Here is a 57,671-nt window from a genome sequence, read left to right as displayed (position 1 = left end):
CTCGAACCGGGTCAGCGGCCGGAAGTCCGGACGGGGCGAGAAACCGCCGTCGGACCGCGTGTTCTCGAATTCCGGATGCGCGGTGAGGACTTCGAGCATCTGTTCGGCGTACGGCTCCCAGTCCGTCGCGCAGTGCACGATCCCGCCCGGTCTGATCCGGGTGGCGACGAGGTCGAGGAACTCCGGCTGGATCAGCCGCCGCTTGTGGTGGCGCTTCTTCGGCCAGGGGTCGGGGAAGTACACGCGCAGCCCGTCCAGCGCGTCGGGCGTGAGCATCTCGCGCAGCAGGATGATGGCGTCGCCGTTGCCGACCCGGACGTTGGACAGTCCGTTCTGGTCGGCGAGGTTGAGCAGGTTGCCCTGGCCGGGGGTGTGCACGTCGACGGCGAGGATGTTCGTGCCTGGATCGGCGGAGGCCATCTGCGCGGTGGCCTCTCCCATCCCGAAGCCGATCTCCAGGACGACGGGGTTGTCGTTGCCGAAGAGCTCCGCGAGGTCGATGACACGCTGTCCGTCGATGTCCAGCCCCCACTTGGGCCACAGCCGCTGCAGCGCGTCCGCCTGCCCCGCGGTCACCCGGCTGCGCCGCGGCTGGAAGCTCCGGATCCGCCGCTCGAAGTGCGAACCGGCGGGGTCGGCCCTGGGCCCGTCCGGGAAGCGGGGCTCCCCCTTGGCCCTGGTGTGCCGGACGGAGACACCGGGGACGTGCGCGGGTCGCCCGGCGGGCTCCGCGGAGGCGGGAGCGGCGGGCCGGGGGGCTTCGGGGGCATTGTGGGAGTCAGACACAGTGGGGTCGATTTTACGGGGACGGCCACCCGTCCGGACCGCCCCTCCTCACCCGGGCCGCTGCGTCCTCACACCGAGCCCAGCATCGTCAGCGCCCTCCTGGCCACCTCCCGGCCGATCGGCAGCGAGGCGGTGGCCGCCGGTGAGGGCGCGTTCAGCACGTGCACCGCCCGCGGCCCCTCCTTGATCATGAAGTCGTCCACCAGTGACCCGTCCCGCAGCACCGCCTGCGCCCGCACACCGGCGGCCGTCGGCACCAGGTCGTCCGCCGTCACCGCAGGCAGCAGCCTGCGCACCGCCGTCGTGAACGCCGCTGTGGACACCGACCGGCGCAGCTCTCCCGCCCCGTACCGCCAGTGCCGCCGGGCCAGCTGCCAGGACCCGGGCCACGCTAGCGTGCCCGCCAGCTCCCGCGGCCGTACGACGCCCCAGCCGTAGCCCTCCCGGGCCAGCGCCGGCACCGCGTTCGGCCCGATGTGCACGCCCCCGTCGATCCCGCGTGTGAGGTGCACCCCGAGGAACGGGAACGCCGGGTCCGGCACCGGGTACACCAGCCCCCGCACCAGCTCGGGCCGGGCCAGCTCGTAGTACTCGCCCCGGAACGGCACGATCCGCATCTCCGGGTCGTCCCCGGTCATCCGGGCCACCTCGTCGCAGTACAGCCCGGCGCAGTTCACCAGCACCCGCGCGCGGACGACGTCGCCGGTCCGGGTGCGCACGGCGACCCCCAGCCCGGCCCGCCGGTCGATCCGCTCCACCCGGGCGCCGTACCGGATCTCCGCTCCGGAGCCGTGCGCCAGCTGCCGGGCCACGCCGACGAAGTCGCACACGCCCGTCGTGCCGACGTGTATGGCCGCCAGCCCCCGCACCTCCGGCTCGTACTCGGCGATCTGCGGGGCGCCCAGCTCACGGACCGGAATGCCGTTCTCCCGGCCGCGCTGCACCAGCGCGTGCAGGCGCGGCAGCTCGGCCTTGTCGGTGGCCACGATCAGCTTTCCGGTGACGGCGTGCGCGATGCCGTACTCCGCGCAGAACTTCACCATCTCCGCGGCGCCCCGCACCGCGTACCGCGCCTTCAGCGACCCGGGCCGGTAGTAGATCCCGCTGTGGATGACCCCGCTGTTGCGCCCCGTCTGGTGCCGGGCCGGGCCGCCCTCCTTCTCCAGCACGGTCACCCGGGTGCCCGGCGCGGCCCGCGTGATCGCATACGCGGTGGACAGCCCGACGATCCCCCCACCGATCACGAGCACGTCACAGTCGTACGCGACCTCGGCACGCACCTGCACCACCTCCCACCTCGATAGTGCACTGCGCCACTGACAGTGCCCTCAAACGTGGTGCGGGCGCATGCCGCTCAGGGGCGCGGGGCCGTACCGATGTGCGGCTCCGCGGCGTGGGCGCGACAAGCCACGACGCACCCGCACCCGCAAGCCGGCACGAACCCGGCAGAAGCCCGCCGGGCACCCCTCACGCCGGCGTCATCAGCAGCGGGCGGGCCCGCTCCCGCAACTCCACCACCCTCGGCTCGTCCCCGTACGGCTCCAGCCGGTGCAGCAGATCCTTCACGTACTCCGTGGTGCGCGCCGACGAGATGCGCCCGGCGACCTCCACCGCCCGCACCCCCTGCTCGCAGCACGCGTCGAGGTTGCCCGACTCCAGCTCGGCCACCGCCGAGACGACGAGCCGCAGCCCGTGCGAGCGCACGAACTCCTCCGTTGGCTTCGACAGCGCCTGCTCGGTGAAGCGCCGTACCTGACGTGGCGCCTTCAGGTCGCGGTAGCACTCGGCGGCGTCCGCGGCGAACCGGTCGTAGGAGTAGAAGCCCAGCCACGAGGGGTCGTTGTCGCCCTCCCGTGACCGCTCCAGCCAGCCCTCCGCCGCCTTCAGGGCCGCGCCCGCCGCCTGCGCGTCTCCCGCACGCGCGTGTGCCCGTGCCTCGACGAGCCGGAAGAAGCTCATGGTGCGGGCCGTGGCCAGTCCGCGGTTGCGCTCCAGCGCGGCCTGCGCGAGATCGACGCCCTCGTCGCCGAAGCCGCGGTAGGTCGCCTGGAGCGACATCGATGCCAGCACGTAGCCCCCGAGGGGCACGTCGGCGGCGGCCCGGGCGAGCCGCAGCGCCTGGATGTAGTACCGCTGCGCGGCCTCCTGCTGCCCGGTGTCGAACGCCATCCACCCGGCGAGCCGCGTGAGCTCCGCCGAGGCGCCGAACAGCGCTCTGCCCACCTCGTCCGAGTACGAGCCGAGCAGCAGCGGCGCCGCCTCCACCCGTAAGCACTCGGGCACCATGGACGAACGCCAGTCGCCGCCTCCGTACTTGGAGTCCCAGCGCCTGGCGTCCTCGGCGGCCTCCCGCAACTTCTGCACGTCGCTGTGGCCGACTTTGAGCGGTGCGCCCGAGCCCTCCGCGGAGTTCGCCTCGCGCGCCACCGAACTGTCGGCCGGTGTTATCAGCCACCGTGAGGCGGGCGTCGCGTACGCGCTTACTGCGAACGATCCGGCCAGCGACTGCCAGATGCCGCCGGAGCCGGCCCGGCGCCCGGCGAGGTCGAGGCGGTACAGCTCGGTCGCCGACCGCACCGCCTGTCCTACGTCCCTGGGGAAGGCGAGGCCCACTTCGGGTGCGGGATCCGCGTCCGCCAGACCGATCTCGTGGAGCGGCACCGGGCGGCCGAGCTTCTGGCCGATCGCGGCCGCGATGAGGTGGGGCGCGGCACCCTGCGGCACCATGCCCTTCGACACCCAGCGCGCCACCGACGTCTTGTCGTAGCGAAGTGTCAGACCACGCTGTGCGCCAAGGTCGTTGACGCGACGCGCGAGGCCTGCGTTGCTGATTCCCGCGAGGGCGAGAACGGCGCCGAGTTTTTCGTTCGGCCCGCGTTGCTCCCTGGACATGCGCCACCCCTCGACACAGACGGCTGCCGCGCTGGCATAACCACGCGGCATTCGTAAACCCAGCGTAGTTCGCCGCATCCCAAGCGTTAAGGGGCATTGTTCCGGATGGCGGGATTGTGGTCCGTACTGAAGTACGGGTCCGATACGCGCAGTTGCGCCGTGCTCCGGCTGTGTGGCCGTGCGCCCGCCCGTGCGCTCTTCTCCGGCCACCGGGGGAGCGGTTCCATGGGCCGTGCGTGGGTCGGCCCGCTGTACTGGATCCAGTGGGCTGGGGGACACCGCCACCTCCATCCCCGCGGGTGGCGGAACGGTCCGGGAGGCGGACTCCGTCTCCCGGGCTGCGCGCAGGAGTTGACGGTGTGCGAACCATGTACAGAGCGTGTCCACACCTGTCCCCGCGTCACCAATTTGGCTGAAAATCGACCCCGCGTTCACATGGCGATTACCGCTCCCACCATGGCACTTGAGGGCGCGAACGGCGTTTTCGGGGCGCACAGCGGGGGCGCATTCACGTCGCAGTCCCCCTGGTAGGCAGGGGTGTCCGGGCCGCCGGATCACCCTCGTGCGGGGGAGCGTCCCGGCGCGTTCCGGGGATCACAAGCCGCTCCACGGCCCTTCCACCGCGCGTTCTTCATGGCAGCATGGTGAACCGGTTCGTGCGGTGCACTGGTTGTCCACAGTCCGTGGAGGCGTCGATGCGGTGGTTGGTGGGATGGAGCAGCACCGCCCCGGCGACCGCCGGCATCGGTACCGCGGGGGCCACCGGAAGCGACGGCGAGACCGTGCACCCGGTCGGCTCCCAACTCCTGTGGGGCGACCCCGACCCACTGTGGGCGGTCGGCGACTGGCGCCCCGACGAGGTGCGGGTGGTCCGCGCCGACCCGCAGACCCGGATCGCGGTCCTGGGCACCTGCGGCGCCTCCGACGAAGAGCTGCGCGTCGCGCTGTTCGCCGCGCGCGGGGGCGCACTGCGTCATCTCACGGCCTGGCCGGGCAGCTACACGGCCATCGTCCAGGTGGGCCGCCGCATCACCGTCTGCGGCGATCTGGCAGGTGCCCGCCCGGTCTTCCACACCCCGTGGGCGGGTGGCACGGCCTACGCGACCGCCGCGCTCCCCCTCGCCGACCTCATCGAGGCCAACCTCGACTTCGGCCATCTGGCGGCCCTCCTCGCCGCCCCGGACGTCCCGGCCGCGCTGCACGACTCCACCCCGTACGACGGCGTACGGCGCATTCCGCCGGGGCACGCGCTGATCCTGCGCACCGGCGCACGCGAGATCGCCGGCTACGAGCCGGTCGCCTCCCTCGCCGTGGCGGCGCCCTCGGCCGACCCCGACAGCGCGGTGGACGCCGTACGCGACGCGCTGGTGGAGGCGGTACGCGCGCGTCTGTCTGCGCCGCGGCACGTCCCGGGCGCCGACATAGACCCCGGCCCCGTCCCCGGCATGGGCCCCGCCGAACGCCGCGCCGCGCGCGGGATGCCGGTCGCCGGGATCGGCGCGGACCTCTCCGGCGGCCCGGCGTCGGGGACGCTCGCCCTGCTCGCCGCGGGCCTGCCGGGCATGCCGGGTACCGTCCTCGGGCACGGCACGGGCGCCGGCGAACGCCTCCTGGCGGTGACCTTCAACGACCTGGCCGTCGGCGGCCGCGAGGCGGAACTGGAACGCGCGGGCAGCCTCGCGGCCAACCCCCGTCTGCACCACGTGGTCGTGACCGGCGGCGAGGAGACCCTGCCGTACGCCGACCTGGACGGCCCCCTGACCGACGAGCCTGGCCAGTCCCTGGTGACCGCCGCGAGGCACCGGGTCCGTCTGGCGTCCGGCAGCGCCGACCACCTCACCGGCTACGGCGCCCGCCAGGTCCTGGACGCCCACCCGGCCCGCCTGGCCGACCTCCTGATGGACCGCAAGCGCCGGCATCTCGTGCGCCCCGTCGCCGCGCTCGCCAAGGCGGACGGCTCGGTGTTCGTCCCCGCGCGCGTGTACGGCGCGGCCCGCCGGCTGGCCCGCACCCCGTACGGGGCGGGCCTGGAACTGCTCGCCGAACGCCTCCTGCAACGCCGCTTCGACGAGCCCGGAGGGGCCGTCGGAGCGTCCCTGGCCGCCCTCACCTGGGCCAGACCGGGCCCTGCCGCACGCTGGCTGACCGGCGAGGCGCTGGCTGAAGTATCGGTTCGCCTGCAGGCGTCGACGAGCCGCTCGGGCATCGGCCCCGGCCAGCGCCCCGGCGACCACCGCGCGCGTGCCGCGCTGGCCCGCCAGGCCGCCGACATCCGCGTCCTGGAGCAGGCGGCGGAGATCCGCTCCCAACGCCTGCACGCGCCCTTCCTCGACAACCAGGTCGTCCGCGCCTGCCGCGCCCTGCCCGAGGCGCTGCGCGTTCAGCCGGGCGCCCGAGCGGCCATCCTCCGCACGGTCCTGGAGGGCGCCGGTGTACGCGACCTCCCGCCCGGCTGGGGCGCCCCCTCCCACGCCCCGGCGGCGGTCGCGGCCCGCACCGGCCTGAGAGTCTCCGCGGACTCCCTGATGGCCCTGTTCGGCACCCCCCTCCTCGCGGAGGCCGGCCTGGTGGAGGCCCGCGTCGTCCGCAAGGCGCTGCGCGCGGCGGCGGAGGGCGAGCCGCTGCCCCTCGACGGCCTGGCCGATCTGGTCTCCCTCGAACTGTGGCTACGCCGCCTCCTCGCCCGCCGAGGCACCTGCTGGACAGGCACCCCGGCCCGCCAACGCGCGGTCCCCGCGGGCATCCACCCGAAGCGAGGCGCCCTGGCCTCGGGAGGCGGGGCGGGGGTCGCGTGAGGCGCGATTGCGGGGTCTGTTCACGACCTGGGGTCGCGTGAGGCGCGATTGCGGGGTTTGTTCACGACCTGGGGTCGCGTGAGGCGCGATTGCGGGGTTTGTTCACGACCGCCCTCGTGAGTCGTGCGCGTTGCCTGTCACGGGCTGGACGCCTTCCGTGCCCGATTCGGTGGGCGAGACGTCCTTCGGAGCCGGGCCTGGCAGGACGTTCCGGGTCCGACCCGGTGGCGAAGCACACCCTTCAGGTCCGTCCCTGGCATGGCGCATCCCGTGCCGGTCCCAGGTGCGGCGTGCTTCGTGTCGGCACCGGGCAAGGCGCCTTCCGCGCCCGGTCCGGTGAGACGGGGTCCGTGGCCTACTCCTGTCCGACACCCCCCGCCCCTCAAACGCCGTGACCCGCCCCTGCCCGACGGCGACAATGATCCGGTGCGGTACAAGATTCTGGGCGTCACCCAGGCCGAGGACGAGCGCGGCATCGTCGTGCCCGTCCCCGGCCCCCGTCTGCGCGCCCTGCTGACCGCGCTGGCCCTGCGCCCCGGCCGGGTGGCCACACCCGACGCCCTGATCGGCGAGGTGTGGACGGACGCCGCTCCGCACGACGCCCCGGCCGCCCTCCAGGCCCTGGTCGGCCGTCTGCGCCGCGCCCTCGGCAAGGACGCCGTGACCTCCGCCCCCGGCGGCTACCGGCTCACGGCCACCGAGCACGACGTCGACCTGTACGTCTTCGAGGACCTGGTCCACCGGGGCACCGCGGCCCTGGCCCGCAACGACGCCGGCACCGCTGCCGACGTCCTCGACGAGGCCCTCGCCCTGTGGCGCGGCCCCGCCCTCGCCGACCTCCCCGACCGCACCGCCGCCACCCGCCCCGACGCCCTCCACCTGGAGGCGACCCGTGCCCGCGTCGACGCGGACCTGCGTCTGGGCCGCGCCCACACCGCCGTACCGCGGCTGAGGGAACTCACCGCCGCCCACCCGTACGACGAACCGCTGCACGCCCTCCTCATCCGCGCCCTGCGCGACACGGGCCGCACGGCCGACGCCCTCGCCGCGTACGAGTCCACCCGCCGGGCCCTGGCCGAAGACCTCGGCACCGACCCGGGCCCCGGGCTCCGCGCCCTGCACGCCGAACTCCTCGCGGCACCGCAGATCCAGGCCCGTCCCGAGCCACCGTTGCCACCCGGCCGCCCTCAACCCCCCACCCGTAGCGGCAACCTGCGTCCGCGGCTTACCTCTTTCGTGGGCCGGGAACCGGAGCTCGACGCCATCCGTTCCGAATTGCACAGGGCACGTCTGGTCACCCTCACCGGACCGGGCGGCTCGGGAAAGACCCGCCTCGCCGAGGAGGCCGCCGCCGGGCTTCCGCAGGCGTGGCTGGTCGAACTGGCACCGCTCGACCGCCCGGAGGCGGTGCCGGGAGCGGTGGTCAGCGCGCTCGGTCTGCGCGAGACCGTGCTGATGACCGCCGAGCTGACGGCCCCGCAGGACGACCCGCTCGCCCTGCTCGTCGAGTACTGCGCCCCGCGCAGCGAACTCTTGATCCTTGACAACTGCGAACATGTCATCGAAGCGGCGGCCGCCCTCGCCGAGACGCTGCTCACCCACTGCCCCGGGCTCACGATCCTCGCCACCAGCCGCGAACCCCTGGGCGTCCCCGGCGAGTCGGTGCGCCCGGTCGAGCCCCTCGTCCCCGACCAGGCGCGGCGCCTGTTCGAGGAGCGCGCGTCCGCCGTCCGCCCCGACGCGGACGCCGCGCTCGGCGACCGGGCCGCCGTCGAGGAGATCTGCCGCCGCCTGGATGGCCTGCCGCTCGCCATCGAACTGGCCGCGGCCCGGCTGAGGCTGCTCACCCCGAGGCAGATCGCCGACCGCCTGGACGACCGCTTCCGCCTCCTCACCTCCGGAAGCCGCACGGTCCTGCCCCGCCAGCAGACCCTGCGCGCGGTCGTCGACTGGTCCTGGGACCTGCTCGACGAGCGGGAGCGGACGGTCCTGCGCGAGGTCTCCGTGTTCGCCGGCGGCTGGGACCTGGAGGCGGCGGAGGCCGTGTGCACCGGCCCCGCGGCCGACCTGGTCGGCGCGCTCGTCGACAAGTCCCTGATCGTGGCCTCCCCGTACGCGAACCCGTGCGAGGACAGCGGCTCCGGCACCATGCGCTACCGCATGCTGGAGACCATCCACGAGTACGCCACCGAGCGCGCCGCCGAGGTCCCCGAACAGCGCGCCGAGGCCGAGCGCCGGCACCGCGCGTGGGTGCGCGCGCTCGTCACGGAGGCCGAGCCGCGCCTGCGCTCGGCCGGCCAGCTCCCGTGGATATCCCGCCTGGAGACCGAGCTGGACAACATCCGTGCCGCCCTCGACCGCGCCCTGGCCTCCGGCGCCGAGGAGGAGGCGGGCGCCCTCACCCTGGCCATGGGCTGGTTCTGGTGGCTGCGCAACTACCGCCACGAGGCGACGAGTTGGGTCGACCGGGCCGTGCGCCTGGGCGCGGGCGTGGACCCGTACGACACCTCGGTCGACCCCGCGGACGCCTGCCTGGCCGCCCAGGGCGGCGAGGAGCCGGGCCCCCTGCACACCCTCCGGATGAACCTCCGGATGCTCCACCTCTTCCTCAAGTCGGACGCCGAGCCGATGGACGTCACCCCGGACAAGCACGCGTACGTCACCGCGGTGCGGGCGTTCTTCGAGCCGGGCGGCCCGGAGTCGGCCCGCTTCCCCGGGCTCGTCTGGCCGGTGACCGCGTTCGTCCTGAGCAGCTGGGAGGAGGTGCGTGCCGCCATGAACGTCACCGTGGCCAACTGCCGCGCCCACGGCGACGACTGGGCGGTCGGCGTGGCCCTGATGTTCCGCACCCACATGGCGGTCGACTCGCCGGGCGGGATGAAGGGCGTCGACGAGGACCTCGCCGAGCTGCGGGCGATCAGCCGGCGCGTCGGTGACCGGTGGATGCGGGCCCAGGTGTGCAGTGCGGCCGGCGAGGCGGCCATGGCACGGGCCCGGTACGAGGAGGCCAAGGGCGAGTACGAGGAGGCGCTGCGCCTGGCCTACGAGGTGGGCGCGTACGCGGAGACGCCGTTCCTGATCGCCCGGCTCGCGGAGTTCGCCTACCGGGCCGGCGACCGGCCGGGTGCGGTGCGGGCGCTGGACGAGGCGTCGGAAGCCGCCGACCGTTACGGCGTGGCCGACTCCCGGGCGTTCGTCCTGCTCATGCGGGCCCATCTCGCCCTGGACGACAAGGACACGGTCCGCGCGCGCGAACTGTGCGAGGCGGCCCGGGCGGAGACCCAACGGGGTTCGCCGCCCCCGCAGTTCATGGTGATGCTGGACGCGGTCGACGCGAGGGTGACGGTCGTCGAGTCCGGTCCGCGGCTGGGACTGGCGAAACTGGTCGACACCGTCCGGGAGTCGGTGGAGCGGCGCTGTGCCGACGCGGTCACGGCGACGCTCCTGGACGGCACGGCGGCCGTGCTGTCCGACCTCGGCGACCACGCGCGCGTGGCCCGTCTGCTGGCGGCCGCCGACCGGCTGCGGGGCGGTCATCCCCGCCTGGCCCCGGAGGGCGCCGAGGCCGAGCGCGCGGAGGCGGCCACCCGCGCCGCGCTGGGCGACCGGCGGTGGGAGACGGAGTACGCCGCGGGCGCCGCTCTGGCTCCCGATGAACTGTTCGCCGACCTCGACGAGGCCCTGCGCGGTACGGCGGCCGACAGGCCCTAGGAGCAGGTGAACCTCGACTCGGCCCAGTCCGCGAGTGTGAGCGCGTCGAAGCCGTCGCGCGGCTCGACGACCAGCCGCACGGTCCGGTGCCCGGCGAGGTTCACATGCACCGGAACCGCCGGCTCACCGGCTTCCACCAGGCCCGACCGCCACAGCCGGGTGCCGTCGGCGTAGACGGAGAAGTAGACCTTGCCGAGCCCCAGGGCCATGTCGTCGATGCCGACCAGGGCGTCGTAGGCGGTGCAGCTGCGGTTGAGGTCGATCGTGACGGAGGAGTGGCCGTGCACGCTCACCCCGTGGGTGTACCGCTTGTCGTCGACGGACAGGCCGTAGCGCTGCCACACCCAGCTGCTCCGGCCGATCCGCATCTCGGGCCCGGTGCCGTCGCCGCTGACGTCGTAGGCGAGCTCGCTCCACTCGTAGACGGCCGGGGCTGGCGGCGGAGGCGGGGTCGTTACGGGGGTGGGGGTGAGCGTGGGCTTCGGCGCGGACGTCGGCATCGGCGTCGGCGTCGGCTTGGGCTTCGGCGCCGGCGCCGGTGGGGGTGTGGGCGTCGGCGTCGGCGTGGGGGTCGGCCGGGGTGGCGGGGTCGGCGCGGGCGTGGGCGCGTGCGCGGGCACGATCGCCGGGGGCTGCGGCTCGGGCCGCTTTGTCGGGGGCTTCGGCGACTGCTGCCCTACGACCGGCGAGGAGACGGGCGGCTTGGCGTCGGGCTTTCTGACGGGGCTGTCGTCGCCGACGAGGGCGAGGGCCACCGCGGCGGCGGCCACGGCGACGACGCCGGCCGCGATGCCGGCCTTCACCGGCGCGCCCAGTCCCTCCGAGGCGGCCGCTCCGGCACCCGCGCCCGCTCCGCCGGACGAGCCGCCGCCGGCCGCCGCGGCCGCGCCCGCGCCCGCCGCACCGGCTCCGGCGGCCGAACCGGCGACGAGGCCGAGCGCCTTGGCGTACCCGGCGGCGCCGAACCAGCCGATGACCGCGACCGGCACGACGGCCGGGATGCCGCCGGCGACCTCCTTGATCTGACCGGCGGCCAGCCGGCACTTGGCGCACTCCTCCAGGTGCTTGCGCAGCCCGCGCTCCGCACGGGTGCGCAGGCCGCCGCGCGCGTAGGCGCCGAGCCGGTCGGCGTAGCGGGCGCACTCCTCGTCGGCCACGAGGGTGGCGCTGACGTGCGCCTGCAGATAGGCCTGCTTGAGGCCCTCGCGGGCGCGGGAGGCGAGCACGCGCGTGCCGTTGGCGTCCAGCCCGAAGAGCGTGGCGACCTCGCTGGGCGACTCGTCCTCGACCTCGGTGTGCCACAGCACGGCCTGCCAGCGCTCGGGCAGCGACCGGAAGGCCCGCATCGCCATGGACTGCTCGGCCTCGTGCATGGCGCGCACGTCGGCACCGAGATCCAGGGTGTCCTGGTCGGCGGCCTCGGACGAACGTGCCGCCTGCGCGGCGAACACCGCGAAGTCGTCGACGAGGTGCTCACGCCTGGCGGACTTGGTCCAGCCGGCGGCCACGCGCCGGACGCAGGTGAGCAGGTACGGGCGTACGGCGTGCTCGGGGCCGTGCCCCCTGCGCACCGCCTGCAGCATGCGGGCGAAGACCTCGGCGGTCAGGTCGTCGGCGGTGTGGCCGTCGCGGCAGCAGGTGCGGGCGTAGCGGCGCACGGCGTCGGCGTGACGCCGGTACAGCGCCTCGTAGGCGCTGTCGTCGCCCGTACGCATCCGCTCGATCAGATCGGCGTCGGAAGGGGGCAGGTCCCTCGGCGGCGGCAGGACGCCGCTGTCCTGCCGCCGGTCGCGCTGGGCCGGGACGCTTCCCTCGACGGGCTCCCCGGCCTGAGCCGGGATGGAGGGGCGTCCCCCCTGGAGCGGTACCTGTGGCGTGGCGCCGTCTTCCGGGTCACCGTCGCCGAGTGACTCGTCCCGCCCGTCAACGCTCATCGCGGAAAGCCCCCGCCGCCTGCCCTACCGGTCCCGAACACCGGGTCAGAGTGCCATATTGGCTTTTGGTCAGGACCCCTGCCGAGTGGTCCTTCCACTCGTCCGTGGGGAGTTGCCGCGTACCAGTACTAGCTTTCACCCGTTCGGGGAAGCCTCAATTGATCTCTGCGGGGCGGCAGTTGGTCGGGATGGCCGATTGGTTCGGTATGTCCCGTGCGGAGTGTCGGCGCTCGCGGGAGGCGCGGGCCGCAGGGCGCCCACGCCCCGGAGTCACCTTTTCGAGTGAGTCGCCGGTGCTGGCGAATTGACCCGCCACCCGCGACCGCCACCCGCGACCGCGCCGACCGACCGAAACACCTCCGGCTGCCGACGGATGGCGCGGGTGGGAACCCGACCCGGCCGACAGCCGGGCGGCTCGCCCACCCGCGACCGTCACACCGGCCGGGACCGCAGCCCCTCCAGCAGGATGTCCAGCAGCCGCGCGGACGCCGCGGCCTGCTGCGCCGCATCCGGCAACGAGGGCGCGGCGGTGGCGATCACCAGCAGTACGTCGGACACCGACACGTCGGCCCGCAGCTCACCCGCGGCCCGGGCCCGCTCCACCAGCTGACCCACGACCTCGAGCAGCGCCGAGGCGCCCGCGTCGTCGTCCCCGACCCTCCCCGAGGAACCGCTCTCGGGAACCAGCCGCAGTTCACCGGCGCCCGGCTGCATCCGCTGCTGCGGCACCCGCGCCTCGTCGAACACGGTCCTGCCGTCGCGTTCCTCGGCGACGCCGACCCGCAGCACATGGGGCGGCAGCAACCGGCCGGCACCCGACGCCACGGACGTCCGCAGGAAGCGCGACAGCGCCGACCACGGCTCGTCCTCCTGCCCGAGCGCCGCCCGGGCCTGGTCGGTCAGCCGGGAGGTCTCCTCCTCGGCTATCCGCCGCACCAGGACGTCCTTGCTCGGGAACCGCCGGTAGACGGTCCCCACACCCACCCGCGCGCGCCGCGCCACGTCCTCCATCGGCGCGCCGTACCCCAGCTCGCCGAAGACCTCGCGCGCCGCACGCAGCACGTGCTCCAGATTGCGCTGTGCGTCCACGCGCAGCGGCGTCGTACGCGTCTGGTCCCCGCGTCCGTTGCCCGCCGCCGCGCTCATCATGCCGCCGGCCGCGAGTGCGGACGCGGACGACCAATGAGAGTCCTGAACATGCATAAGCGTTCCCCCGGTAATGACGTCTCCCCCCGGAGACTCTCCCCGCCACTGAAAGCCGGAGCGTGCGAAGGAGCAGGACCGTCGGCCCGCCCGTCGCGGACTTCCGATCCGATGAAGCGCATCCCCCTACACCCCGTCGACACACGAACATAGTTGAGAGGGGGTCAATTCAGAAGGGGCAGGTTCCGCACGGAGCGCCCCCCGATCGGGGCACGAGTCGTATACGTCCCGATTGCACCCCTCGGGCGCCCCCGGCGCACACCCACTGACCTGCGCTCCTTCCGGGCACTCCGGCAATTCGGCCAACTCCGGAGATCCCCGGCCCGCGGTCACACAAATTGTCGAGGCTGTGGACAAACTCAAGAGCTGGGTGCGTCATGGGATGGTGAAGGAACGTGCGCGCATTCTCGTTGTCGGCGGCGGCTACGTCGGGATGTACACGGCCCTGCGTCTGCAGCGCAGACTGAAACGGGAACTCGCCCGGGGCGAGGCCGAGATCACGGTCGTCACTCCCGACCCGTACATGACCTATCAGCCGTTCCTTCCCGAGGCGGCGGCCGGCGCCATCTCCCCGCGGCACGTCGTCGTCCCGCTGCGCCGCGTCCTGGACCACTGCCACGTCGTCGTCGGCGAGGTCCGCTCCATCGACCACGCCAAACGCACCGCCACCCTCACCACCCTGGCCACCGAGGAGGAGGGCACGGGCGCCGAGCAGCTGTCGTACGACGAACTCGTCCTCGCGCCCGGCTCGATCTCCCGCACGCTGCCCATCCCCGGCCTCGCCGAGCACGCCGTCGGTTTCAAGTCGGTCGAGGAGGCCATCGGCCTGCGCAACCACGTCATCGAGCAGATGGACATCGCCTCCTCCACCCGCGACCCGGAGATCCGCGACGCGGCCCTCACCTTCGTCTTCGTCGGCGGCGGCTTCGCAGGCGTCGAGGCGCTCGCCGAGCTGGAGGACATGGCCCGCTACACCGCGCGCTACTACCACAACGTCCAGGCCGAGGACATGAAGTGGATCCTCGTCGAGGCCTCGGACCGCATCCTGCCCGAGGTCGGCGAGGAGATGGGCCGCTACACGGTCACCGAACTGCGCCGCCGCAACATCGACGTACGGCTGAACACACGCCTGGAGTCCTGCGCCGACCGCATCGCCGTACTCAGCGACGGAGCCCGCTTCCCGACCCGCACGATCGTCTGGACGGCAGGCGTCAGACCCAGCCCGCTGCTCGCCGCCACCGACCTCCCGCTCACCGCGCGAGGACGGCTGAAATGCACCCCCCAGCTGACGATCGACGGCGCCACGCACGCTTGGGCGGCCGGCGACGCGGCGGCCGTCCCCGACGTCACGGCCGCGGAACCCGGCAGGGAGACCGCCCCCAACGCCCAGCACGCCGTCCGCCAGGCCAGGGTCCTCGGCGACAACATCGCGCACTCGCTGCGCGGCGAGGAACTGGAGACGTACTCCCACGCGTACGCCGGCTCGGTGGCCTCACTCGGTCTGCACAAGGGCGTGGCACACGTCTACGGGCGCAAGCTGAAGGGCTACCCTGCCTGGTTCATGCACCGCGTCTACCACCTGAGCAGGGTCCCCACCTTCAACCGCAAGGCCCGTGTCCTCGCGGAATGGACCCTCTCGGGCCTCTTCAAACGGGAGATCGTCTCGCTCGGCTCGCTCGAACATCCCCGAGCGGAGTTCGAACTCGCGGCCGGTGGAAAGCCTCCTGGCGATCCGGCGGACGACCCGAAGGGGTCGTCCTGACCGGACCCAGGAACTCCACGGACCGGGTGGGCGTCTGACGGATGTCGCCCCGGTAGGCCACCTGCCAGACTGATCCCCGCCCCAGGGCGAGCGTCCGCTCACCCTTCGAACCCAAGAGGCTCGGCAAGGATTCGTGAACTTCACGCGCTGGAGCGCCCGGCTCCCCGGAACGCAGCGCCGCGCGGCAGCGCGGACCGACCACACGGTCGCCCCGGACCGCCCGGCCGACGGCGCGGGCTCCGTCCCCTCGGCCCGCGCCGAACAACTGACCCAACAGGCCCCGTACCTGCCCGCCGTGGACGAACTCCCCGTGCGCGAGGTCCTCGACCGCGTCCCCGCCCTGGTGGCCCTGGTGCACGGACACGACCACCGGGTCGCCTACATCAACGACTCCTACGTGACCGCCTTCGGCCTGCGCCCCCTCGGCGAGCCCACCCGCGAGTCCCTCCCCGAACTCGCCGAACTGGGCCTGCTCCCGCTCCTCGACCAGGTGCTGCGCAGCGGCAAGCCCCGCACCCTCAAGTCCCGCAAGGCCCCCGACGGCCGCTCCTACACGTTCACCTGCACCCCGGTCACGGAAGCCGACCACGCTGGCGTGCTCGTCTTCGCCACCGACGTCACCGACCACGCCGAGGCCGCTGAACGCCTCCGCGCCAGCGAACGCCGCCAGCGCGAGACCGCGGTCACCCTCCAGCGCTCCCTCCTCCCCCAGGAGCTCGAACAGCCCGACGACCTGCGCATCGCCGCCACCTACCACCCCGGCGGCACGGAGGCCGCGGTCGGCGGCGACTGGTACGACGTCATCACCCTCGGCGGCGGCCGCACGGCCCTGGTCATCGGCGACGTCATGGGCCGGGGCGTCCGCGCCGCCGCCGTCATGGGCCAACTCCGTACGGCGGTGCGCGCCTACGCCCGCCTGGACCTGCCCCCGCACGAGGTCCTGCAGCTCCTCGACGGCCTCGCCGCGGAGATCGACGCCAACCAGATCGCCACCTGCGTCTACGCCATCCACGACCCGAACGAGGGCCGGCTGGTGTACGCCTCCGCCGGCCACCTCCCCATCCTGGTCCGCGACGAGACCGGCGCCGTCCAGCGCGCCGACGAGCCGACCGGCCCGCCCCTCGGCACGGGCGGCTGGATGCACGCCTCCGGCTCCGTCCCGCTCGGCCCCGGCTCCACGGCCGTGCTCTACACGGACGGGCTGGTGGAGCGCCGCGACGCCGACCTCGACGAGGGCATCGAGGCCCTGGAAGCCGCCCTGTCCGGTGCGACGGGCACCCCCCAGGTGGTCTGCGACCGCCTGGTCCGCTCGGCCGGGGTCACCGCCGACCACGACGACGACGTGGCGGTCCTGGTCCTCCAGCACCCGGCCCGCACCGGCCCCGACAGCGAGCTGTTCCGCAACGCCGCCCTGGAACTCCTCGGCGGCGTCGAAGCGGCCCCCCGCGCGCGTGCCTTCGCCTCCGGCGTCCTGACCAGCTGGCGCTTCCCGGCCGACCTGCACGACCTCGGCGTCCTCGCGGCGAGCGAGCTGGTCGCCAACTCCCTGCAGCACGGCACCCCGCCCATGCGCCTGCGCCTGCGGCGCACCGACCGCCGCCTGATCATCGAGGTGACGGACGGCGACGACCACCTGCCGCGCCGCCGCCGTGCCGAACCGGGCGACGAGTCGGGCCGGGGCATCGCCATCGTCGCGACGATCGCCTCGAACTGGGGCTCGCGCCGGACACCGGGCGGCGGCAAGGCCGTATGGTGCGAATTCGTCCTGCCGAAGGGCGCGCCCTGACGGCCGCCCGGCGCCGGTGACGCCGGCTCACGCCTCCGCGGCCACGGCTCCCGTGGACGTCCCGCCCCGGGCGACCACCCGGCTCCGGCTCCGCGCCGGCCACGGCTGGTCCTGTACGGCGGTCAGCCGCCGCCCGAGCCGCAGCGCGAGGACGGTGATACCCAGAGAGAAAAGAAGGAACGTCACGACGTACGGCGCGTGCAGCGAGGCCCCCATCGGTCCGCCCACCGCCGGCCCCACGGCCAGCGCGAGCTGCTTCACCAGGGCGAACGCCGAGTTGTACTGTCCCGCCATCCCCGTCGGCGCCAAGTCGGCGACCAGCGGAGCGACCGTCGGCGACAACATCGCCTCCCCGAGCCCGAACAGGGCGTACGTCGACACGAAGGCGGCCGTGGCCATCTCCCGGCTGCCGTGCCCGAGCCCGGCGTACCCAGCCACGACCCACGCCACGGCCCAGATCAGCCCGACGGCGGCGATCACCCGGGACCGACGCCGACGCTCGACGAACTTCAGCACGGCGAACTGCGCGACGACGATCATCAGGGTGTTGGCGGCCAGCGCGGTTCCGAGCGCGGACGTGGAGATCCCGGCCGCCTCGACGCCGTACGCGCTCAGCCCTGACTCGAACTGGCCGTAACAGGCGAAGAACAACACAAAACCCAGTACGGACAGCTGCACCATGGCCCGGTTGCCGAGCAGCTGCTTCCAGCTGCCCCGGTCCGCCGACGCGGGCGCGCCCTTGATGCGCGGCGCGCGCGGCATCCGCACCGTCGCCATCACCCCCACCAGCACCAGGAACATCGCCGCCTCGATGGAGAACAGCAGGGTGAAGGAGTCGACGCGCGTAGCGTCCACAAGATGACCGCCGATGAGCCCACCGACGCCGAGCCCGAGGTTCTGCAGGAAGAACTGCGTGGCGAAGGCGCGCGAGCGGGTGTCGGCGGTGGAGACGTCCACGATCATCGTCGCGAGCGCCGGCTGCATCACAGCCTGCCCGGCCCCGAGCGCGGCGGCCGCCAGGAGCACGGTCGCCGCGGTGCCCGCCAGCCCCAGCCCCAGCGATCCGACGGCGGCGGTGACCAGGGCGGCGATCAGGACCGGAAGCGGACCGCGCCGGACGATGGCCCGTCCGGCGAACGGCAGCACGATCAGCGCGGCCACGGCGAACACGGCGAGGACCAGCCCCGCCGTCATGGCACCGAGCCCTCGTACCTGCGCCACATAGACGTACAGGTAGGGGACGGTGAAGCCGAGCCCGAACGCGCTGAGTGCGTTGCCCACGTGGATCCGGCGCATCGCTGCACCCATCGCCCTGGTCACGTTCACCTCTCTCATCTGATGGAAGTCCCGCTCCGAAGAGCTTAGGAGTGAAGACTTCAAAGCTAAAGTTCGATACTGAAGATTACATAGTGAAGGACTTCGAGGCAAAGGAGGGGCGTGGGATACTGCCCACATGGCCGAGCCCCCCGGCGCCACGGAGCCGACACTCGAAGAGCAGATCGCCGCGTACCAGCGAGAGTTCCGGGACCTCGACCCCCAGGTCGAGAAGATCGTCTCGGCACTGTCCCGGCTGAACCGCCGTATGAACGTCGCCTACGGTCGGCAGACCGCCGCCCTCGGCATCAGCAACGCCGAGTGGGAGGTCCTCAAGGCTCTCGTCCTCTCCGGCGCTCCCTACCGCATGGGCCCCAGCGACCTGGCCAAGCGCCTCGGCCTGACGCCGGCCGCGATGACCCACCGGATCGACCGCATGGTCACCGAGGGACTGGTGACCCGGGAACGGGACGAGTCCAACCGGGTCCGCGTCATCGTCGAGCTGACGGGGGAGGGCCGCGAGAAGTGGCTGGAGGCGATGCGACTTGCGACGGTCTTCGAGGACGACCTGCTCCAGGACCTCTCGGCCGAGGAGCGCACCGCCCTGGGTGAGGTCCTCACCCGCCTGCTCCGTAGGGTGGAACACGCCCAGCCGGATGCCAGCGGACGCCTCACCGACCTGGACTAAAAGATCTTGACAGCGGGTGCTTGACAGGCTCTCCCAGGATCCGTAAAGTTCTTCGGGTTGCCACGGGGCCGTAACGGTTCTTCGGCAACACCTCCGCCGCAGCAGCGGCAACCCAAACCATCAGCACGATCTCCCAACCGGGTTGATTTCGGCGTGCCCGAATTCAATTCGATTTGGATCTCAGCGGCCCGATTGGGAATCGCCGAGAGGATCCGCTAAGGTTTGAGACGTCGGAACGGCCCAACAGCCGGGAAGGCAACCCCCTCTGACTGGGAATCAGACGCCGAAAGGATCTGATAGAGTCGGAAACGCAAGACCGAAGGGAAGCGCCCGGAGGAAAGCCCGAGAGGGTGAGTACGAAGGAAGCGACCGTTCCTTGAGAACTCAACAGCGTGCCAAAAGTCAACGCCAGATATGTTGATACCCCGACACCGGGATTTCCTGGTGGCGAGGTTCCTTTGAAGAAAACACAGCGAGGACGCTGTGAACGGTCGGGCTCATTCCGCCTGACTGTTCCGCTCTCGTGGTGTTCATCCCGATTACGGGAAAACATTCACGGAGAGTTTGATCCTGGCTCAGGACGAACGCTGGCGGCGTGCTTAACACATGCAAGTCGAACGATGAACCACTTCGGTGGGGATTAGTGGCGAACGGGTGAGTAACACGTGGGCAATCTGCCCTTCACTCTGGGACAAGCCCTGGAAACGGGGTCTAATACCGGATAACACTCTCGCAGGCATCTGTGAGGGTTAAAAGCTCCGGCGGTGAAGGATGAGCCCGCGGCCTATCAGCTTGTTGGTGAGGTAATGGCTCACCAAGGCGACGACGGGTAGCCGGCCTGAGAGGGCGACCGGCCACACTGGGACTGAGACACGGCCCAGACTCCTACGGGAGGCAGCAGTGGGGAATATTGCACAATGGGCGAAAGCCTGATGCAGCGACGCCGCGTGAGGGATGACGGCCTTCGGGTTGTAAACCTCTTTCAGCAGGGAAGAAGCGAAAGTGACGGTACCTGCAGAAGAAGCGCCGGCTAACTACGTGCCAGCAGCCGCGGTAATACGTAGGGCGCAAGCGTTGTCCGGAATTATTGGGCGTAAAGAGCTCGTAGGCGGCTTGTCACGTCGATTGTGAAAGCCCGAGGCTTAACCTCGGGTCTGCAGTCGATACGGGCTAGCTAGAGTGTGGTAGGGGAGATCGGAATTCCTGGTGTAGCGGTGAAATGCGCAGATATCAGGAGGAACACCGGTGGCGAAGGCGGATCTCTGGGCCATTACTGACGCTGAGGAGCGAAAGCGTGGGGAGCGAACAGGATTAGATACCCTGGTAGTCCACGCCGTAAACGGTGGGAACTAGGTGTTGGCGACATTCCACGTCGTCGGTGCCGCAGCTAACGCATTAAGTTCCCCGCCTGGGGAGTACGGCCGCAAGGCTAAAACTCAAAGGAATTGACGGGGGCCCGCACAAGCGGCGGAGCATGTGGCTTAATTCGACGCAACGCGAAGAACCTTACCAAGGCTTGACATACACCGGAAAGCATTAGAGATAGTGCCCCCCTTGTGGTCGGTGTACAGGTGGTGCATGGCTGTCGTCAGCTCGTGTCGTGAGATGTTGGGTTAAGTCCCGCAACGAGCGCAACCCTTGTTCTGTGTTGCCAGCATGCCCTTCGGGGTGATGGGGACTCACAGGAGACCGCCGGGGTCAACTCGGAGGAAGGTGGGGACGACGTCAAGTCATCATGCCCCTTATGTCTTGGGCTGCACACGTGCTACAATGGCCGGTACAATGAGCTGCGATACCGTGAGGTGGAGCGAATCTCAAAAAGCCGGTCTCAGTTCGGATTGGGGTCTGCAACTCGACCCCATGAAGTCGGAGTCGCTAGTAATCGCAGATCAGCATTGCTGCGGTGAATACGTTCCCGGGCCTTGTACACACCGCCCGTCACGTCACGAAAGTCGGTAACACCCGAAGCCGGTGGCCCAACCCCTTGTGGGAGGGAGCTGTCGAAGGTGGGACTGGCGATTGGGACGAAGTCGTAACAAGGTAGCCGTACCGGAAGGTGCGGCTGGATCACCTCCTTTCTAAGGAGCACTTCTTACCGGGCTCGCTCGGTCAGAGGCCAGAACATCAGCGAACGCCTGATGCTGGTTGCTCATGGGTGGAACGTTGACTACTCGGCACACTTGACCGTCTTCTCCTTCTAGTACTGCTCGTAAGAGCGTGGAACGTTGAGGAGAGCGGCGAGGGTGTCGGGCACGCTGTTGGGTGTCTGAGGGAATGGTTTTCCTCAGTCGCCGGCCCCAGTGAACTCGAGTGGAAGCTCGGGGTGATGGGTGGCTGGTCGTTGTTTGAGAACTGCACAGTGGACGCGAGCATCTGTGGCCAAGTTTTTAAGGGCGCACGGTGGATGCCTTGGCACCAGGAACCGATGAAGGACGTGGGAGGCCACGATAGGCCCCGGGGAGTCGTCAACCAGGCTTTGATCCGGGGGTGTCCGAATGGGGAAACCCGGCAGTCGTCATGGGCTGTCACCCTTGCCTGAACACATAGGGCAAGTGGAGGGAACGCGGGGAAGTGAAACATCTCAGTACCCGCAGGAAGAGAAAACAACCGTGATTCCGGGAGTAGTGGCGAGCGAAACCGGATGAGGCCAAACCGTATGCGTGTGAGACCCGGCAGGGGTTGCGCATGCGGGGTTGTGGGATCTCTCTTCTGTTGTCTGCCGGCAACAGGACGAGTCAGAAACCGTTGATGTAGGCGAAGGACATGCGAAAGGTCCGGCGTAGAGGGTAAGACCCCCGTAGTCGAAACGTCAGCGGCTCGTTTGAGAGACACCCAAGTAGCACGGGGCCCGAGAAATCCCGTGTGAATCTGGCGGGACCACCCGCTAAGCCTAAATATTCCCTGGTGACCGATAGCGGATAGTACCGTGAGGGAATGGTGAAAAGTACCGCGGGAGCGGAGTGAAATAGTACCTGAAACCGTGTGCCTACAAGCCGTGGGAGCGTCGGAATGAAGACTTGTCTTCATTCTCGTGACTGCGTGCCTTTTGAAGAATGAGCCTGCGAGTTTGCGGTGTGTTGCGAGGTTAACCCGGGTGGGGAAGCCGTAGCGAAAGCGAGTCCGAACAGGGCGATTTTAGTAGCACGCTCAAGACCCGAAGCGGAGTGATCTAGCCATGGGCAGGTTGAAGCGGAGGTAAGACTTCGTGGAGGACCGAACCCACCAGGGTTGAAAACCTGGGGGATGACCTGTGGTTAGGGGTGAAAGGCCAATCAAACTCCGTGATAGCTGGTTCTCCCCGAAATGCATTTAGGTGCAGCGTCGTGTGTTTCTTGCCGGAGGTAGAGCACTGGATAGGCGATGGGCCCTACCGGGTTACTGACCTTAGCCAAACTCCGAATGCCGGTAAGTGAGAGCGCGGCAGTGAGACTGTGGGGGATAAGCTCCATGGTCGAGAGGGAAACAGCCCAGAGCATCGACTAAGGCCCCTAAGCGTACGCTAAGTGGGAAAGGATGTGGAGTCGCAGAGACAACCAGGAGGTTGGCTTAGAAGCAGCCACCCTTGAAAGAGTGCGTAATAGCTCACTGGTCTAGTGATTCCGCGCCGACAATGTAGCGGGGCTCAAGCGTACCGCCGAAGTCGTGTCATTGCAGCATGAGGGCCAACGCCCGCTGTGATGGGTAGGGGAGCGTCGTCTGCCGGGTGAAGCAGCCGCGTAAGCGAGTTGTGGACGGTTGACGAGTGAGAATGCAGGCATGAGTAGCGATTCACACGTGGGAAACGTGTGCGCCGATTGACTAAGGGTTCCTGGGTCAAGCTGATCTGCCCAGGGTAAGTCGGGACCTAAGGCGAGGCCGACAGGCGTAGTCGATGGATAACCGGTTGATATTCCGGTACCCGCTGTGAAGCGTCAAACATCGAGCATCGTGATGCTAAGGCCGTGAAGCCGCCCCGGAGCCTTCGGGCAAAGGGGAGTGGTGGAGCCGCCGAACCAAGCGGTTAGTAGGTGAGTGATGGGGTGACGCAGGAAGGTAGTCCATCCCGGGCGGTGGTTGTCCCGGGGTAAGGGTGTAGGACGAGTGGTAGGCAAATCCGCCGCTCATGTGTCTGAGACCTGATGCCGAGCCGATTGTGGTGAAGTGGATGATCCTATGCTGTCGAGAAAAGCCTCTAGCGAGTTTCATGGCGGCCCGTACCCTAAACCGACTCAGGTGGTCAGGTAGAGAATACCGAGGCGTTCGGGTGAACTATGGTTAAGGAACTCGGCAAAATGCCCCCGTAACTTCGGGAGAAGGGGGGCCACGCTTGGTGAGAGGACTTGCTCCTCGAGCTGGGGGTGGCCGCAGAGACCAGCGAGAAGCGACTGTTTACTAAAAACACAGGTCCGTGCGAAGCCGTAAGGCGATGTATACGGACTGACGCCTGCCCGGTGCTGGAACGTTAAGGGGACCGGTTAGTCACATTTCGGTGTGGCGAAGCTGAGAACTTAAGCGCCAGTAAACGGCGGTGGTAACTATAACCATCCTAAGGTAGCGAAATTCCTTGTCGGGTAAGTTCCGACCTGCACGAATGGCGTAACGACTTCTCGACTGTCTCAACCATAGGCCCGGTGAAATTGCACTACGAGTAAAGATGCTCGTTTCGCGCAGCAGGACGGAAAGACCCCGGGACCTTTACTACAGTTTGATATTGGTGTTCGGTTCGGCTTGTGTAGGATAGCTGGGAGACTGTGAACTCTGGACGCCAGTTCAGGGGGAGTCGTCGTTGAAATACCAGTCTGGTCGTGCTGGATGTCTAACCTGGGTCCGTGATCCGGATCAGGGACAGTGTCTGATGGGTAGTTTAACTGGGGCGGTTGCCTCCTAAAGAGTAACGGAGGCGCCCAAAGGTTCCCTCAGCCTGGTTGGCAATCAGGTGTTGAGTGTAAGTGCACAAGGGAGCTTGACTGTGAGACCGACGGGTCGAGCAGGGACGAAAGTCGGGACTAGTGATCCGGCGGTGGCTTGTGGAAGCGCCGTCGCTCAACGGATAAAAGGTACCCCGGGGATAACAGGCTGATCTTCCCCAAGAGTCCATATCGACGGGATGGTTTGGCACCTCGATGTCGGCTCGTCGCATCCTGGGGCTGGAGTCGGTCCCAAGGGTTGGGCTGTTCGCCCATTAAAGCGGTACGCGAGCTGGGTTTAGAACGTCGTGAGACAGTTCGGTCCCTATCCGCTGTGCGCGTAGGAGTCTTGAGAAGGGCTGTCCCTAGTACGAGAGGACCGGGACGGACGAACCTCTGGTGTGCCAGTTGTTCTGCCAAGGGCATGGCTGGTTGGCTACGTTCGGGAGGGATAACCGCTGAAAGCATCTAAGCGGGAAGCCTGCTTCGAGATGAGGACTCCCACCCACTTGATGGGGTAAGGCTCCCAGTAGACGACTGGGTTGATAGGCCGGATCTGGAAGCACGGTAACGTGTGGAGGTGACCGGTACTAATAGGCCGAGGGCTTGTCCTCAGTTGCTCGCGTCCACTGTGTTAGTTCTGAGGCAACGACCGTGTTTTTTCCGGTCTAACTTCATAGTGTTTCGGTGGTTATAGCGTGAGGGAAACGCCCGGTTACATTCCGAACCCGGAAGCTAAGCCTTACAGCGCCGATGGTACTGCAGGGGGGACCCTGTGGGAGAGTAGGACGCCGCCGAACAAATTTTGAGAAAACCCCCGGCCGGGGATACCGGTCCGGGGGTTTTCTGCGTTCGGCTACCGTTACTGACATGACCTACAAAGTCCGTTCCATACGCGCCGACGAGTGGCGTGAGGTGAAGGCGCTGCGGCTTGCGTCTCTTCAGGATCCCGTCGCGCACCTCGCCTTCCTCGAGACCTACGAGCAGGCCGCGGCCAGGTCGGATGCCTTCTGGCAGGAGCGGGCGGCCGGCGGGGCCGAGGGTGCGTCCGGAGCGCAGCAGATCATTGCCGAGGGGCCGGACGGCGAATGGGTCGGGACGCTCACCGTGCTGATGGAGGAGGCCGGGTCCACCGACTGGGCCGGGTTTCCGATCGAGCGGCGGCAGGGGCATGTCGTCGGCGTGTTCGTGCGGCCCGAGCACCGTGGCATCGGGCTGACCGAGGTGCTGTTCGAGGCCGGTCTTGACTGGGCCTGGGCGCAGGGCGCCGAGCGGGTGCGGCTCATCGTGCACGAGGAGAACGGGCGGGCCCAGCGGCTGTACCGGAAGGTCGGCTTCGCGCCCACCGGTGTGACCGTGCCGTTGACGGCGGCTCCGGGGCAGTTGGAGCTGGAGTTCGCCCTGGAGCGCGAGGAGCGTGAGGCGGTCTGATCGGCTAGACCGGCAGTTCGTCATGCGGCCAGCGGGCGCGGCCCTGCTCCCGGGAGCGGAGGAGGGCCAGCGTCGGCAGGCCACGGTCCGCTCCGGCGGCCAGCAGCTCCGGCAACTGGGGCAGCGGGGCCACGGCGGCCACGTCGTCGAGGACGAGCGTCAGTGGTGGGTCGAGGCGACCGGAGGATGACCGTTCGGCCATGCGCCGGCCACGCTCGACCACGCTGGAGACGAGGGCCGTCAGGAGAGGCATCGCGCCTGGATTGGTCCTGGGGTCCTCGATGGATTCCCCCACTACATAAAGCGTGCCCCCTTCGTGGACGAAGGAATCCAAGGCGAGGGCGTCGGTTCGGTTGGGGGTGCAGGCCTCGCGGATGTTCACCGTGAAGAGGGCCGACAGGGCTCGGCTCGTCAGTTCCTGGGCCATGTCCCGGCGTTCGGGGTGGGCGGTGAGCGCGGCCTCGAGTTCGCCCGCGGAGCCGGGGGACGCCTTGGGGTTGGTACGGAGGATGCGGACCGCGTCCTGGACCTGGGTGCCCTGGGACCAGCGGTGGACGTGGCGGATGGTGCGGCCGTCCACCGCGGCGGCGTGCAGGTAGGTCCGCAGGAGCGTTTCCGCGGTGGCCGACAGGGCCTCGTCCAGCTTGGCCGTGGGGCGGATGGGGGCCAATATCGCGGCCGCCCTCTCCGTCGCCGTCTGCTTCTCCTCGCAGCCCGCCGTGGGGGACCAGTGGAGGCGGGCCGGGGTGTCGCACAGGTGGGTGGGGTCGTAGAGGTGGACGGGGCCCAGCTTGGCCCGGGCGTCCTTGGTGTCCTGCCACACGGTGGGGTTGGACGTGACGACCACGGCGGGGCCCTCGGCGTCCCGTACGGCCTGCGTGGCCGCCGCCTGGCGGCTCGCGGGCGGGCCGTAGTGGACCAGGGGGACGGTGGGGTGCTGCAGCACTTCTGTCGGCTGGGGCAGGAGGGGCTCGGCCCGGGGGACCGGCACCTCGTGGATCTCCGCCGGCCGGGGCAGTGGCCGGGCCTCCGGCTCGGGCTCCGGTACGGTGACCGCCGTCGTGGGCCTCTCGAGTGCCGCCAACCGCTCGAGGCGTCGCCTCGTACGCCCGGCCCGCCATCTGGCCACCGTGCCCATGAGGAACACGGTCAGTACGAACAGCACCATCAGCTGACCGATGAACAGGCCCCAGAACAGCCCGTACCCGGAGAGCTGGGTGTGGGGGGTGTCCGGCCAGGCGCCGGTGATGTCGTGCGGGTGGCCGATGAGGTGGCGCATGGCGAGGGGCGTACGGGTGAAGGTCACGCCGTGCGGCCAGGAGCCCCGGGCGAACAGGCCCGCCAGCCCCGTGGCCGACCACACCAGCAGGGTCATGCCGAGGAGGAAGGCGAGCAGGCCGACCAACAGGCCGTCGGGGATGCCGCCCTGGCTCTCCCGGTCGTCCCGTCGTCGCCTGTCGTCCGGTCTGACCACGTCCGCCTCCCGCTACGCCACCGTCGATTCGGACGAGCCGTCGAAGTCGCTCAGGTGCTGTTCCACGAAGGCCGCCGCCCGCTCCTCCGCCTCCAGCTCGGCGGCGCGCAGGGCGTCGTCGGCCAGGTCCCTGGAGGACTCCGTCATCGCGCGGTCCGTGAAGACGAGAGGCCGTTCCGTCTCGGTGACGAGGTGTTTGACCACCTGGACGTTGCCGTTGACGTCCCAGACCGCGATACCGGGGGTGAGGGTGGGGATGATCTCCACCGCCCAGCGGGGCAGGCCCAGGACCCGGCCCGTCGAGCGGGCCTCGTCGGCTTTCTGGGCGTAGATCGTGCGGGTCGACGCCATCTTCAGGATCGCGGCGGCCTCCTTGGCGGCCGCGCCGTCGACGACGTCGGACAGGTGGTGGACGACCGCCACGAACGACAGACCCAGCCGGCGCCCGAACTTCAGCAGCCGCTGGAACAGCTGCGCCACGAACGGGCTGCTGATGATGTGCCAGGCCTCCTCGACCAGGAAGACGCGTTTCTTGCGGTCGGGGCGGATCCAGGTGTGCTCCAGCCACACGCCGACGATCGCCATCAGGATCGGCATGGCGATGGAGTTGCGGTCGATGTGGGACAGGTCGAAGACGATCAGCGGCGCGTCCAGGTCGATGCCGACCGTCGTCGGGCCGTCGAACATGCCGCGCAGGTCGCCGTCGACGAGCCGGTCCAGCACCAGCGCCACGTCCAGGCCCCACGCCCGTACGTCCTCTATGTCGACGTTCATCGCCTCGGCCGACTCCGGCTCCGGGTGCCGTAGCTGCTCGACGATGTCCGTGAGGATCGGCTGGCGTTCGACGATCGTCTCGTTGACGTAGGCGTGCGCGACCTTGAGGGCGAAGCCGGAGCGTTCGTCCAGGCCGTGGCCCATCGCGACCTCGATGATCGTCCGGAGCAGCGCGAGCTGACCGGTGGTCGTGATCGAGGGGTCGAGGGGGTTGAGCCGGATGCCGTGGTCGAGGGCGGCCATCGGGTCCAGGCGGATGGGAGTTATCCCCAGCTCTTCCGCGATGAGGTTCCACTCGCCGACGCCGTCCTCGCCCTGGGCGTCGAGGACGACGACCTGGCGGTCCCGGAAGCGCAGCTGCCGAAGGACGTACGTCTTCTCCAGGGCCGACTTGCCGTTGCCGGACTCGCCGAGGACGAGCCAGTGCGGGGCGGGGAGCTGCTGGCCGTAGAGCTGGAAGGGGTCGTAGATGTAGCCCTTGCCGGAGTAGACCTCGCGGCCGATGATCACGCCCGAGTCGCCGAGGCCGGGGGCGGCCGTCGGCAGGTAGACGGCCTGGGCCTGGCCGGTGGACGTGCGCACGGGCAGGCGGGTCGTCTCGACCTTCCCGAAGAGGAAGGACGTGAAGGCGTCGGTGAGGACGGACAGCGGATCCCGCATCGGCGAATCAGCCCCTACCTTCGAATGCCGGTGGCGAACGGAAGCGTGTTCACGAAGGCACGGTGGTGCTCGCGATCGCACCACTCCAGCTTCAGGTACGACTTTCCGGCCGAGGCGCGGATGGTCCGTTTGTCGCGGGCCAGGGCCTCGGGAGAGCGGGAGGAGACGGTGATGTAGCCGACCAGGTTGACGCCGGCGGCGCCGCTGGCGAGGTCCTCGCCGCGCTGGTCGAGGCGGGTGTGGGCGGCCACGTCACGGGGGTCGACGGTGCGGTTCATCTTGGCGGCGCGGCTCGCCTCCGCCTCGTCGTTGGTCTTCTCCGTCAGCATGCGTTCGATGGCGACCTCGGTGGGTTCGAGGTCCATCGTGACGGCGACCGTACGGATGACGTCCGGGGTGTGGACCAGCAGCGGGGCCAGGAAGTTGACGCCCACCGGGGTCATCGGCCACTCCTTCACCCAGGCGGTGGCGTGGCACCAGGGGGCGCGGGTGGAGGACTCCCGGGTCTTCGCCTGGAGGTACGTCGGCTCCATGGCGTCGAGTTCGGCGGGCCAGGCGTTGCGCTTGGTCATCGCCTGGATGTGGTCGATGGGGTGGTCGGGGTCGTACATGGAGTGGATGAGGGAGGCGAGGCGGCCCTGGCCGAGGGGCTGTCGGACGCGGATGTCGGCCTCCTGCAGGCGCGAGCAGATGTCCGTGAGCTCGCGGGCCATGACGACCGCCAGGCCCGCGTCCCGGTCGACCTTGCGGCCGTTGTGCGGGCGGGCCGCCCGGGCCATCGCCTGGGCCTCGGCGGCCAGTTCGCGGGTGTAGTGCATGCAGGCGACCAGGTAGGCGCGGTGCTGCTCGCTGCTGGTCGACACCATGGACTGGAGCTGGTCGTACGACTGCTGCAGCCAGCCCGGGGCCTTCTCGTCGCCGCGGACGGCGACGTCCTTGGCGTGGGCGTCGGGGTCGGCGGGGAGGGTGCGGGCGAGCATCTGCAGGCGGGTGACGAAGCCGTCGCCGTTGGCGACGTGCTTGAGCAGGGTGCCGAAGCGGTCGACGAGGGCTTCCTGGTCCTCGGAGTCGCGCAGGCCGACGCCGGGGCCCTCGATCTCGATGGCGGCGGTGACGGTCCTGCGGTCCGCGTGCAGCAGTACGGCGATCTCGTCGGGCCCGAAGGGGGCGGCGAGCCAGTTGATGCGGCCGATGCCCGGCGGTGGGCCGATCTCGATCTCGCGGCCGTCGAGGCGCGTGCCGGCCTCCATGACGCCGGAGCGGTAGACGGTGCCCTGCTTCAGGGTGCGCTTGTAACTGCGGTTGATCTCGAACCACTTGTAGAACGTGCGGTGCTTGTACGGCACGTAGACCGCCGCGAGCGCGAGCAGCGGGAAGCCCGTCAGCAGCACGATGCGCAGGGAGAGAACGGGGACGAGGAGCCCGCACATCATGCCGAGGAACGCGCCCACGATGATCAGCGCGATCTCGCCGGACTCGCGGTTCCGGCCGACGATCGCGTTCGGCCGGGCGCGGCCGATGAGATACGTACGGCGGGGCGTGACCGGATGGGACAGGTGGGACTCGGTCGTCAACGCCCTTCACCTCCCGTGCGGTTGGTACTGCTGTTGCGGGTGCTGGCATGCGGGGTGTTCACCGGGCTCGCCGAACGGGGTGCGGGTGCGGCGGAGGGGACAGTTCCGCCGCCGCCACCGGTCGGGGTGCGGGTGCTGTGGGCGGCCACGCCACCGCTGACCGGGTTGGCCGGGCGGGAGCCGCCGCCGGAGGACGACTGGCCGCCGCCTCCGTTGTCGTTGGCCCGGGTGCTGTGGGTCTTGATGCCCTGCGCGACCATGGTCGCCGGGGAGCTGATGACGGCCGCCGCCTTGCCTTCGGCGCCCTGCATGATGCGGTTGTTGCGGCCGCTGGCGATCTCGTCGCCGAAGCCGGGGACGAAGCGGTAGATCATCGCGCTGGCGAAGATGGCCAGCAGGATGATGGCGAGGCCGGAGACGACGGCGGAGAAGGAGTCGGGGCCGTTGGCGGAGGAGAGCGCGCCGGCGAGGCCCAGCACTATCACGATGATCGGCTTGACCAGGATGACGGCGATCATGATGCCCGCCCAGCGGCGGACGTGGCCCCAGAGGTTCTTGTCGACGAGGCCGGCGTAGACGACGGTGCCGAGGAGGGCGCCGACGTAGAGGAGCGCCGCTCTGATGACCAGCTCCAGCCAGAGGACGCCGGCGGCGAGGATGCTGACCAGGGACACGACGATCAGCATGATGGGGCCGCCGCCGATGTCGGTGCCCTTGTTGAGGGCGCCGGAGAAGGTGCCGAAGAACACGTCGGTCTGGTCGCCGGTGGCCTTCGCCAGGACGTCGGTGACGCCGTCGGCCGCCGATACGACGGTGTAGAGGATCAGGGGCGTGAACGCCGACGCCAGGACCGTCAGCCAGAGGAAGCCGACGGCCTCCGAGATGGCCGTCGTGAGCGGAACACCCCTGACGGCCCGCTTGGCCACGGCCAGGAGCCACAGCACGAGGGTGAGGATCGTCGACGCCGCGAAGACGACCGCGTACTGCTGGAGGAACTTCTGGTTCGTGAAGTCGACGGTCGCGGTCTCCTTGACGGCCTCACTGAGCTTGTCGATGGTCCAGGAGGCGGCTTTGGCGCAGCCCTGAGCGAGCGAGGCCAGAGGGTCGAGGGTCGAGGTGAGGCCAGGGGTGTTGGTGCCGGTGGTGCCCTTGTCCCCGTTGCCTCGCTCGCAGTACTGCTTGGCGGGGCCGACGATGAGGTCGCACTTGTCGTCCGAAGCCGATGGAGACGGAGAAGGCGCCGCGGCGGCTCGGGTGGCCAACAGGACGGCCGCGGTCTGTACGGCTGTGAGGACGGCGGTGACTTTGAGTGCGCGGCGCGGGCTACCGGGCATAGGTGAAGCCTCCGTACTCCTCGACGGCCTTGGCCATCTCGTCGGCGCTGGACGCCTTGGCGTCCCCGGGGACGGGGGCCGGGCCGTCCTTCTGGGAGAAGCTCTCGACCTTCCAGTCGCCGTTCGTCCAGCGCAGCTGAAGGGTCATGGTGAACCAGTCGCTGGTGACAGGGTTCGTCGAGTTCTGGCCGGCTGTGCCGTACAGCCCGGTGCACCAGACCTCGGCGGTGGCCGTGGTGTCCGAGTAGGCCGGGGTCTTGGTGCCGATGGGCACGGTCCGCGAGACGTAGGTGCTGCCCGCGGCCGCGTTGCCGTTCTGGTCCAGTCCGATCTTGCTCAGGAAGTCCTTGGAGTAGGCCTTGCCCAGCTGCTGCTGAAGGGCTGCCTGCTTGTTGGCGACGAAGACCTGCTGAACGATCTCGGTGCGCCGGGCAGGCTTCAGGATCTCGGCGGAGACCAGTACCGTCGCGTAGTTCGCCGCCGCGCTCTGCGCCCCCTGCTGGTTGTGGGCGAAGCCGACTGGGATTCCGTTCGTTCTGCCCTGCACCGGCTTCGTCCCGGTTGCCGTCGTCGGTGCGCTGTTCGGCTTGTCCGTGGTGCCGGCGCTCGAAGAGGAATCGTCTCCTCCGCGGTTCGCGAAGGCGATCGCGGCGATGAGGAGGACCACCACGCCGACCACCGTGACCAGGCTTCGGGACGACCCGCGGCCACCTCGCCGCGCGCCCCCGTACACGTCGCTGCCGCCGTCCGGCAGGCGGGTCCGGGTCTGCCCCTCGTCTCCGAGACTCATGCCGCGTACGCCCTCTCCACCTCGTAGACATACGACGGTAGCCGTGCTGGATGCCGCGCGGGCGCGGTGTGGTGACTCGACATCAGGGAAACGCAACCTCGGCCGGGGAGCACGACGGGCGGGTGGGGGAGGAGGGAACGTCTGCTAGACGGCCATGCCGTACACGATGGTGAAGAGCGTGCCCAGGGAGCCGATGATGAATACGCCGGTGAGGCCGGCGATGATGAGGCCCTTGCCCTGCTCCGCGCTGAAGGTGTCCCGCAGGGCGGTCGCGCCGATGCGCTGCTTGGCCGCGCCCCAGACCGCGATGCCCAGGCAGAGCAGGATGGCCACCGCCATGACGACCTCGATCATGACCTTGGCCTCGTTGCCCAGGCTGCCGAAGGGGCCCCAGTCCGGAGCGATCCCGCCGATGATGGTGTTGATGTCTCCCTTGTCGGCCGCAAAGAGCATGTAAGTCACCGCCCCTGGTGGGTAGTTCCGCAGTTCCCTCTGCCGGGTGTGCAGAGGTCAGGCTCATTCTCGCCGACAATGCCGCGGTCGTATGTCGACTTGGCGTCATTGCCTGGCGGGTTTCGTACGAAAAGCACGCTCGGTCACTCTGTGTATCACGGCAGGTCACGCCGGGCAATGAGGCCTGAGCGGAACCTGTGTGTGGTTCAGTCGTTGACCCCTTCTGTGACCTGGGCCGGTTCTGACGGCTGGTCGGGTGAGTGGTCGCGCCGATGTTCTCCGGGTGAAGGGTAACCCGCGCACGCGGACGAGCCGCGACCCATACCGGCCGCGGCTCGCTCGCTGGTGACGGAGAGTCAGCCCGTGAAGGCGGAGACTCCCTCCGGGGTGCCCCAGCCGGTCGGGCCGTCGTAGCCCGACTGGGCGGTGCACAGGTAGGCGGTGGTGCAGCTGCCGTTGTTGCCGCTGGTCACGTCGTTCAAAGCGGAGGTGCCGGCCTTCGTGTAGGGGAAGGAGGCCGGGTAGGACGAGGACGACGGGGTGCCGGCGAGGGCGTAGACGGCGGCGATGATGGGCGCGGAGGCGCTCGTACCGCCGAAGGTGTACCAGCCGGCGGTGACGCCGTAGGAGTCGTAGACCGAGACGCCGGTGGCGGGGTCGGCGACGGCCGAGACGTCCGAGATCGTGCGCTTGGCGCAGCCGGTGTCGGTCTGCCAGCTCGGCTTGGTGTCGTAGGAGGAGCAGCCGGAGCCGGTGCCCTCGGTGCTGGAGGTCTTCCAGACGGTCTCGGTCCAGCCGCGGGTGGTGGAGGAGGTCTTCAGGGCCGTACCGCCGACGGAGGTGACGTAGCGGGAGGCGGCCGGGTATTCGGCGCCGTAGCCGCTGTCGCCGGCGGAGACGGTGATGGCGACGCCGGGGTGGTTGAAGTACGAGGAGTCGTACGAGGTGTCGGACGAGGACTCGCTGCCGCCGTAGCTGTTGGAGACGTACTTCGCGCCGAGGGCGACGGCCTCGTTCACCGCCTTGCCGAGGTTGGCCATGGTGGCGCTGGTGGCCTCGACGAGGAGGATGTTGCACTTCGGGCAGACGGCGGAGGCCATGTCGAGGTCGAGGGAGATCTCCTCGGACCAGCCGGCGTCGCTGGAGGGCAGCGAGGTCGTGGAGCCGGTCTGGCCGACCTTCTTGAAGCAGCCGTTGGCGGTGGTGCAGGCGGGAAGACCGTAGTACGAGCGGTAGGTGGCGAGGTCGGACTCGGCGTTCGGGTCGTTGTACGCGTCGACGATGGCGATGGTCTCGCCGGAGCCGTTGGAGGCGGCGGCGGAGGTGAGGCCGTAGGCCGACTGGAGGTTCGTGGGGCCGTAGCCGGAGGGTGTGGCGGCGTCGGCGGCCTGGGGTGTGACGCCGGTCCTCGCCGCCTGCTGCTTCTGGAAGGCGGTGAGGCCGCCGGTCACGCGGTAGGAGTCGCAGGCCAGTTCGCCCTTGTGCTTCGGAGTGGCGCAGGGGGTGGCCGTCCAGGTCACCTTCGACGAGACGGTGGCCGCGTCGGCCTGGACGGCGGTGCCGAAGCCGGCGAAGACGAGCGCGGCGGCCGCGGCCGCGGCGGTTCCGGCGCGGCGCAGGCCTGTGCGCACAGGTCTGTTGGGGGGAGTGGAACGCATCGTGCAGCCTCCTGATGTTCCTGGGTGGGGTGGAACAGGGGCGGTGCGGGTGCGATCCGCCGGTACGGATTCCCCGGCGGAGGGCGGCGGCCCGCGACGACCATCGCTTGTTGAGTACGCGACAACAAGAGGCTTGTGGAATTCTGACTTCCGGATTACCGAACCTGTTTCGGCCTTTTACTCAACTCACAGGACATTCAAGGGAGTTGCATGGGGAGAGGCCGGTGCGCGACCGCTAGTGCTTGGTGCACTTCGGGTAGTTGAGGCCCTCGGCACAGAGGCTGTACGCGCCGCTGCTGACGTCCACCTCTTCCTCCTTGCCGGCCTTCGTGCGGACCGTCAGTTCGTACTCGGTGTGGCAGCTGCGGGTCCTCTTCTTGCCCTTCTTCTTCGTCTTGCACTCGTGGTCGGTGTCCTTGCTGACGACCGTGCCGGTGACGGGCTTCGACTTGCTGCAGCCCGCCAGCGGTGCGGTGAGTGCGGCGACGGTGAGCAGGACCGCGAGCGTGCGCTTCATGTGGTTCCCCCGTGGGTGTCATGTACCGGATGTGCTGCCGGGGCATGGTACTGAGAACGGGAGGACGGGTCACGGGCGGCCGCCGTGACCCCGCCCTCTTCGTGCCCGGCCGAGGAGACCCCACGTACTCAAACCCACAGCTTGACGCGCGTTGACCGGGCCGGTGAGCGCGTGGGTCGCGCGGGCGGGGAGGCGGGGTCGGCGGGGCCGCCGTACCGTGGATGTCATGGCCGTGTCGTCGAGCGTCCCGCCCCGGAAGCCGCCGTTCACGGAGATATCTCGGTGAACGGCAGACTCTTTTCTCACCTTCGTCGGCCACAGTGGTTGCCGATGAAGCGCACCTCACGCATTGGCAGGCGGGTCTCCCGCCCCCTGTTCGCGGCCGTCGTGCTGCTCGTGCCGGCCGTCACCTCCGCCTCTCTGGCGGCCGCCGACGACGGGCCCGGGCCGTTCGGCGTCACCGCCGTCGCGGCGGCCGGCGGACCCACCGAGCGAGTCGGGGCCCTCTTCGGGGCCGATCGGGCCGGCAAGCTCGCCGGCGGGCACTTCTGCACCGCCTCCGTGGTGCACAGCCCGGGCCGCGACCTGATCGTCACCGCCGCGCACTGCCTGGACGGGGACGGCGACTTGATATTCGTGCCCGGGTACCGGGACGGGAAGGCCCCGTACGGGGTGTGGAGCGTGCACAAGCGGTTCCTGCCCGACGGATGGGCCAAGGGGCAGGACGAGGACAGCGACGTCGCGTTCGCCGTGGTGGAGTCGAGGGACGGAAAGGGCGTCGAGGACGTCGTCGGGGGCAACCGGTTCGCCGCCGGTACGGCCACCGGGGCCACGGCCGTCACCGTCAACGGATATCCCAACTCCCGTGAGGTGCCGGTCAGCTGCACCAACAAGCCGACCGCGCACAGCCCCACGCAGCAGCGGATCGAGTGTCCCGCCCTCAGCGGCGGTACCAGCGGCAGTCCCTGGGTGAACGGGGACGGACAGGTCGTCGGGGTGCTGGGCGGGCACGAGGAGGGCGGCTCCACCGACGACGTCTCCTACAGCGTGGTGCTGGGGACCGAGGCCGCCGAGCTCTACCGGGACGCCACGGCCGATCCGTGAGACCAATGGGGTCGAAGACCCCGCGTGATCATTCCGGAACGCAGCGCACGCCCCTACACTGACCTGGGCTACGACTCCCGGGCGGCGAGGGGCGGTTGACGGTGCGTAAGGCTTGGATCATCGCGACGGCCGCCGTCGGCTCCGCCCTGGCCTTCGTGATGCTGCTCGTCGTGGGCGTCTACCTGGTCGCCGGGAACATCCTCAACGGGGTCGGCGGGGGGACCAAGGCGCTCGCCAAGGGCTCGGTGCCCGCCGCCTACGCGGCCATCGTGCAGAAGTGGGGCAACCTGTGCTCCGCCATCAACCCGGCGCTGCTCGCCGCCCAGCTGTACCAGGAGAGCGGGTTCAACCCGAACGCCAGGAGCGGGGCCGCGGCCGAGGGGATAGCGCAGTTCATCCCCGGGACCTGGGCCACGCACGGTATCGACGGCAACGGCGACGGCAGGAAGGACGTGTGGGATCCGCAGGACGCCATCCCGTCCGCCGCGTCGTACGACTGCAAACTCGCCTCGTACGTGAAGGACGTACCCGGGAATCTGACCGAAAACATGCTCGCGTCGTACAACGCCGGCGCCTACGCGGTGATCAAGTACGGGGGCGTGCCGCCGTACCGGGAGACCCGGAACTACGTCAAGACGATCACCACGCTGGAGGAGAGCTTCGCGGCGCCCGTCACCCGGGTCGACCCCAGCAAGCAGGCGGCCGGAGCGATCTACTACGCGCAGAAGAAGCTGGGCACGCCCTACCTGTGGGGCGGCAACGGCACCGCCGCGGACGGCGGGCGTTTCGACTGCTCGGGGCTGACGAAGGCGGCGTACGAGAGCGTCGGCGTCACCCTCCCGCGGGTGGCCAACGACCAGTACAACGCCGGACCGCACCCCAAGCGCGCCGAGCTTCTGCCCGGGGACCTCGTGTTCTTCTCGAAGGATCCGACCGACTCCCGGGCCATCCACCATGTCGGCATTTATGTCGGCGGTGGGTACATGATCGATGCGCCGCGAACGGGCGCCGTGATCCGGTTCGACCCGATCGACACTTCCGAGTACTTCGGGGCAACCCGGGTCACCGAAGATGGCGCGAAAGCGTTGCCGACGACGGTGTGAACCGAGCGTGAAACCACCCCCTGAGCTGCGGCAACGGGTCTCTCTTCGATAACGTCTGCGTGATCATTCGGTGGAGTGTGGAACGTAGTAAGCGGGACCGTGCGTTCCTGTTGACGTAGTGGCGCACGCGAGTGCCCGAAGCAACGACGAAGGGGCCGCGGCACGATGGCTGGACTCGCTGAATCCGGGTCGAACCCCGACGTCGACCTGCTCTACGACATCAACGGGCTGGCCAAGGACGCCCCGCACTGGTTCGACCGGGGCATGGAGTTCGTCGGCGAGTACGGGCTGCTGCTGGCCATGGTGCTGCTCGTGCTGTGGTGCTGGTGGTCGGTGCGGCGGCGCGGCGCCGAGGACGCGGCCTCCTCCGTGGCCGCGCTGGTATGGACGCCGATCGCCGCCGGGCTCGCGGTACTGGTGAACGTGCCGATAAGGGGTTTCGTCGAGCGGCCACGGCCGTTCCTGGAACACCAGGGGCTCGATGTCCTGGTGTCCGGCAAGACCGACTACTCGTTCGTGAGCGACCACGCGACGATCACCATGGCCATCGGGGTCGGGCTGTTCGTCGCCAACCGGAAGTTCGGCATCGCCGGGATCGCGCTGGCGCTGCTCGAAGGGTTCTGCCGTGTCTACATGGGCGTGCACTACCCGACCGACGTCGTCGGCGGGTTCGCGCTCGGGACGGCGGTGGCCCTGCTGCTGTCGCCGCTGGCCATGGCCCTGCTCACGCCGCTGATGAAGGCCGTCGAGGGGTCCTCCTGGGGCGGCTGGGTCGTCCGCAGCCGGCGCCGGCCCGGAACGGGCCGGGACACCGTGCTCCCCGGCACCCGCAAGGACGTCGAGTCCGAGGAACGCGACCTGGCGGCGTAGGCCCGCGGGGCTCCTACAGCGCCTGCGGGTAGGTGAAGAAGCGGTTCGGGTCGTACTGCTTCTTCAGGGTCGCCAGCTTGGCCGCCGCGTCGCCGTAGTAGGCCTTGCGCCAGTTCGTCAGGGTCGGGTCCGTGTAGTTCTGGTAGGCCGCGCCGGAGGCGTAGGGCTTCATCGCGTCGTGGGCGTGGGTGAGCCAGGACTGGGCCGCGGTGCCCGTCGTGCCCGGGCGCCAGGAGGCTATGTACTGGGCCAGCATGCGGCTGCGCCGGTGCACGAAGGCGGTGGCCGTGGGGGAGACGCGGTTGACCGCGCCGCCGAGGGCCGTCAGCGCGATGCTGCCCGCGCCGCCCTGGACCGAGGAGATCTGCCTCAGCAGGGTCTGGATGCCCGCCGAGGAGATCGAGCGGTCGAAGAAGTCCGAACGGGCCGCGTAGGTCTCGCGGCCCAACGCGCCCTGCGGGCTGCGGCCCGGCGTGGAGCCGGGAAGGTGGCACTGGGCGGCGGTGGGGAAGGACGAGCAGCCCGCGTAGGCCTCCATCGCGCCCTCGTAGGAGTGCCGCCGGAGCGTGACGCCGCGGGCCGCGGACCCCACCTTCGAGGCCAGGCGGTCCAGGGCGTTCTGGAGTTCGCCGTAGGTGCCGAGGGAGAAGGCGGCCACGGAGACGCTGGGGGAGCCGCCGTTCTCCAGGTGGCAGGAGGACCAGATCTCGTCCGGCTGGTCCGGGCCCCACTCCTGCCAGGCCCGCAGCACGGCGGCCGCCTTCGACCAGGGCCAGGTGACGTACGCCGACACCGCCTGCGGGGCCGGGTGGGTTTTGAAGCGCAGTTCCGTCACGACGCCGAAGTTGCCGTTGCCCGCGCCGCGCAGGGCCCAGAACAGGTCCTTGTTCTCGCTCGCGTTCGCGGTCAGCTGCTTGCCGTCGGCCGTGATCAGCGTCGCCTGCGTGAGGCTGTCGCAGGTCAGGCCGTACGCCCGGGAGACCACGCCGTGGCCGCCGCCGAGGACCAGGCCCGAGACGCCGACCGTGGGGCAGGAGCCGGCCGGGATCGTCACGCCCTTGGCCGTCAGGCCGCGGTAGACGTCGATCAGTTTGGAGCCGGCGCCCACGACGGCCTCGCCGCCGCCGACGCGGATGCCGTTCAGCCGGGAGACGTCGAGGATCAGCTTGCCGTTGCCCGAGGACCAGCCCGCGTAGGAGTGGCCGCCGTTGCGGATGGCGACCTTGAGGCCGTGGGCGCGGGCATAGGAGAGGGTTGTCCGGATGTCGTCCGTGTGTGTGACATAGGCGACCGCCGCCGGCTTCAGGCCGTCGAAGCGGGTGTTGTACAGCTGGTGCGCGGTGGCCCACTTGGCGTCTCCCGGGCGCACCAGCGTGCCGTCGAGGTCGCGGGCGAGGGCGCTCCAGTTCGCGGCGGAGGCCGACATCACCGTCGTACCGGACGAGCCGGTGGCCGTGGCTGGGGTGGCGTCCGAGGAGGTGGCGCCCGCTGTTCCGGTGCCCTTGCACGCCGCCAGGGCCACGCCGGATATCGCGGCCGCGCCGCCGCCTATGAATGCACGCCGTTCCATGTCCTGCCTCCCGTTGGCTCTCGGGGAACGAGACGGCTCGCCGTGTCCGTGCGTTCCACCGGGAGTGTCACCGCTGTGTCACCGTGGGGCCGGGACCTCCACGTGCCCTCCCCGTGAGCATTCCGTGACCTAACCACAACGTCTGCAGGGGTTCACCTCGCGTTCATTTGTGGCCATCGGCGCCTTCACCTGATCTGCCTAATTTCGGCCCTACGAGATGCGGTCATGCCTCGCAGAGGCGGTCCGTGTCACCGAGACTTCGCAACCCTCGCACGCCGCCGGATTCAGGACGGCGGCTCCCGGAAGGAACTCTTTCACAGTGAAGCTTCAGCGCATGAACCGGCGGGCCCTCGCCCTCGGTGCCCTCGCCGCTTCCGGCGCCCTGGTCCTCACGGCGTGCGGCTCGGACGACACCAGCTCGGGCAGCGGTGGCAGCAGCGCTTCGGCCACGACGGGCGCCAGCTCCATCAAGTGCGACGACGCCAAGGGCCAGCTGCTGTCCGACGGCTCCTCCGCGCAGAAGAACGCGATCGACGCCTGGGTGGCCCAGTTCTCCAAGGCCTGCGGTGTGCAGATCAACTACAAGGCGGGCGGCTCCGGCGCCGGTGTCACCTCCTTCACCCAGGGCCAGCTGGCGTTCGCCGGCTCCGACTCGGCGCTGAAGCCCGAAGAGGTCACCGCCTCCAAGAAGGTCTGCTCCGGCGGCCAGGGCATCGACCTGCCGATGGTCGGCGGCCCGATCGCGGTCGGCTACAACCTGTCCGGCGTGAGCAACCTGGTCCTGGACGCCCCGACCCTGGCGAAGATCTTCAACAGCAAGATCATCTTCTGGGACGACGCGGCCATCAAGAAGCTGAACCCCTCCGCGAAGCTTCCGCACCTGAAGATCCAGGCCTTCCACCGCTCGGACGAGTCCGGCACCACGGACAACTTCACCAAGTACCTGATCGCCACCGCCAAGAGCGACTGGCCCTACTCCGGTGGCAAGGCCTGGCAGGCCAAGGGTGGCCAGGCCGCCGCCCAGTCCTCCGGTGTCGCCGCCCAGGTCAAGCAGACCAACGGCTCCATCGGCTACTTCGAGCTGTCCTACGTCGCCGACGGCGTCAACGCCGTCAGCATCAACACCGGTGCCAGCGCGCCGGTCGCCCCGAGCAGCGACTCGGCCTCCAAGGCGATCGCCGACGCCAAGGTCGTGGGCACGGGCAAGGACCTGTCGCTCCAGCTGAACTACAACACCAAGGCCGACGGCGCCTACCCGATCACCCTGGTGACGTACGAGATCGTCTGCGACAAGGGCAACAAGTCCGACACCCTCCCGGCGACCAAGGCGTTCCTGCGCTACATCGCCTCCGAGGACGGCCAGAACGTTCTCTCCGGCCTGAAGTACGCCCCCATCCCCGCCGACATCATCGCCAAGGTCCGCACCACCATCGAGGGCCTGAGCTGATCTGAGTGTGTGGTCCGGTCCCGGACCTGATCCGGGACCGGACCGCACCGTCCGGTGCACCGCCGCCACGAGCCGTACCCGTCGTACGGCTTCGCAGAACCGCACAGGATGCGGTTCCGCAGACCGGAGAACCCGATGGACACATCAACACAGATAACCGACGCCCCACCCCCCGTCCCGCAGCCGACCGAGGCCGAGCTGAAGCGCAACGCCCGCGGCGCGACCCGACCCGGAGACCGGATCTTCCTCGGTCTGTCCCGTGGGTCGGGCATCTTCCTGTTGGTGATCATGGCCGCGATCGCGGTCTTCCTCACCTACCGCGCGTCCCTCGCGCTCAGCGAGAACCACGGCAACTTCCTCACCACCTTCGAGTGGAACACCAACGTCACGCCGCCCAGCTTCGGCATCGCGGTCCTGGCCTTCGGCACGGTGGTCTCCTCGATCATCGCCATGGTCCTCGCGGTCCCGGTCGCGGTGGCCATCGCGCTGTTCCTCACCCACTACGCCCCGCGCCGGCTGAGCGGTCCCATCGCGTACGTGGTCGACCTGCTCGCCGCCGTGCCGTCCATCGTGTACGGCCTGTGGGGCGCGCTGATCCTCGTACCGCATCTGACCGGCCTGTTCGGCTGGCTCAACGACTTCTTCGGCTGGACCGGGATCTTCTCCTGGGACCAGGGCGCCCCGCGCTCGCTGCTCACCGTGGGCATCCTGCTCGCGATCATGATCCTGCCGATCATCACCAACGTGAGCCGCGAGGTCTTCCGCCAGGCCCCGCAGATGATCGAGGAGGCGGCCCTGGCCCTCGGCGCCACGCGCTGGGAGGTCATCCGCATGGCCGTCCTGCCCTTCGGCCGCTCCGGGGTGATCTCCGCCTCGATGCTCGGCCTCGGCCGCGCGCTCGGCGAGACGATGGCCGTGGCCACCGTCCTGTCCCCCGACTTCCTGATCCACGGCAGCCTGCTCAACCCGGGCGGCGGCACCTTCGCGCAGAACATCGCCAGCAAGTTCAGCGAGGCGACCGAGTTCGGCCGGGACGCCCTGATCGCCTCGGGTCTGGTCCTGTTCGTCATCACCCTGTTGGTCAACGGCGCGGCCCGCATGATCATCGCCCGCCGCAAGGAGTACTCGGGGGCCAACGCATGAGCAACGCCGCCATCGCCGAGAAGCGCCCCAGCACCCTGCGCGGCGCCAGTCTGCCGAAGTGGTCGCCGTGGGCGATCGCCGTCGGCTCCGTGGCCGTGGCCGTCGCCGTCGGGGCGGGTGCCGGGCTCACCAAGGTCCAGTGGGGCCTGATCTCCGGTCTGCTCTTCCTCGTCGCCACCTACGGCATCGCCGCCAAGGTCGAGGGCCGTCGGCAGGCCAAGGACCGTATCGCGACCGCTCTGGTCTGGGTCGCCTTCCTGGTCGCCCTCGTGCCGCTGATCTCCCTGGTCTGGACGACCGTCGTCCGCGGTGTGAAGGTCCTCGACGTCTACTTCCTGAGCCACTCGATGGGCCTCGTCGCCGACTCCCAGCCGGGCGGTGGCATCTACCACGCCATCATCGGCAGTCTGGAGCAGGTCGGCCTCGCCACGCTGATCGCGGCGCCGATCGGGGTGCTGACCGCCATCTACCTGGTGGAGTACGGCCGTGGCCGGCTCGCCCAGGCGGTCACCTTCTTCGTCGACGTCATGACGGGCGTCCCGTCGATCGTCGCGGGTCTGTTCATCCTGTCGCTGATGCTGAGCTTCGACATGCAGCCGTTCGGCTTCGCCGGCTCGCTGGCCCTGGCCATCCTGATGATGCCGGTGGTCGTGCGGTCCACGGAGGAGATGCTCAAGCTCGTCCCGAACGAGCTGCGGGAGGCGTCGCTGGCACTGGGCGTGCCGAAGTGGCGCACCATCCTCAAGGTGGTCCTGCCGACCTCCATCGGCGGCATCACGACCGGCATCATGCTGGCCATCGCGCGCATCGCGGGCGAGACGGCTCCCGTGCTGCTGTTGGTGTTCGGAAACCGGTTCATCAACAACAACCCCTTCGAGGGGCCTCAGCAGTCACTGCCGCTGTACGTCTACCAGCAGTACGCCGCCGGCAACGACTACGCGTACGACCGGGCCTGGGCGGCATCGCTCACCCTGATCGCCTTCGTGATGATCCTCAACCTGGTGGCCCGCGCGATCGCGCGCTGGAAGGCCCCGAAGACCGGTCGCTGACCGCGGCCCCCTCAGCGACTGACTGGAAGTGACGTAACAATGGCCAAGCGAATCGACGTAAGCGGGCTGACCGCCTTCTACGGCTCCCACAAGGCGATCGAAGACATCTCGATGACGGTCGAGCCGCGCTCGGTGACGGCCTTCATCGGCCCCTCCGGCTGCGGCAAGTCGACGTTCCTGCGCACCCTGAACCGGATGCACGAGGTCACCTCGGGCGGCCGGGTCGAGGGCAAGGTCCTGCTGGACGACGAGGACCTGTACGGGCCGGGGATCGACCCGGTGGCCGTGCGCCGCGAGGTCGGCATGGTCTTCCAGCGGCCCAACCCGTTCCCGACCATGTCGATCTTCGACAACGTGGCGGCGGGGCTGCGGCTGAACGGCAACTACAAGAAGAGCGAGCTCGGCGACATCGTGGAGAAGTCGCTGAAGGGCGCGAACCTCTGGAACGAGGTCAAGGACCGGCTCAACAAGCCGGGTTCGGGCCTCTCCGGCGGTCAGCAGCAGCGTCTGTGCATCGCCCGCGCGATCGCGGTCGAGCCGAACGTGCTGCTGATGGACGAGCCCTGCTCCGCCCTCGACCCGATTTCCACCCTCGCCATCGAGGACCTGATCGGTGACCTCAAGGAGCGCTTCACGATCGTCATCGTGACGCACAACATGCAGCAGGCGGCGCGTGTCTCGGACCGTACGGCGTTCTTCAACCTCGCGGCGGTCGGGCAGCCCGGCAAGCTGATCGAGATCGACGACACGGAGCGGATCTTCTCCAACCCCTCGGTCCAGGCGACGGAGGACTACATCTCCGGCCGCTTCGGCTGATCCCCCATACCCCTCGCGGTGCTGCATGGCGGTGCCACCGCGAGGACGATGAAGGGCCCGCCCCCGGCTCCCGGGGGCGGGCCCGTCGTCGTGCGGGAGGCGATTCCTACAGGAACGCCAGGTCCACCAGTTCGAACGCGCCCGCGGCCATCAGGGCCGCCGATGGCATCGTGATGAACCAGCCCAGGACGATGTTCTTGGCGACGCCCCAGCGGACGGCCTTGACGCGCTTGGTCGCGCCCACGCCCATGATCGCGGAGGTGATCACGTGGGTGGTGGAGATGGGGGCCTTGAAGAGGTAGGCCGAGGTGAACATGATCGAGGCGCCCGTGGTCTCCGCGGCGAAGCCCTGCGGGGGATCCAGTTCGATGATCTTGCGGCCGAGGGTGCGCATGATGCGCCAGCCGCCGGCGTAGGTGCCCAGTGACAGCATCAGCGCGCAGACGACCTTCACCCAGACCGGGATCGGGTCGCTGAAGGTCATGTGACCGGAAATCACCAGTGCCATCACGACCACGCCCATCGTCTTCTGGGCGTCCTGGAGACCGTGGCCGAGTGCCATGCCGGCCGCGGAGACGGTCTGGGCTATGCGGAAACCGCGCTTGGTCTTGTGCGGGTTGGACCGGCGGAAGAGCCACAGGATGGCCAGCATCACCAGGTAGCCGACGATCAGGCCGACGACCGGCGACAGGAACATCGGGATGACGACCTTGTCGAGGACGCCGTTCCAGTGGACGGCCGTGCCGCCGGCCAGCGCGGCACCCACCAGGCCGCCGAACAGAGCGTGCGAGGAGGAGGAGGGCAGGCCGTAGTACCAGGTGATGAGGTTCCAGCAGATGGCGCCCACGAGGCCCGAGAAGAGGATCGCCATCCCCGTCGAGCCCTCCGGCGTGGCGATCAGGCCCTCGCTGACGGTCTTGGCGACGCCGGAGCCCAGGAAGGCGCCCGCCATGTTCATCACCGCGGCCATGGCCAGAGCCGCCCGCGGGGTCAGCGCCCGGGTCGAGACGGACGTCGCGATCGCGTTCGCCGAGTCGTGGAAGCCGTTGGTGTACGTGAAGAAGAGCGCGACCGCGATGGTCACGACCAGAGCGAAGGTGTCCATGAAGGGCTCAGGACTCCTTGACGGCGATGGTCTCCACCGTGTTCGCCACGTGCTCGAACGCGTCCGCCGCCTCCTCCAGTACGTCCACGATCTGCTTGAGCTTGAGCACCTCGATCGCGTCGTACTTGCCGTTGAAGAGGTGCGCGAGCAGCTTGCGGTGGATCTGGTCCGCCTGGTTCTCGAGCCGGTTGACCTCGATCCAGTACTCGGTGAGGTTGTCCATCGTGCGCAGGTTGGGCATGGCCTCGGCGGTCAGCTCCGCCGCCCGCGCCAGCACCTCGATCTGCTGCTCGACGCCCTTGGGCAGCTCCTCCACGTTGTAGAGGACGACCAGGTCGACGGCCTCCTCCATGAAGTCCATGATGTCGTCCAGGGACCCGGCGAGGGAGTAGATGTCCTCGCGGTCGAACGGCGTGATGAAGGAGGAGTTCAGCTGGTGGAAGATCGCGTGCGTGGCGTCGTCACCTGCGTGTTCCGCGGCCCGCATACGCTCTGCGATCTCGGCCCGGGCGGAGGTGTCCGCCCCGAGCAGTTCCATCAGGAGCTTCGAGCCCGTGACGATGTTGTCCGCGGAGGCGGCGAACATGTCGTAGAAGCTCGTCTCCCTGGGGGTCAGACGAAAGCGCACAAGGGGTCCTCGGGGTGCATCGGTTTCGGTCAGGCTGATGCTAAGTGCATCATCCGGCCACGGCTAATGGGCCGTCCCCCAGTGTCGCCCATCAGGCAGGGTGGTCGGCACGGGGGCCAGGGACGGCCCGTTTCCACGGCAATGGCCAAGGGCCCTATACCCAGCAAAGTTCGGTACCATATACCCACCTGGGGTATCTGTCCGCATGTCTTGCAGGAGGACGCGATGACGACCACCGAGTCCGGCGCGACGGCGCCCTCCGAGAGCGGTACGCAGAGCACGCAGCACGCCACGCACGGCTACCACAAGCAGAAGGACGAGCACCTCAAGCGGCTGCGCCGGATCGAGGGCCAGATCCGTGGCCTGCAGCGCATGGTCGACGAGGACGTCTACTGCATCGACATACTCACGCAGGTGTCCGCCTCCACCAAGGCGCTGCAGTCCTTCGCGCTGCAGCTGCTGGAGGAGCACCTGCGGCACTGCGTCGCCGACGCGGCCCTCAGGGGCGGTGACGAGATCGACGCGAAGGTGGACGAGGCGACCAAGGCCATCGCCCGGATGCTGCGCACGTGACACCGCCCACGTCGGGGGCTCCGGCTCAGCCGCCGGAGGCGTCGCGCTCCTCGGCCACTTTCAGCACCTCGTCGATGCTCTCCAGGCTGAGCCGCTCGTCCGCGGCCGAGGCCGCGATGATCAGTTCTCCGCACAGCTCGATCTCGGCGAGGGCCACGTGGTCCTGAACTGCCGTACCGCCGACCGGAGCCACGTGCATCACCTCATCTCTGCCGTTACCGACTTCCTAGAGTAGGGAGCGGTCTACACACCGCGCATGGCACGGAAGGGCTAGTTCTTGACGCCCTTCACTCATCCTCAGGGCGGGTGCCGGGACACGGGTCTAGTGCTCGGCGATCCGCCCCGTGTAGATGTCCGCGGACGCCGGCAGGCGTACGTCGACGGGGGCCCCGAAGCCGTACAGCAGCGTCGTCGAGGCGACCGCGACAGTGCCTCGGGCCGCGCCGCCCACGAAGCCGAACCGGTGCCTGATCTTGCGGATGCGGCCCTGGTCGTCGAGGTAGACGTCGAACGGGACCTCGGCGCTGGCGAACCCTTTCGCCGCCGCCGCCAGGGATTCCCGTACGCCCTGCGGCGCGCCCTTGGAGGCGAGCGCGAGGTCGGCGGTGCCGCGGTAGTGGCGCACCTCGGTGCCCGCCAGGTCGGTGCGGCCGAGATAGGCGGCCGTGCGCGTGCCGCGCAGCAACTCCGCCGCGGTGAACGGGTCGGTGGCGCCGCCGGTGACCAGATTGCCGTCGGACAGCCCGGCCGTGTCGACCCGGACCCACTTGTCGGCGGGGACACCGGCGCCGCGGTTCTTCATGAACAGGGCGCCGGGAGCGAGGAGTTCGATGAGGGGGCGGTGCTCGTTGGTGCCCGCCGGGTCCTGCGGCAGGGTCACCTTCAGACGGCCCAGCCGCCTGCCGTAGTCGTACACGCCCTGGCCGCGGATGGTGACGCGGGTGCCGCCGGTGGCCATCTCCATCGACGTCGTGACCTTGGAAGTGCCCGCCTCGACCAGATGCTCGCCGGCCTGCCGCAGCAGGGGGACGGGGTCGGCGGAGCGGGCGTCCTCGGCGACCGCGCCGCCGGAGCAGCCGGAGGCGCCGAGACAGCCGAGGCAGACCGCGACCCCCGCGGCAACTGCCCCGCGCCATCTGCGCTGTTGCTGGGTCATCGGCTGCCTACCCCCCAAGCGGGTACGTCCGTCACGGGTCCCCTGTCGCTGCGTTCAACGACGGGTGGACGGCAGCCGTCACGCTCGTACGGACGCTTTACCCGGCCCGGGTAACGTTGGCGGTGTGGCGCAGGAGGAACACCGGACGACGACCGTCGAGCAGGGCCGATTCTGTTTCGCCCGGTGCGTGTGCGGATGGCGCGGGCCCGCCCGCAGAGCACGCAGTCAGGCCCGCACGGACGCCGCGGGGCACCTGGGTCCTCAGGCGTGACGCAGGGTCGTCAGCAGTTCGTCGACCAGGCCGCGGTCGCGGTGCTGGGTCAGCCGGCTGCGGGCGGCGGCGGGGGACAGCCACAGGATGCGGTCGACCTCGTCGGTGGGCGTGAAGCCGCCCGAGGTCGCCTCGGCCGCCCAGTAGCGGACCTGCTTGGGCCGGTTCTGGGCGAAGTAGCGGACGGTCGACAACTCGGCGCCGGGCCGTGCCGCGTAGCCGGTCTCCTCGGCCACCTCGCGCAGGGCGCCCGCGAGATGGTCCTCGTCCCGCTTGAGCTTGCCCTTGGGGTGGGACCAGTCGTCGTACTTCGGCCGGTGCACGAGGCACACCTCCAGGTCGCCGTCGACCGGGGAGCGGCGCCACAGGACGCAGCCGGCCGCCTGGACGACGCTGCCGTCGTTCTCCGGGGGCGCTGTCACCTGCTCACCACCTGTTTCTGCCAGCACTGTTGGAAGGCGAACCGGGCCGCCTCGACCTCGTGGCGCTGGTCGGCGTGGAGCACGCCGAGGGCGTATGCGGTGGCCGGGGCGATCCGGGGGGTGCGGGCCGCCGACGCGGCCGCTGCCGCCGCCTCGGAGGCGTCGCGGTGGCGGTGCAGGGCCTGGCCGGCGGTGAGGAGGCGCACGTCGAGGGAGGCCTTGTCGCCGTAGAGGGCCTCGCGGGCGTAACGGTGCAGGCGCAGCAGGAGGCGGACCTGGTGCCAGGGGGCGTCCTGGGGGTGGGGCGCCGGGTCGGGGGACAGGCCGTGGATGAGGGCCGCCGCGTTGTAGGGGTGGCCCGCGGTGACGAGCGGGAGGGCGGTGACGGCGTCGGCGAGGCGTTCCTCGGCGGCGGCCGCCAGGGGGCGCAGGTCCGCCGTGGGGGCGGTGGGGGTGAGGGGGACCTCGCTGGCCAGGACGGCGACCTTGTCCGCGACGGCGTGGAAGCGGGAGGAGCCCAGGGCCTGGAGGGCGGTGCTGTGGGCGCGGGTCCTGGCGAGGGTGAGCTGGCGTTCGAGCAGGGCGCCCGCCTTGGCCGCGCCGACCGTCAGGTTGCCGCGGTCCGGCGCGGGGGAAGGGGGGCCCGCGGTCACGTGTGCCGCTTTCACCTGGATTGCCTCGGGGACCCGGCCGCCCGTCGCCACGCCGGTCTGGGCGGGGAAGACGGCCGCCCCCGACAGCCTCTGCAGGGCCAGCAGCAGCCGCTCCAGGCGGGCCGCGTAGGCGTGCTCCATCGACAACGTGCCCGACAACCAGGCCAGTTCGGGCCGCAGTACCTCCGACCAGTCGGCGTCCAGCAGCGGCCGGTAGGTGTGCAGGCTGGCGCTGATGCGGCGGACCGAGCGGCGCAGGGCGCGCGTCGCCTCGACGGAACCCTCGGCGGTGCCCGGCGCCGTCCCGGTCTCCCGGTACTGGCGCAGGGCTCGGAGGAACTCCGTGGCCTGGGCCCGCAGGTAGCCCGCGAGGGCCTCACCTGTGGGGGCGGGCCCGGCCGTGGGGTCCGTCGGGTCAAGGTGTTGCTGTGCCACGCCGGCGCCTCCGGGCGTCTATGAGCATCTCCTGGACGTTTCGCAGGGGTTGGCCGTCCGCGTCGGTGGCGTGCCGGATCCACTCGCCGTCCGGGCCGAGGTGCCAGGACGCCGTGTTGGCGGACATGCCGGTCTCCAACAGCCGGTTCAGGGCTGCGCGGTGGGCCGGGTCGGTGACCCTGACCAGGGCCTCGATACGGCGGTCGAGGTTGCGGTGCATCATGTCGGCGCTGCCGATCCACACTTCCGGTTCGCCGCCGTTGCCGAAGGCGAAGACGCGGGAGTGCTCGAGGAAGCGGCCGAGGATCGAGCGGACCCGGATGTTGTCCGACAGGCCCGTGACGCCCGGGCGGACCGCGCAGATGCCGCGGACCCAGACGTCGATCGGGACTCCGGCCTGCGAGGCCCGGTACAGCGCGTCGATGAGGGCCTCGTCCACCATCGAGTTGACCTTGATGCGGATGAACGCGGGGCGTCCGGCACGGTGGTGCTGGACCTCCTTGTTGATCCGGGCGATCAGGCCGTCGCGCAGGGACTTGGGGGCCACCAGCAGGCGGCGGTAGGTCTCCCGGCGCGAGTAGCCGGAGAGGCGGTTGAAGAGGTCGGACAGGTCGGCGCCCACCTGGGGGTCGGCGGTGAGCAGGCCGAGGTCCTCGTACAGCCGGGCGGTCTTGGGGTGGTAGTTGCCCGTGCCGACGTGGCTGTAACGGCGCAGCGTGTCGCCCTCCTGGCGGACCACGAGGGACAGCTTGCAGTGGGTCTTGAGGCCCACCAGGCCGTACACGACGTGGCAGCCGGCCTCCTCCAGCTTGCGCGCCCACTTGATGTTGGCGTGCTCGTCGAAGCGGGCCTTGATCTCGACCAGGACGAGGACCTGCTTGCCGGACTCGGCGGCGTCGATGAGCGCGTCGACTATGGGGGAGTCGCCGGAGGTGCGGTACAGGGTCTGCTTGATCGCGAGGACGTCCGGGTCGTTGGCCGCCTGCTCCAAAAACGCCTGCACGGAGGTGGAGAAGGAGTCGTACGGGTGGTGCAGCAGGACGTCACGGCTGCGCAGGGCGGCGAATATGTCGGGCGCGGAGGCCGACTCGACCTCGGCGAGGTCGCGGTGGACGCCGGCGATGAACTTCTTGTACTTGAGCTCGGGCCGGTCCAGGGAGGCGACGCGGAAGAGGCCGGTGAGGTCCAGGGGGCCGGGCAGCGGGTACACCTCGGCCTCGGAGATCTTCAGCTCGCGCACGAGCAGGTCCAGCACCTCGCGGTCGATGGACTCCTCGACCTCCAGGCGCACCGGCGGCCCGAAGCGGCGCCGCATGAGCTCCTTCTCCAGGGCCTGCAGGAGGTTCTCGGCGTCGTCCTCCTCGACCTCCAGGTCCTCGTTCCTGGTCAGCCGGAAGGCGTGGTGCTCCAGGACCTCCATGCCCGGGAACAGCTCTTCCAGATGGGCGGCGATGACGTCCTCGATGGGGACGTAGCGGCCGGGGGAGCTCTCCAGGAAGCGGGACAGCAGCGGCGGCACCTTCACCCGGGCGAAGTGGCGGTGGCCGGTGACCGGGTTGCGGACGACCACGGCCAGGTTCAGGGAGAGGCCCGAGATGTAGGGGAAGGGGTGCGCGGGGTCGACCGCCAGTGGGGTCAGGACCGGGAAGATCTGGTGCCGGAACAGGGTGAACAGGCGTGCCTGCTCCTTCTCCGTCAGCTCGCTCCACCGGACCAGGTGGATGCCCTCCTCGGCGAGCGCCGGGGCGACGTCCTCGTGGTAGCAGGCGGCGTGCCGGGCCATCAGCTCGCGGGAGCGGGCCCAGATCATCTCCAGGACCTCGCGCGGCTGCAGGCCGGAGGCCGAACGGGTGGCGACGCCGGTGGCGATGCGGCGCTTCAGTCCGGCCACCCGGACCATGAAGAACTCGTCCAGGTTGCTGGCGAAGATCGCGAGGAAGTTGGCACGTTCGAGGAGCGGGGTGTTGGGGTCCTCGGCGAGTTCGAGGACCCGCTCGTTGAAGGCGAGCCAGCTGCGCTCCCGGTCAAGGAAACGTCCCTGCGGCAGCTGCGGCCCGTCGAACGGCGACTCCTCGTACCCATCGAGGTCGGCGTCGATGTCGGGTTCCAGGTCGGAGACCACGGCCGCCACGGTGTGCGGGCGGTGCGCGGCTATGGAGCCCACGGAGGGCTGCGCGTGCTGGACCTGTGCCTGGGCGGTTTCTGGCTGGCTCATGAACCCATTCTTCCGCGCCCCGGGCGATACAGGCGCGTCGGAAGCAGCGGGCGGGAGCGCAGGCACGGAACGGAAGGCGTCCCCGATCCCCGCGGGCCCCTCGGGGGGCGGCGAAGGTGTGGGTACGGAGGGCGTCATTGGCCGAGCGTCGCAAGACTGTCTGAACCGTTGGTTACGGCGACATGGCGTGCGGGATATTCGGGGGCGGCTCCCGTGTGTCACGCACCGGCCGGGCCGGCGCGGGGCAACGCGGGGAGCCGCCCCGAGGATACGTACGTCCATCCCCCCGTGGAAGGACGTACGCGATCGGATGCCTCATCCGGTCCGGCGGCGCAGCAGCGGGAAGGCGACGCCCACGGCGGCCGCGGTGACGGTGAGGAAGAGGCCGCTCTCGAGGGTCCGCAGCAGCCAGGGGTGGGGCGCGGGGTGCCGGTCGCGCAGGATGCCGGTCGCGGCGAGGACCGCTTGCGTGGCCGCGACGGCGACGGCCGCCGCGGGCAGGGACCGGCGCAGCACCAGGCCGGCGAGGGCGCCGACGGCGAGTCCGAGGAGAGGGCCGGTCAGGGCGAGGACGCCGTCGCCGGGCAGGAGCCGGCTGTGCCGGGTCCAGTCGTACGGGAACGGGGGTGCCGTGGCCACCAGGTGGTGCAGCCCGACCAGGAGCGCGGAGCCGGTGGTGAGCAGCGCGGCGGGCAGCGTGAGCTTCGCGGCGAGCCAGCGGGTCGGGCTCACGCCCTGGGTCCAGGCCAGCCGCGCGGTCCCGGACTCCAGTTCGCGGCCGGTCAGGGCGGCGCCCGCCCAGGCCGCGACCGGCAGCGGGAGCACGGCCATGACGGTCTCGGCGAGCGTGCGGGCGCGGTCGTAGTCCGCGATCCCGTCGCTCCACACGCAGCCCACCTGGCCGGCGCAGTACCGCAGCCAGTCGGCGTGCGCCGCGTCCTGGCCGGGGCCATGGACCCACAGCAGCAGGGCCGAGGTCAGCACGGCCACGACGGCCCATACGACCAGGGCCGGGCGGTGCAGCCGGAGCAGCACGGCCGGCAGGCCGCGGCTGCCCGTGGTGGCCGGTGTCCCGGCGGTCGCGCCGGGGGCGAGCGCGGTCATGCGGGGGATCCCTTCCGGACGGGCCGCCCGCCGCGGGGCAGGTGGCGGAAGGCGAGTACGGCGGCGAGGGCGGCGACGGCCAGCACGATGCCGCTCTCCACGAGGTGGAGCGGCCAGTAGTGGGACTGGGGGTGGTAGGTGAGGTAGTAGCCGTCGATGCCGAGCCTGTCGGCGCAACTCTTGACCTGGGCGGGGTTGCCCTCGCACGGCGAGAGGCCGTGGTACGGGACGCGGTGGCCGTCCCGGATCGTCCCGGCGCCCGTCTGCCAGGCGTGCCGGGGCAGCAGGCCCTCGGTCGCCGTGACCCGGGTGACCGTCGGCCACAGGTGCGGGCGCAGGCGTTCCATGAGGAAGACCAGCGCCCCCATCGCGGCGACGGAGACGCCGAGCGCGGGCAGGGCGCGGCGCAGCAGGAACGCGGCGAGGGTGCCGACGGCCAGGGCGCACAGGGCGTAGGCCACGGCCGCGGGGCCGCGGGCCACGAAGGTGGCGGCGGAGGTCCAGGCGCCGTCCCGGAGCGCGGGGTGGGCGTTCCAGCCCCGGCGGTAGACCAGGACCAGCGCGGTGGAGCCGAGCGTCAGCAGCAGCGCGGGCACGGCGAGCTGGGCGGCGAGCCAACGGACGGGGGAGACGCCCTGCGTCCACGCCAACCGGGCCGTACCGGACTCCAGTTCACGGCCGATCAGGGCAGCGGCCGCCCAGGCGGCGACGCCGAGGAAGCTGTAGCAGACGAATGCGGCCACCAGGGCCGTGCGCTGGCCGTAGTCCAGCCAGTGCAGGATGTTGCAGGTCTCGTGGTGGTCGCAGTAGAGGCGTTCCCGTTCGCCCGCCCTCGACGTCACCGTGTTCAGCCAGACCAGCCAGCCGGTCAGGGCGGCGACGAAGGCGGACCACACGATCAGCGCCGGGCGGTGCAGCCGCAGGACCGTCCGGGGCAGGCCCGGCAGCGTCGGCGCGTTCACAGCGCGGCCTTCTCGGGCTCGGCCGAAGTGGTCTCGAGTGCCTCGGGGTTGCGCAGGTAGGACAGGACCAGCTCCTCCAGGGCGGGGGTGCTCGTGCGCAGGTCCTGCGGGAGCGGGCCCGCCGGGCGGATCAGGGCGCTGAGCTGGCGGCCGGTGGTGCGGGACTCGACGACGGTGTGCCCGTCGAGGGCCGTTCGCGCGGGGCCGGACACGCGCAGGTGTGCCGCCAGCAGGTCGTCCGTCTCGCCCGCGAGCCGGACGCGGCCGCCGCCGAGGAGGAGCAGGTGGTCGCAGGAGCCCTCGAGCTCGGCGACCACGTGCGAGGACATCACGATCGTCGTGCCGAACTGCGCGGCCTGGGACATCAGCACGCCCATGAGCTCGTGCCGGGCCAGCGGGTCGAGGTCGGCCATCGGCTCGTCCAGGAGCAGCAGTTCGGGCCGCTTGGCCAGGGCGAGGGCAAGGGCGACCCGGGTGCGCTGCCCGCCGGAGAGCGCGCGGACCCTCGCCTTCGGGTCGAGGCCGCCGTCGGCCACGATCCGCTCGGCGGTGCGCGCGTCCCAGCGCTCGGGGTTGAGGTCGGCGCCCAGGCGGAGCGTCGCGGCGATCGTGAGCTGCGGGTACAGCGGCTTGTCCTGCGCGACGTAGCCGATGCGGGTGCGCGCAGAGGCGGGATCCGTGCCGAGGACGGTGACCGTGCCCTCGGTCGGCACCGCCAGTCCGGCGGCGAGGGCGAGCAGGGTGGACTTGCCCGCCCCGTTGGGCCCGACGAGGGCGCACACGCGGCCCGTGGGCAGCCGGAGGTCGCAGCCGCGCAGGGCCCAGCGGCCGGGCCGCAGAAGCCCGCCGAAATGCTTGCCCACGGCGTCCGCCACGAGGGCGAAGCCGTCCGTGTCCGTCATGAGAGGTCCCCCTGGCTGTGCTGGTCCGAGAAATGTCTGTCGAGTACGGCGGTGAAGAGCGCGGCCACGTCCTCGCGGTCCAGGCCGGCCGCGCGGGCCCGGGCGGCCCAGGCGTCCAGCTCCCCGTGCAGGGGGGACTCGGCCGGCGCGGTGCCCAGTGAGCGTCGTACGAAGGTCCCGAGGCCGCGGCGGGCCTCGACCAGGCCCTCGCGTTCCAGCTCCCGGTAGGCCTTCAGGACGGTGTTGGGGTTGATGGCGGTGGCCTCGACCACCTCGCGCGCGGTGGGCAGCTTGTCTCCCGGCTCCAGCAGGCCCAGTCGGAGGGCCTGCTTGGTCTGCTGGACGATCTGGACGTAGGTGGCGACGCCGGAGCGCCGGTCGATGCGGTACTCGACCACGCGGACAACCACCCTTTCACTAATTGAGTAGTGAAAGGGTGGTGCAAGGGGGCTGCGAAAGTCAAGGGCGTTCCCGTGAACCGATCCGCGGGGCCGGTGCGATGAGGGGACGTGAGCGAAACGAGAAGCGACGGGGAGCTGCTGCGGGCCGCCGCGGACGGCGACCGGCGTGCCTTCGAGGAGCTGTACCGGCGGTACGCGCCGTGGCTGACCGCCCGGCTGCGCGGCCGGTGCGCCGACGGGGGCGTGGTCGACGACGTCGTACAGGAGACGTTCCTCGCGATCTGGCGGGGCAAGGCCCGCTATCGCGAGGACGGTGACGTCGCCGGGTGGCTGTGGCGCATCGGGTCCCGGCGGCTGATCGACGCCCTGCGCGGGGACGGGGCACGGGGGCGGGTGCGGCAGGCGCTGGCGCGGCTGCGGCACCGGGACGAGGCGTCCGCCGAGGAACGCGTGCTCGCGGGGGTCGAGCACGGGGATCTCGCGGGCGCCCTCGTCCGGCTCTCCCCGGAACTGCGCGCGGTGCTGCAGGCGACGGTCATCGACGGCCTGACCACCCGCGAGGCGGCCGTCCTGCTCGGCATCCCGCCGGGCACGGTCAAGACACGGGCGATGCGGGCCCGGAAGCAACTGCGGGAGGCGCTGACATGAGCGATCGGACCGACGGTCGGGGCGGCGCGTGCACCGGTCCGCGGGAGGTGGCGGGATGACGTGGCATGTGGATGACGGGGATCTGCGAGCCTACGCGCGGGGCGAGCTGGCGGCGCCGATGCTGTGGTCCGCCGACGCTCACCTGATGTCGTGCGGCCGGTGCCGCGAGGTGCTCGCCTCCGTGGGCGGGCCCGTCGACGCCGGCTGGGAGCGCCTGGACGCCGAACTCGACGCGCCCCGACCGGGGGTGTTCGAGCGGCTGCTGCTGCGGGTCGGCGTCGCCGACCACGTCGCCCGATTGCTGGCGGCCACTCCGGTACTGCGCCGCTCCTGGCTGGGCGCCGTCGTCGTGGTGCTGGTGACGTCCGTGCTGGCCGCGCAGACCGCCGACTCGCCGACGCTCTTCCTGGCCCTCGCGCCGCTGCTGCCTTTGGCCGGGGTCGCGCTGTCGTACGGGCCCGCGCTGGACCCGACGTACGAGATGGCGGTGGTCTCCCCGGTGCACGGGTTCCGGCTGCTGATGATCCGCACGGTCGCGGTCCTCGCCGCCGGCCTCGGCCTCGACGGCCTGGCGACCCTCGCCCTGCCCGGCTACGGCCTGCGCGTCCTGGCCTGGCTGCTGCCCGCGCTCGCCCTGACCTCGGCCGGCCTGGCGCTGTCCGCCCGGCTCGGCCCGGTGCTCGCGCCGTCGCTCGTCGGCGGCGCCTGGGTGACGCTGCTGCTCGCGGCGGACGCTCACGCGCACGGCTCCACGGCGACCCTCGCGCCGTTCACCGCGCTCGGCCAGGGGGTGGCGGCGGCGGTCGCCGCGCTCGCCGGCGGGCTGCTGTTCCTCTCACGTGACCGTTTCGACCGCCTCCAGGGGAGTGCCGTATGACACCCACCGTTTCCGCCTCCGGGCTCTGCCTCCGTTACGGCGGCACCCGTGCCCTCGACGACGTGTCACTGCGGCTGACCCCGGGCGTCACCGGGCTCATCGGCCCCAACGGCGCCGGAAAGACCACCCTGTTGCGGGTGCTGGCCACCGCCGTGCCCGCCGACACCGGCGCCTTCACCGTCCTCGGACACGACCCCGCCAGCTCGGCCGGCCGTCAGGACGTGCGCCGCAGGCTCGGTTATCTGCCGCAGACCCCCGGTTTCCACCCGGACTTCACCCCCTTCGAGTTCGTCGACTACGTGGCGATCCTCAAGGAGCTGACCGACCGCGGCGCACGCCATCGCGAGGTGCGGCGCGTGCTGGAGGAGGTCGACCTCGGCGACGTACGCGGCAAGCGCATCAAGAAGCTGTCCGGCGGCATGCGGCAGCGGGTCGCCATGGCGGCGGCGCTGGTCGGTGACCCCGGCTTCCTCGTCCTCGACGAGCCGACGGTGGGCCTGGACCCCGAACAGCGCATGCGGTTCCGGGAGTTGATCGCACAGGCCGGCGAGGGCCGGACGGTACTGCTGTCCACACACCAGACCGAGGACGTGGCGATGCTCTGCCACCGCGTGCTGGTGATGGCGGGTGGCCGCATCCGCTTCGACGGCACCCCAGCCGAACTGACCGAAAGGGCGGCCGGCCGGGTGTGGAGCGGCACGGAACGCGACTCCGGCGCCAGGGCGGGCTGGCGCACCGGCACCGGCTCCTTCCGCAACGTCGGCACCCCACCGGCCGGCGCCGACCTCCTCGAACCCACCCTGGAGGACGGCTACCTGCTCACCCTGGACGACGCGGGCGCGGAGGTGGCGGCATGAGCGCCGTACTGGAGACGACGGCCACGCCCGTCGCCGCGCCGCAGCGGCGCACGCCGTGGGCGGCCGTGATCGAGCTGGCCCGCTTCGAGGTCCGCCAACAGCTGTGGTTCCTGCCGGTGTTCGCGACGCTGCTGTTGTACGTCGGCTGGACCGGCTGGCGGTTGCTGTTCCCCGCCGACGGCATGGACGCCTACCCGGCCCTACAGGACGTCGACCGGGCCACCCAGTCCGGGCCGATGCTGCTGGGCATCGCGCTGTTCGTCTGCGTCAACCGGGCCGCCCTGCGCGACCGCCGGCGGGGCACCGACCGGCAGGTCGACGTGGCGCCGATGGAGCCGTGGCGGCGCACCCTCGCGCACCTGCTGTCGGTCGTCCCGTTCGGGGTGCTCACCGCGCTGGTCGTCATCGGCGAGTTCACCTGGCAGGCGCTCAGGCCCGGCGCGGTGGGCCACGGCTCGCCCGCGGAGCTGGCCGTCGGCCCCCTCTACGTCCTGCTGTGCGGCACCCTCGGGGTCCTGGGTGCCCGCCTGATCCCGTCCTCCTTCGCCGCCCCGCTCCTGGTCGTCGGCTTCTTCGCCACCTTCCTGTTCCTGTCGGCCGGCACGGGCGAGGCGGCGTGGTCGCGCTGGCTGTCGCCGGTCGTCAGCGAGAACAGCGGGGACACCTTTCCCTCGGACCTGATCGGACGCCCCGCCGCCTGGCACGCCCTCTACCTCACCGGCCTGGTCCTCCTCGTGGCCCTCGGCGCCGTGCTGGCGGCCGGCGGCCGCAGCCGGGCCCTGAAGGCGGGCCTCGCGGGCGCGCTGGCGCTCACGCTGGCGGGCGCGGTCGCCCAGTCGGGCGGGGTCTCACCGCAGTTGCAGGCGGCCCGGGAGCGGGCCTCCGTCAGCCCGGAGAAGGAGCAGACCTGCGTGCGGCACGAGACCTCCACGTACTGC

Annotated in this window: 44 protein-coding genes and 3 rRNA genes (2 of these 47 cut by a window edge); 21 read left to right on the top strand and 26 right to left on the bottom strand. The window is 70.4% G+C overall.

Going from position 1 to position 57,671, the window contains the following annotated elements; translation table 11 throughout:
- The 3 genes from trmB to FBY22_RS39870 all read right to left on the bottom strand — a co-directional run.
- On the bottom strand, window positions 1-786 hold the 5' portion of the coding sequence (trmB, locus tag FBY22_RS39880; protein WP_142153292.1) for a tRNA (guanosine(46)-N7)-methyltransferase TrmB. Its footprint begins 87 nt before the window's first position; 786 of the gene's 873 nt are visible here — the first part of the coding sequence; its start codon is at window positions 784-786; its stop codon lies off the left edge, out of view.
- Between the two features lie 68 nt (window positions 787-854).
- On the bottom strand, window positions 855-2,075 hold the full coding sequence (lhgO, locus tag FBY22_RS39875) for an L-2-hydroxyglutarate oxidase (RefSeq protein WP_142153290.1): 1,221 nt from the start codon (window positions 2,073-2,075) through the stop codon (window positions 855-857).
- A 178-nt stretch (window positions 2,076-2,253) separates the two neighbouring features.
- Window positions 2,254-3,678 (bottom strand): MFS transporter, encoded by a 1,425-nt coding sequence (locus FBY22_RS39870; RefSeq protein ID WP_142153288.1) that lies wholly within the window; start codon window positions 3,676-3,678, stop codon window positions 2,254-2,256.
- Window positions 3,679-4,373: 695 nt separating this feature from the next.
- Here FBY22_RS39870 and FBY22_RS39865 point away from each other — a divergent pair.
- Window positions 4,374-6,473, top strand: a complete 2,100-nt coding sequence (locus FBY22_RS39865) for an asparagine synthase-related protein (protein WP_142153286.1) — start codon at window positions 4,374-4,376, stop codon at window positions 6,471-6,473.
- A gap of 426 nt (window positions 6,474-6,899) precedes the next feature.
- Window positions 6,900-10,184: a BTAD domain-containing putative transcriptional regulator gene (locus FBY22_RS39860; protein WP_142153284.1), complete on the top strand. Its 3,285-nt coding sequence runs from the start codon at window positions 6,900-6,902 to the stop codon at window positions 10,182-10,184.
- Here FBY22_RS39860 and FBY22_RS39855 read toward each other — a convergent pair.
- Together FBY22_RS39855 and FBY22_RS39850 are read right to left on the bottom strand one after the other, a co-directional pair.
- Window positions 10,181-12,118 carry a sigma-70 family RNA polymerase sigma factor gene (locus FBY22_RS39855; RefSeq protein ID WP_142153282.1) on the bottom strand — a complete coding sequence of 646 codons (1,938 nt, stop codon included), beginning with the start codon at window positions 12,116-12,118 and terminating at the stop codon, window positions 10,181-10,183. The two genes, FBY22_RS39860 and FBY22_RS39855, sit on opposite strands and share 4 nt — an antisense overlap.
- 432 nt (window positions 12,119-12,550) lie before the next feature.
- Window positions 12,551-13,321: a TetR/AcrR family transcriptional regulator gene (locus FBY22_RS39850; RefSeq protein WP_142153280.1), complete on the bottom strand. Its 771-nt coding sequence runs from the start codon at window positions 13,319-13,321 to the stop codon at window positions 12,551-12,553.
- Window positions 13,322-13,703: 382 nt separating this feature from the next.
- Here FBY22_RS39850 and FBY22_RS39845 point away from each other — a divergent pair, with 382 nt between their 5' ends.
- Window positions 13,704-15,083, top strand: coding sequence for an NAD(P)/FAD-dependent oxidoreductase (locus FBY22_RS39845; RefSeq protein WP_142154614.1), 1,380 nt, complete (start codon window positions 13,704-13,706; stop codon window positions 15,081-15,083).
- Between the two features lie 133 nt (window positions 15,084-15,216).
- Complete coding sequence (locus FBY22_RS39840) at window positions 15,217-16,869, top strand: SpoIIE family protein phosphatase (RefSeq protein WP_142153278.1); 1,653 nt, start codon at window positions 15,217-15,219, stop codon at window positions 16,867-16,869.
- A 27-nt stretch (window positions 16,870-16,896) separates the two neighbouring features.
- Here the strand turns inward: FBY22_RS39840 and FBY22_RS39835 are convergent, their stop codons facing one another.
- A complete protein-coding gene (locus FBY22_RS39835; protein WP_260845367.1) occupies window positions 16,897-18,165 on the bottom strand; it encodes an MFS transporter in 1,269 nt (422 codons plus the stop codon).
- Window positions 18,166-18,322: 157 nt separating this feature from the next.
- Here FBY22_RS39835 and FBY22_RS39830 point away from each other — a divergent pair, with 157 nt between their 5' ends.
- The 5 genes from FBY22_RS39830 (at window position 18,323) to FBY22_RS39805 (ending at window position 25,188) form a co-directional block, all read left to right on the top strand.
- The gene (locus tag FBY22_RS39830) at window positions 18,323-18,871 is read left to right on the top strand and encodes a MarR family winged helix-turn-helix transcriptional regulator (RefSeq protein ID WP_142153273.1); all 549 of its coding nucleotides are present in this window, start codon (window positions 18,323-18,325) and stop codon (window positions 18,869-18,871) included.
- A 552-nt stretch (window positions 18,872-19,423) separates the two neighbouring features.
- Window positions 19,424-20,949: ribosomal RNA gene (locus FBY22_RS39820) — 16S ribosomal RNA — on the top strand.
- Between the two features lie 299 nt (window positions 20,950-21,248).
- A 23S ribosomal RNA gene (locus FBY22_RS39815) occupies window positions 21,249-24,371 on the top strand.
- 69 nt (window positions 24,372-24,440) lie between these two features.
- A 5S ribosomal RNA gene (gene rrf, locus FBY22_RS39810) occupies window positions 24,441-24,557 on the top strand.
- The 16S, 23S and 5S rRNA genes sit together here, the layout of an rRNA operon.
- A gap of 70 nt (window positions 24,558-24,627) precedes the next feature.
- Window positions 24,628-25,188, top strand: a complete 561-nt coding sequence (locus tag FBY22_RS39805; protein ID WP_142153271.1) for a GNAT family N-acetyltransferase — start codon at window positions 24,628-24,630, stop codon at window positions 25,186-25,188.
- Between the two features lie 4 nt (window positions 25,189-25,192).
- On the opposite strand, the gene FBY22_RS39800 is transcribed toward FBY22_RS39805, so the two are convergent.
- The 8 genes from FBY22_RS39800 to FBY22_RS39765 all read right to left on the bottom strand — a co-directional run bounded on the left by FBY22_RS39800 (window position 25,193) and on the right by FBY22_RS39765 (window position 34,422).
- Window positions 25,193-26,662: a type VI secretion protein gene (locus FBY22_RS39800; protein WP_142153270.1), complete on the bottom strand. Its 1,470-nt coding sequence runs from the start codon at window positions 26,660-26,662 to the stop codon at window positions 25,193-25,195.
- A gap of 12 nt (window positions 26,663-26,674) precedes the next feature.
- Complete coding sequence (locus tag FBY22_RS39795) at window positions 26,675-28,096, bottom strand: ATP-binding protein (protein WP_142153268.1); 1,422 nt, start codon at window positions 28,094-28,096, stop codon at window positions 26,675-26,677.
- A 14-nt stretch (window positions 28,097-28,110) separates the two neighbouring features.
- Complete coding sequence (locus FBY22_RS39790; protein WP_142153266.1) at window positions 28,111-29,670, bottom strand: SCO6880 family protein; 1,560 nt, start codon at window positions 29,668-29,670, stop codon at window positions 28,111-28,113.
- A complete protein-coding gene (locus FBY22_RS39785) occupies window positions 29,667-31,004 on the bottom strand; it encodes a hypothetical protein (RefSeq protein ID WP_142153264.1) in 1,338 nt (445 codons plus the stop codon). The genes FBY22_RS39790 and FBY22_RS39785 overlap by 4 nt, the downstream gene beginning before the upstream one ends.
- A complete protein-coding gene (locus tag FBY22_RS39780) occupies window positions 30,994-31,794 on the bottom strand; it encodes a hypothetical protein (protein ID WP_142153262.1) in 801 nt (266 codons plus the stop codon). The genes FBY22_RS39785 and FBY22_RS39780 overlap by 11 nt, the downstream gene beginning before the upstream one ends.
- 144 nt (window positions 31,795-31,938) lie before the next feature.
- The gene (locus FBY22_RS39775; RefSeq protein ID WP_014673544.1) at window positions 31,939-32,247 is read right to left on the bottom strand and encodes a hypothetical protein; all 309 of its coding nucleotides are present in this window, start codon (window positions 32,245-32,247) and stop codon (window positions 31,939-31,941) included.
- Between the two features lie 356 nt (window positions 32,248-32,603).
- Window positions 32,604-33,905, bottom strand: coding sequence for a S53 family peptidase (locus FBY22_RS39770; RefSeq protein WP_142153260.1), 1,302 nt, complete (start codon window positions 33,903-33,905; stop codon window positions 32,604-32,606).
- A 235-nt stretch (window positions 33,906-34,140) separates the two neighbouring features.
- Entirely contained in the window at window positions 34,141-34,422 is a 282-nt protein-coding gene (locus FBY22_RS39765) for a hypothetical protein (RefSeq protein ID WP_142153258.1), read from the bottom strand.
- A 330-nt stretch (window positions 34,423-34,752) separates the two neighbouring features.
- Here FBY22_RS39765 and FBY22_RS39760 point away from each other — a divergent pair, with 330 nt between their 5' ends.
- The 3 genes from FBY22_RS39760 to FBY22_RS39750 all read left to right on the top strand — a co-directional run bounded on the left by FBY22_RS39760 (window position 34,753) and on the right by FBY22_RS39750 (window position 37,499).
- Window positions 34,753-35,526: a trypsin-like peptidase domain-containing protein gene (locus FBY22_RS39760; protein ID WP_142153256.1), complete on the top strand. Its 774-nt coding sequence runs from the start codon at window positions 34,753-34,755 to the stop codon at window positions 35,524-35,526.
- Window positions 35,527-35,621: 95 nt separating this feature from the next.
- Window positions 35,622-36,629 (top strand): bifunctional lytic transglycosylase/C40 family peptidase, encoded by a 1,008-nt coding sequence (locus FBY22_RS39755; RefSeq protein WP_174267417.1) that lies wholly within the window; start codon window positions 35,622-35,624, stop codon window positions 36,627-36,629.
- Between the two features lie 165 nt (window positions 36,630-36,794).
- Window positions 36,795-37,499 carry a phosphatase PAP2 family protein gene (locus FBY22_RS39750; RefSeq protein WP_142153252.1) on the top strand — a complete coding sequence of 235 codons (705 nt, stop codon included), beginning with the start codon at window positions 36,795-36,797 and terminating at the stop codon, window positions 37,497-37,499.
- 13 nt (window positions 37,500-37,512) lie between these two features.
- Here the strand turns inward: FBY22_RS39750 and FBY22_RS39745 are convergent, their stop codons facing one another.
- Complete coding sequence (locus tag FBY22_RS39745; protein WP_142153250.1) at window positions 37,513-39,069, bottom strand: FAD-binding oxidoreductase; 1,557 nt, start codon at window positions 39,067-39,069, stop codon at window positions 37,513-37,515.
- A gap of 319 nt (window positions 39,070-39,388) precedes the next feature.
- On the opposite strand from FBY22_RS39745, the gene pstS reads away from it, so the two are divergent.
- From pstS to pstB, 4 genes are all read left to right on the top strand, one after another.
- Window positions 39,389-40,516, top strand: a complete 1,128-nt coding sequence (gene pstS, locus FBY22_RS39740) for a phosphate ABC transporter substrate-binding protein PstS (RefSeq protein ID WP_142153248.1) — start codon at window positions 39,389-39,391, stop codon at window positions 40,514-40,516.
- 135 nt (window positions 40,517-40,651) lie between these two features.
- Window positions 40,652-41,659: a phosphate ABC transporter permease subunit PstC gene (gene pstC, locus FBY22_RS39735; RefSeq protein ID WP_142153246.1), complete on the top strand. Its 1,008-nt coding sequence runs from the start codon at window positions 40,652-40,654 to the stop codon at window positions 41,657-41,659.
- Window positions 41,656-42,708, top strand: a complete 1,053-nt coding sequence (pstA, locus tag FBY22_RS39730; RefSeq protein WP_142153244.1) for a phosphate ABC transporter permease PstA — start codon at window positions 41,656-41,658, stop codon at window positions 42,706-42,708. Before pstC ends, pstA begins: the two co-directional genes overlap by 4 nt.
- A 39-nt stretch (window positions 42,709-42,747) precedes the next feature.
- On the top strand, window positions 42,748-43,524 hold the full coding sequence (gene pstB, locus FBY22_RS39725) for a phosphate ABC transporter ATP-binding protein PstB (RefSeq protein WP_142153242.1): 777 nt from the start codon (window positions 42,748-42,750) through the stop codon (window positions 43,522-43,524).
- 106 nt (window positions 43,525-43,630) lie between these two features.
- On the opposite strand, the gene FBY22_RS39720 is transcribed toward pstB, so the two are convergent.
- Both FBY22_RS39720 and FBY22_RS39715 read right to left on the bottom strand, forming a co-directional pair.
- The gene (locus FBY22_RS39720) at window positions 43,631-44,629 is read right to left on the bottom strand and encodes an inorganic phosphate transporter (protein ID WP_142153240.1); all 999 of its coding nucleotides are present in this window, start codon (window positions 44,627-44,629) and stop codon (window positions 43,631-43,633) included.
- A 7-nt stretch (window positions 44,630-44,636) separates the two neighbouring features.
- Entirely contained in the window at window positions 44,637-45,257 is a 621-nt protein-coding gene (locus FBY22_RS39715; protein ID WP_142153238.1) for a DUF47 domain-containing protein, read from the bottom strand.
- A gap of 225 nt (window positions 45,258-45,482) precedes the next feature.
- On the opposite strand from FBY22_RS39715, the gene FBY22_RS39710 reads away from it, so the two are divergent.
- Window positions 45,483-45,830, top strand: coding sequence for a metal-sensitive transcriptional regulator (locus FBY22_RS39710; protein ID WP_142153236.1), 348 nt, complete (start codon window positions 45,483-45,485; stop codon window positions 45,828-45,830).
- A gap of 25 nt (window positions 45,831-45,855) precedes the next feature.
- On the opposite strand, the gene FBY22_RS44370 is transcribed toward FBY22_RS39710, so the two are convergent.
- The 9 genes from FBY22_RS44370 to FBY22_RS39670 all read right to left on the bottom strand — a co-directional run bounded on the left by FBY22_RS44370 (window position 45,856) and on the right by FBY22_RS39670 (window position 54,348).
- Window positions 45,856-46,029, bottom strand: coding sequence for a hypothetical protein (locus tag FBY22_RS44370; protein ID WP_174267416.1), 174 nt, complete (start codon window positions 46,027-46,029; stop codon window positions 45,856-45,858).
- Window positions 46,030-46,152: 123 nt separating this feature from the next.
- A complete protein-coding gene (locus FBY22_RS39705; protein ID WP_142153234.1) occupies window positions 46,153-46,986 on the bottom strand; it encodes a hypothetical protein in 834 nt (277 codons plus the stop codon).
- Window positions 46,987-47,247: 261 nt separating this feature from the next.
- A complete protein-coding gene (locus FBY22_RS39700; protein ID WP_142153232.1) occupies window positions 47,248-47,679 on the bottom strand; it encodes an NUDIX hydrolase in 432 nt (143 codons plus the stop codon).
- The gene (locus tag FBY22_RS39695) at window positions 47,676-48,767 is read right to left on the bottom strand and encodes a CHAD domain-containing protein (protein ID WP_142153230.1); all 1,092 of its coding nucleotides are present in this window, start codon (window positions 48,765-48,767) and stop codon (window positions 47,676-47,678) included. Before FBY22_RS39695 ends, FBY22_RS39700 begins: the two co-directional genes overlap by 4 nt.
- Window positions 48,748-50,982: an RNA degradosome polyphosphate kinase gene (locus FBY22_RS39690; RefSeq protein ID WP_174267415.1), complete on the bottom strand. Its 2,235-nt coding sequence runs from the start codon at window positions 50,980-50,982 to the stop codon at window positions 48,748-48,750. Before FBY22_RS39690 ends, FBY22_RS39695 begins: the two co-directional genes overlap by 20 nt.
- A 315-nt stretch (window positions 50,983-51,297) precedes the next feature.
- Window positions 51,298-52,086: an ABC transporter permease gene (locus tag FBY22_RS39685; RefSeq protein ID WP_142153226.1), complete on the bottom strand. Its 789-nt coding sequence runs from the start codon at window positions 52,084-52,086 to the stop codon at window positions 51,298-51,300.
- Complete coding sequence (locus FBY22_RS39680; protein ID WP_142153224.1) at window positions 52,083-53,048, bottom strand: hypothetical protein; 966 nt, start codon at window positions 53,046-53,048, stop codon at window positions 52,083-52,085. The genes FBY22_RS39685 and FBY22_RS39680 overlap by 4 nt, the downstream gene beginning before the upstream one ends.
- Window positions 53,045-53,950 carry an ABC transporter ATP-binding protein gene (locus FBY22_RS39675; protein ID WP_142153222.1) on the bottom strand — a complete coding sequence of 302 codons (906 nt, stop codon included), beginning with the start codon at window positions 53,948-53,950 and terminating at the stop codon, window positions 53,045-53,047. Before FBY22_RS39675 ends, FBY22_RS39680 begins: the two co-directional genes overlap by 4 nt.
- A complete protein-coding gene (locus FBY22_RS39670; RefSeq protein WP_142153220.1) occupies window positions 53,947-54,348 on the bottom strand; it encodes a GntR family transcriptional regulator in 402 nt (133 codons plus the stop codon). Before FBY22_RS39670 ends, FBY22_RS39675 begins: the two co-directional genes overlap by 4 nt.
- A 111-nt stretch (window positions 54,349-54,459) precedes the next feature.
- Between FBY22_RS39670 and FBY22_RS39665 the strand changes: the two genes are divergently transcribed.
- The 4 genes in view from FBY22_RS39665 to FBY22_RS39650 are tightly spaced (at most 55 nt apart) and all read left to right on the top strand, a layout consistent with a single transcriptional unit that may run on beyond the window.
- The gene (locus tag FBY22_RS39665) at window positions 54,460-54,999 is read left to right on the top strand and encodes an RNA polymerase sigma factor (protein ID WP_142153218.1); all 540 of its coding nucleotides are present in this window, start codon (window positions 54,460-54,462) and stop codon (window positions 54,997-54,999) included.
- A 55-nt stretch (window positions 55,000-55,054) separates the two neighbouring features.
- Entirely contained in the window at window positions 55,055-55,876 is an 822-nt protein-coding gene (locus FBY22_RS39660) for a zf-HC2 domain-containing protein (RefSeq protein WP_142153216.1), read from the top strand.
- Window positions 55,873-56,733 (top strand): ABC transporter ATP-binding protein, encoded by an 861-nt coding sequence (locus FBY22_RS39655; protein WP_142153214.1) that lies wholly within the window; start codon window positions 55,873-55,875, stop codon window positions 56,731-56,733. The genes FBY22_RS39660 and FBY22_RS39655 overlap by 4 nt, the downstream gene beginning before the upstream one ends.
- On the top strand, window positions 56,730-57,671 hold the 5' portion of the coding sequence (locus tag FBY22_RS39650) for an ABC transporter permease (protein WP_142153212.1). It continues 594 nt past the right edge of the window; the window shows 942 of its 1,536 coding nt (coding positions 1-942); its start codon is at window positions 56,730-56,732; its stop codon lies off the right edge, out of view. The genes FBY22_RS39655 and FBY22_RS39650 overlap by 4 nt, the downstream gene beginning before the upstream one ends.

It is taken from the genome of Streptomyces sp. SLBN-31, from assembly GCF_006715395.1.
GTDB lineage: Bacteria > Actinomycetota > Actinomycetes > Streptomycetales > Streptomycetaceae > Streptomyces.
Note: the sequence above shows the minus strand (reverse complement) of the source record. Positions and strands in the feature narration are given on the sequence as shown.

Coding starts and splice junctions, on each gene's coding strand:
- FBY22_RS39760 (WP_142153256.1), top strand. CDS start 34,753: ATGAAGCGCACCTCACGCATTGGCAGGCGGGTCTCCCGCCCCCTGTTC.
- FBY22_RS39830 (WP_142153273.1), top strand. CDS start 18,323: ATGGCCGAGCCCCCCGGCGCCACGGAGCCGACACTCGAAGAGCAGATC.
- FBY22_RS39690 (WP_174267415.1), bottom strand. CDS start 50,982: ATGAGCCAGCCAGAAACCGCCCAGGCACAGGTCCAGCACGCGCAGCCC.
- FBY22_RS39795 (WP_142153268.1), bottom strand. CDS start 28,096: ATGCGGGATCCGCTGTCCGTCCTCACCGACGCCTTCACGTCCTTCCTC.
- FBY22_RS39655 (WP_142153214.1), top strand. CDS start 55,873: ATGACACCCACCGTTTCCGCCTCCGGGCTCTGCCTCCGTTACGGCGGC.
- FBY22_RS39865 (WP_142153286.1), top strand. CDS start 4,374: ATGCGGTGGTTGGTGGGATGGAGCAGCACCGCCCCGGCGACCGCCGGC.
- FBY22_RS39765 (WP_142153258.1), bottom strand. CDS start 34,422: ATGAAGCGCACGCTCGCGGTCCTGCTCACCGTCGCCGCACTCACCGCA.
- FBY22_RS39705 (WP_142153234.1), bottom strand. CDS start 46,986: ATGACCCAGCAACAGCGCAGATGGCGCGGGGCAGTTGCCGCGGGGGTC.
- pstA (WP_142153244.1), top strand. CDS start 41,656: ATGAGCAACGCCGCCATCGCCGAGAAGCGCCCCAGCACCCTGCGCGGC.
- FBY22_RS39660 (WP_142153216.1), top strand. CDS start 55,055: ATGACGTGGCATGTGGATGACGGGGATCTGCGAGCCTACGCGCGGGGC.
- FBY22_RS44370 (WP_174267416.1), bottom strand. CDS start 46,029: ATGCACGTGGCTCCGGTCGGCGGTACGGCAGTTCAGGACCACGTGGCC.
- pstC (WP_142153246.1), top strand. CDS start 40,652: ATGGACACATCAACACAGATAACCGACGCCCCACCCCCCGTCCCGCAG.
- FBY22_RS39805 (WP_142153271.1), top strand. CDS start 24,628: ATGACCTACAAAGTCCGTTCCATACGCGCCGACGAGTGGCGTGAGGTG.
- FBY22_RS39750 (WP_142153252.1), top strand. CDS start 36,795: ATGGCTGGACTCGCTGAATCCGGGTCGAACCCCGACGTCGACCTGCTC.
- FBY22_RS39870 (WP_142153288.1), bottom strand. CDS start 3,678: ATGTCCAGGGAGCAACGCGGGCCGAACGAAAAACTCGGCGCCGTTCTC.
- pstB (WP_142153242.1), top strand. CDS start 42,748: ATGGCCAAGCGAATCGACGTAAGCGGGCTGACCGCCTTCTACGGCTCC.
- FBY22_RS39835 (WP_260845367.1), bottom strand. CDS start 18,165: ATGCGCCGGATCCACGTGGGCAACGCACTCAGCGCGTTCGGGCTCGGC.
- FBY22_RS39675 (WP_142153222.1), bottom strand. CDS start 53,950: ATGACGGACACGGACGGCTTCGCCCTCGTGGCGGACGCCGTGGGCAAG.
- FBY22_RS39685 (WP_142153226.1), bottom strand. CDS start 52,086: ATGACCGCGCTCGCCCCCGGCGCGACCGCCGGGACACCGGCCACCACG.
- FBY22_RS39775 (WP_014673544.1), bottom strand. CDS start 32,247: ATGCTCTTTGCGGCCGACAAGGGAGACATCAACACCATCATCGGCGGG.
- FBY22_RS39855 (WP_142153282.1), bottom strand. CDS start 12,118: ATGAGCGTTGACGGGCGGGACGAGTCACTCGGCGACGGTGACCCGGAA.
- FBY22_RS39850 (WP_142153280.1), bottom strand. CDS start 13,321: ATGCATGTTCAGGACTCTCATTGGTCGTCCGCGTCCGCACTCGCGGCC.
- FBY22_RS39770 (WP_142153260.1), bottom strand. CDS start 33,905: ATGCGTTCCACTCCCCCCAACAGACCTGTGCGCACAGGCCTGCGCCGC.
- FBY22_RS39710 (WP_142153236.1), top strand. CDS start 45,483: ATGACGACCACCGAGTCCGGCGCGACGGCGCCCTCCGAGAGCGGTACG.
- FBY22_RS39785 (WP_142153264.1), bottom strand. CDS start 31,004: ATGCCCGGTAGCCCGCGCCGCGCACTCAAAGTCACCGCCGTCCTCACA.
- FBY22_RS39845 (WP_142154614.1), top strand. CDS start 13,704: ATGGTGAAGGAACGTGCGCGCATTCTCGTTGTCGGCGGCGGCTACGTC.
- FBY22_RS39780 (WP_142153262.1), bottom strand. CDS start 31,794: ATGAGTCTCGGAGACGAGGGGCAGACCCGGACCCGCCTGCCGGACGGC.
- FBY22_RS39745 (WP_142153250.1), bottom strand. CDS start 39,069: ATGGAACGGCGTGCATTCATAGGCGGCGGCGCGGCCGCGATATCCGGC.
- FBY22_RS39720 (WP_142153240.1), bottom strand. CDS start 44,629: ATGGACACCTTCGCTCTGGTCGTGACCATCGCGGTCGCGCTCTTCTTC.